Origin of the sequence: Massilia sp. Root351, from assembly GCF_001425045.1 — a bacterium.
Classification (GTDB): domain Bacteria; phylum Pseudomonadota; class Gammaproteobacteria; order Burkholderiales; family Burkholderiaceae_D; genus Rugamonas.
This window is the reverse complement of sequence record NZ_LMDJ01000032.1, coordinates 342813-399323: the sequence shown is the minus strand read 5'-3', so window position 1 is coordinate 399323 and position 56511 is coordinate 342813. Positions and strand designations below refer to the sequence as shown.

The following is a 56511-nucleotide window of genomic DNA, read 5'->3' as shown; positions in this document are numbered from 1 at the left end:
AAGCCGGTACGGTGGATGGACTTCAGGAATTGCTTCGGGATGATGGCGTCGGTGTCGACGTTGGCACGGTCAAGCGGGGCCACCAGTCCTTCGTAGATCGTAAATTTTTCCATGGTGTTTTTCTGCGATGTGCAGGCCGGCGCAGGATGGGACGCTGCGGCCGGATGCATTGCTATTATTTCCCGCCGGCGCCGGTCACGACCTGGCCGACCTTTTGTACGTCCCTGCCGATGCCGGAAATGGTGTTGCAGCCGGTCAGGACGATGGTGGCGACGATGGCTGCAGCGGCCAGGGCGGATAGCGTTTTCATGGGGGACTCTCGTATTCTAAAAATTAATCAAATCAGTGTACTTTGCGCACGTCGACGAAGTGGCCGGCGATGCCGGCTGCCGCTGCCATGGCCGGCGACACCAGGTGGGTGCGTCCGCCCTGGCCCTGGCGGCCTTCGAAGTTGCGGTTCGAGGTCGAAGCGCAGCGCTCTCCCGGTTCCAGGCGGTCGGCGTTCATGGCCAGGCACATCGAGCAGCCCGGCTCGCGCCATTCAAAGCCGGCGTCGCGGAAAATGGCATCCAGCCCTTCGCGCTCGGCCTGCTCCTTGACCAGGCCGGAGCCCGGCACCACCAGCGCCAGCTTGACGTTGGAGGCGCGCTGCTTGCCGCGCACCACGGCGGCGGCCGCGCGCAAATCCTCGATGCGGGAATTGGTGCAGGAGCCGATGAAGACCTTGTCGATGCGGATGTCCTCGATGGCCGTGTTGGGCTTGAGGTTCATGTACACCAGGGCTTTTTCCATGGCGTCGCGCTTGACGGCGTCTTTTTCCAGGTCCGGGTCCGGCACACGGCCGTCGATCGAGACCACCTGCTCGGGCGAAGTGCCCCAGGTCACCTGCGGCTTGATCTCGGCGGCGTTGAGCGTGACCACCAGATCGAATTTCGCGCCGGCGTCCGAGTGCAGCGTGCGCCAGTATGCCACCGCGCGGTCCCAGTGCGGTCCGGCGGGCGAGAACGGGCGGCCCTTGACGTAGTTGATGGTGGTGTCGTCGACGGCGACCATGCCGGCGCGCGCGCCGGCCTCGATCGCCATATTACAGACCGTCATGCGCCCTTCCATCGACAGCGCACGGATGGTCGAGCCGCCGAACTCGATGGCGTAGCCGTTGCCGCCGGCGGTGCCGATCTTGCCGATAATGGCCAGCACGATGTCCTTGGAGGTCACGCCGGCCGGCAGCGCGCCGTCCACCTGCACCAGCATGGCTTTCGATTTCTTCTGCAGCAGGGTCTGGGTGGCCAGCACGTGCTCCACTTCCGAGGTGCCGATGCCGTGCGCCAGCGCGCCGAAGGCGCCGTGGGTGGAGGTGTGCGAGTCGCCGCAGACCACCGTCATGCCCGGCAGGGTGGCGCCCTGCTCCGGCCCGATCACGTGCACGATGCCCTGGCGCTTGTCGTTCATGTTGAAGTAGGTCATGCCGACCGACTTGGTGTTGGCGTCCAGGGTTTCGACCTGCAGGCGCGAGGTCGGATCTTCGATGCCGTGCGAACGGTCGGTGGTCGGCACGTTATGGTCGGCCACGGCAAGGTTGGCCGAAATGCGCCACGGCTGGCGGCCGGCGGCGCGCAGGCCGTCGAAGGCCTGCGGGCTGGTCACTTCGTGCACCAGGTGGCGGTCGATATAAAGAATGGACGTACCGTCGTCTTCGGTGCGCACCACATGGGATTCCCAGAGTTTGTCGTAAAGCGTCTTCATGATTGCTGCTACTGCCCGTGTGAGAATTTCACTTTGATTATGCCATATTTGTGCAATGCAAAACCAAGCCCGTCTGTCCGCCTCGTGAGCCGATGCGGCTTAGGGTTCCGATCCACCTTTATGACGCCCTTTGAAAAAAAAGCCTGCGGATCTCGCAGGCTTTTGTGTTTTCTTGCTGCCGGCGGGTTTTAAGCCGCCATGCGTACACTACCCCTGCATCCGTCCATCAGGAACGATAGGCCCACCACTAGCACCAGTTCGCCCTCGGCGGAACGCGCAGTGCCGGTAATGCCTTCGACCGAAATCGCCGTCATCGGTTTAATGACCAGGTCGGCCGTGCCGTCGACCGCTTCCACCGCCAGGATGTATGGCTGCGGCGCGTTGACCACGATGCCCACCCGTTCCGAGGCGGGCGCGTAGCCCAGCGCGCCGGCCAGCGTGCGCACCGGCAGCGGACGGCCCTGGTCCTTGAGCACCGGCGCCCCGCCCACTTCCATGAACTCTTCCGGCAGTTCGACCACGCGCTGCACCACGGCCATCGGCAGCGCCAGCAGCGCGCCCGAGGTCGACACCAGCATGGTCGGCACGATCGACAGCTCGATCGGCAGGCGGATGGCGAACTTGGTGCCCTTGCCCAGCGTCGAGTCGATGTGGATGGCGCCGCGATTCTTTTCCACGGCGGTTTTCACCACGTCCATGCCCACGCCGCGGCCAGACACGCTGGAGGCCACTTCCTTGGTCGAAAAGCCTGGCAGGAACACCAGCTGATACGATTCGTCGTCCGTCATGTTAGCAGATGGCGAGATCAAGCCCTTTTCCGCCGCTTTTTTGCGCAGCGCGATCGGGTCCATGCCCTTGCCGTCGTCCTGCAGCACGATCATGACGCTGTTGGCTTCCTGCCATGCTTTCAGCGAGATATAGGCCTTGGCCGGCTTGCCGGCGGCGACCCGCACGTCGGGCGATTCCACGCCATGGTCGAGCGCGTTGCGCAGCATGTGCACCAGCGGATCGTACAGGCTGTCGACCACCACGCGGTCGACTTCGGTCTCCGCGCCTTCGATGGTCAGTTCGACTTCCTTGCCCAGGTCTTTCGCCAGCTCGCGCACCAGGCGCGGGAATTTCTGGAACAAACGGCCCACCGGCTGCATGCGGGTAGCCAGCGTGGCGCGCTGCAGTTCGCTCGAGTAGCGCGAGGCGCGTTCCAGCGTTTCGGTCAGCGCCGACATCAGGCTGGCGGCCTGGCCTTCGAATTTGAATTGCTGCAGGCGCTCCAGCAGCACGGCGGCCTGGTTGGCAGCCTGCACCGACTCGCCCGCCACTTCCAGCAGCGCATCCAGCTTGACCGCGTCGATGCGGATGCTCTCTTCCTTGGCCGGCGCGGCGTGCACCTTGTCGTCGCGCTCCGGCCGGGCGCGCGGGGCGGCGGCAGGCGCATCGGCATGCACTTCGGCCAGCGCCGCGGGCGGGGTGCCGCCGGCAGCGACGATGGCCGCGGCCACGCCTTCGGATACGGCCGGGGCCGGCGCGGCAGCCGGTGCGCTGCGCGCGTACGTGCCTTCCGGCACCACGGCGATATACATGCCTTCCCAGTCCAGGCCGTCGGCCGAGGCGGCGCCGGCCGGTGCGGCGGCAGGGACGGCGGCGGGGGCGGCGGCAGGCGCGGCAGGGGCAGCGGCAGGTTTGGCCGGTGCAGCGGCCTTGCCTTCGATGGCGTCCTTCAGGATCGCTTCCAGTTCGGCCGGCATGGCCGGCAGGTCTTCCGCCGCGCCGCCGTTGTTCAGTTCGGTAAGCTGGTCGGCCACGAAGCCGGACGCCATCAGCGCCGCCTCGATGGCGATCGGCGTCACCGGCGCGGCGCCGGTGCGCAGCGCGTCGAACAGGTTTTCCGTCAGGTGGCAGGCCGACACCAGCGCGCCCAGGCTCATGAAGCCGGCCCCGCCCTTGATGGTGTGGAAGGCACGGAACACCGCGTTCAGCGTTTCCTTGTTTTCCGGATCGCGTTCGAGGCGCAGCAGGTTCTCTTCAACATTTACAGCCAGGTCCATCGCCTCGACGACGAACTCCTTGAGCATATCGTCCATTAGAATCCCAGATCGGCAAGCAGATCATCGACACTGTCCTGGTTCAGCGCCACCGCCGGTGCGGATGGGCCGGACATCAGCGACACCTCTTTCTGCGCAATCTTCTCGCGCACTTCGGTCGGGGCGTTGTCTTTCAACAGCTGCGCCAGTTCGGCTTCGACCGTCTTGGTGATGCCCACCACTTTCTTGATGAGCTGGCCGGTGATGTCCTGGAAGTCCTGCGCCATCATGATTTCCAGCAGGCGGGCTTTTTCCGCCTCGGTGGCGGCCGACACGGCTTGCGCGAAGGCGCGCGAATCGCCCGCCAGGGTCTTGAATTCGTCCAGGCTGAGCTTGCCGGCGAACAGCGCGGCCCAGCGGTCTTCCATTTCCTTGGACTGCTTGGACAGCACGTCCTGCGCCGGCATGCCGTCGTCCAGCGTGTTGAGCACCTTGTTGGCGGCCTGTTCAGTCAGCGTGGCGACATACTCCAGGCGGTCCTGGGCGTCGCCGATCTGGGCCGACGCCTCGGTCAGCGCCTTGTCGTAGCCCAATTCGCGCAGCGAGTCGTGCAGCAGGCGCACAATGCCGCCCAGGCGTTCAAACATCGGGTTGTCGCCATGGTCGACGGCGGCGTGCTCGGCGGCCGGCGCGGCAGCGGCGGGCGCGGCCGGCGCGGCCGCTACGGCGGCCGGAGCCGGGCGGGCTGCGGAGACTTCGTCGAACAGGCTCTCCAGGTCATCCTCGGCGGAGGCGGCAGGAGCAGCGGAAGGGGCGGGGGCGGGTGCCGGTTCTGTGGCGCGTTGCGCGGACACTTCATCAAATAGTGCGTCGAAATCATCAGCGGCGTTGGTCATATCCCTGCTTCTCCATAATTTGTCAAATTGCTGCTTGCTGCGCACCGCGGCATCCGTTGTGATGACGCCCGGCAATATTCAAACCGCTTACGCGAGTGTAGCAGGGCGCCGCCCGGTTGTTCAATCACCGGCTAGGCAAAGGCGGGCGCCCTGCCCTGCGGCATGGCGAAAACGAAGTTTAGTGTTGTATTTGGAGATACTAACATCGCCAGGCCATGCACGGATATGCCCCAGAGGAACAAAAACCACCCAGCAATGAAAAAAAGCCGTCCAGGACAGCATGCCGCTTTTGCGGAATCTCCACATATTCCTTGATAAATATCAAGTCTTTCCTTCCTAACAATGGACGGAATCGCGGCTACAATGAAGTATGGGCACCGTGTAGCGAAGCGGATTTCACAGAAAAGGAGCTGCATATGTACCGCAAAATCCTGATAACCACCGATGGCTCGGCTGTTTCCAAAATGACGGCCTGTGCCGGCGTGTCGTTCGCCCAGCAAATGGGAGCCGAAGTGCTGGCGCTGTTCGTGGCGCCGGAGTACCAGTACCCGATTTATGTGGAAATCATTCCGCCCAGCTACCCCAGCGAAGAGGAATACCGCGCCGCCATGCAGCGCGCCGGCGCCGAGCACGTGCTGCCCATCCTGGACGCGTGCCGCAAGAAAGGCCTGGAATGCCAGGGCATGACGGCGTTCGCCGAAAGCACGGCGCTGAAAATCGTCGACGTGGCGGCCCAGCAAGGCTGCGACCTGATCTTCATGGGCTCGCACGGCCGCAGCGGCTGGGGCCAGCTGCTGCTCGGCAGCGTCACCAACAAGGTCCTGTCGCACTCCAAGCTGCCGGTGCTGGTGCACCGCCTGCTCAAAGAGCCGCTGCCAGACTAAACGACAGCGGGCGGCGCGCGCCGCCGCCCCTGTTATCCATCCCCCCGCAACAACACCACTGCAATCCATGATTAGAATTGTCATTGCCGACGACCATACCATTATGCGCGAAGGCCTCAAGCGCATCCTCGACGGAGCTCCCGACATCGACATCGTAGGCGAAGCCGTCGACGGCTTCGACGTACTGAACCATATCCGCCAGGGCGGCTTCGACCTGCTGCTGCTGGATTTGTCGATGCCGGGCCGCAGCGGGGTCGAGCTGATCCGCCAGATCAAGAGCGAAGCGCCCAAGCTGGCCGTCCTCATTCTGACCATGCACGAAGAAGAACAATACGCGGTGCGCGCCATCCGCGCCGGCGCGCAGGGCTACCTGACCAAGGAGAGCGCCGGCACCCAGCTGGTGGGCGCGATCCGGCGCGTGGCCGCCGGCCGGCCCTACATCAGCACCGAAGTGGCCGAGCAGCTGGCCCTGAACATCATGATGCCGAACGAGAGCCTGTTGCATAAACAGCTGTCGGACCGCGAGTTTGAGGTTTTTTCGCTACTGGTGGCAGGCAAGTCGATCACGGAAATCGCCAATGGCTTGCATTTGAGTGTAAAGACCGTCAGCACCCACAAAACCCGCATCATGCAGAAGATGGGCATGAACTCCCTCTCGGAGATGGTGCAGTACGCGGTGGCCCACCGGCTACTCTCCCCTTTCAAATCGTAGGAGTTTTCCTACGGCTGGGCGCATCCTCCTACGCCCACAATCAGCCTCGGCTGATATCTATGGCAAGACCATGTTGGCATACTGAAATCACACATCAGAAGTTGCCAGATGATCATAACTGCTACAGGGAGAAAAGCATGCAGTCTACGCAAATCACCGAGTTCCGCCCCGGTGCGCCGGCGGTGCCACCGTCCGGCCTGGAAGCCGGGCGCCAGCGCCAAGGCCGGTTGTGGTCGAATCTGAAGGAAGTCTGCGAACTGCTGCACATCCCTCCAGTCAACCTCGCCCATTCCGAAGAACTGCTGTTCCAACACGTGCAATTCAAGACCGGCCAGCGCATCCACACCATCGGCCAACCCTTCGACATGCTGTACATCGTCAACTCCGGTTTTCTGAAAACCGTGCTGATCGACGAGTTCGGCAACGAGCAGGTGCTGAGCTTCCCGATGAAGGGCGACATGATGGGCGTGGACGGCATCCACACCCGCCACTATTCGTCCGAGGCGGTGGCGCTGTCGGACTGCGACCTGATCCTGCTGCCGTTCCGCAAGCTGGCCGCGCTGGGCCGGGTCCACATCGAGTTGGAAAACATGATGTACGGCGTGATGAGCCGGGAACTGGTGCGCGAACAAGCCATGATAGGCATGCTGGGCGCGCTCAGCGCCGAGGCCCGCGTGGCGCGCTTCCTGGTGGCACTGTCGGACCGCTTCGCGCAAATGGGCTACTCCAGCAAACTGTTCAACCTGCGCATGACGCGCCACGAAATCGGCAGCTACCTGGGGCTGACCCTGGAAACGGTCAGCCGCACGCTGTCGGCCTTCAATGAAGTGGGCCTGATCAGCGTCGACCAGCGCACCATCGGCATCAAGGATCCGGACGCGCTGAAAAACCTGCGCCGCCTGCCGCCATCGCGCGCCCGCGGCCGCCAGCCCGGCGCCGGGCGCGCCAAGCCGGCCGCCGCTACCGCGGCGGCCGGCGCTGCCGCCGCGCTGGTCGCACCCATCGCCGGGCCTGTCACCGCGCCCGCCGCCCCGGTCCAAGCCGCGCCGGCCAGCCAGGCGCTGTACGCCGCAGTCTGACGATTTTTCGCAGGAAATACCCCAGCTTGGCCCGCCTCCCGGCGGGCCTTTTTTCTTGTCCGCACTCCGCGCAAATTGTTCTTGCAAATAAAGCAGCCTTGAACAATAATGCAAATGCGAATCGTTCTCATTTAATGGAGTGTACCAATATGCATGCTGACAAAACCACGCTGGCTCCGGCCGGCACCGCCATCCCCGCTCCAGTCCGCAGCCCCGCGCCCGCCGTCCGCCGCCTCACCAGCGCCGGCCTGATGCAGGATCAGCGCGAAGTGGAAATCGAACACGGCAACAAAGTCTACCGCCTGCGCATCACCCAGCTCGGCAAGCTCATCCTGACTGCCTGAGCGCTCCGGCGCCGGGCCCGACACCGCCCTACCATCCCGCCAGCCATCCGCACCGCGGTAGCCAGCCACCCTGACCTTGCGAGGAGTGCCTGATGGCCATCATCGACCGTACCGACCCTATCTTCCTGACCACCAACCAGAGCGGCCAGCGCCCGGAGCTGATGCTGTCTGCGGTGCTGCACCTGATGTCGCACTACACGGCCAACGCCGGGGAAAGCGGCGCCTGCCTGAAACTGGCGTCCGTCATCGAGCGCCACCTGAAGGCGCTGGCCAGCCTGCCGGAACTGGCGCCGGTGCTGAGCGCCACCTGCCAGCAGTTGTCCGAGCAATGGGCCGGGGTGGTCGAGCGGTCCATGCCGGCGCGCGAAAAGCACAACTTCCTGGAGCGGCTGATGGCCCGCTCGCGCTCCGGCGAACCGGCGGCGTGAGGCGGCGGCATGTGCGATAAACACCAAGTAAAAGCGGCCCCGGCCGCGCACACCTCGCGCCGGCGCCGCCTGTGGGAGCTGGGCCATGCCTGCCACTGCCCGCTGGTGGGCGTGGGCATGCCACTGGCCGCGCTGCGCAAGCTGGTGGGCAAGATCACCGGCGGCACCGTGGTGGCCGACGACTACGAGGTGCACGTGGGCGTGGTCACCGAATGCGGCGCCCGCAACCGCCTGTCCGAGGCGCTGCAGAAGGAACTGGAACGGCGCTACGCCGGCGTGCTGCTGCGTTTCAAGAACGCCAAGGACACCGAAGCGGTGGCCGCGCTGTGGCGCCTCGCCGTGGCCAACGGCGACGTGGCCGGCGCCTTCTGGGCCGGCCTGACGCACGCGCGCTGCACGCCCGAGCTGGAAGAACAGATGTGCCGCGACCTGCACATGGTGCAGCACCAGGCCGGCGCCTGCGCGCGGGCCGACATCACGCGCTTCCACGCCGTGCTGGAGGAAAACTCGCGCATGACGCGCGAACTGGCGCGGCTGCAACAGCGCAACGCCGCCATGCAACTGGAGCGCAATGCCGAGCTGGACCAGCACGCCAGCCAGCTGATGCAGCTGCGCGCCCAGTTGGTGGGGCGCGACAGCCTGGCCGACTCGCTGCGCCATGAACTGGAGCAGCTGCGCGCCTCGATTCCCGGCCTGGACACGCGCGACCGCCTGGCGCAGCGCCTGAGCCAGGTCGACGAACGTGAGCGCGCCCTGCGCAACCAGGTGGCGGAACTGAAACAGGAACTGACGCGCGCGCAGGCCGCGCTGGCGGCGCAAGCCACGGCGGCAAGCCATGCCGCGCCGCCGGTCCCGGCGGGGCAGCACGGCCACCCGGCGCAGCACCCCATGCCGCACCCGGCCGACGCCGCCTCAGCCGGCGCGCCGGCCCAGCGCGCACCGGGCCTCACCGAGCACGTGGTGCGCATGCCGGAACGGCTGGCCGACCGCAGCATCCTGTGCGTGGGCGGGCGCACCGGCAACGTGGCGACCTACCGCGCGCTGATCGAACGCGTGGGCGCGCAGTTCGCCCACCACGACGGCGGCCTGGAGGACAACGCCAACAAGCTCGAAGCCAGCCTGGCTGCGGCCGACCTGGTGATCTGCCAGACCGGCTGCATCAGCCATAGCGCCTACTGGCGCGTGAAGGACTTCTGCAAGCGCACCGGCAAGCGCTGCGTGTTCATCGACAACCCCAGCATCTCCAGCCTGGCGCGCGGCCTGGAAGAAGCCGACCTGGCATAAAAAAACCCCGCCGGCTTGCGCTGGCGGGGTGTTCTGTCGGAATGGCTCACCGCGCCGGCCGCAGCGCGGCCGGGCGCCACATTAGAAGGTGTAGTTACCGGTCATGTAGAAGGTGCGGCCCATCGGATCGGCATAGCGCGGATCGAAACCAACCTGGTGGCCCGACGAGGCGCGCAGCGAGAACGGCGGGTTGCGGTCGGCGATGTTCTTCACGCCGGCGCGCAGGCCTACCTGCTTGCTCACCTGCCATTTGCCCTGCCAGTCGAACGTCAGGTGCGATGGCACTTCCAGACGGAATTTCTCCAGCTTGTTGGTCGCCACGTTGCGGCTTTCCGCTTCCGCATCGGTGTAGCCGTTGCGGTAGTTGGCCGTCAGCGTGTTCGAGAACTTGCCGGTGTCCAGCGTGGTGGCCAGGCGGATAATGTGGCGGAACGCCACTTTATCGTTGGAGCCGAAGTAGTTCATGCTCGAGGTCCACTCGTTCGAGGTACCCGCCTTGGTGTAGTCGGACTTGATCAGGTAGGTGCCGTTCAGCACGCTGGTCAGGTTGCCGAACGCGAAGCGGTGGCGGTAAGTGGTTTCCCAGTCCACGCCCTGGTTGTGGGTCTGGCCGATGTTGACCGACAGGGTCTTCTTGGCCCAGTAGGTCTGATTGTTGCCCGGATCGACGAAGGTGGTGAACAGGTCACGGAACTTGACCGGATCGGTGAAGATCTGATTCTCGCTCACGCTGGACACCGCGTCGCGCATTTTCACGTCCCACAGGTCGGCCTGCACCGAGAACGACGTGGTCGGCTCGTAGCGGAAGCCCACGGTGAACTGCTTGGATTTCTCCGGTTTCAGGTTCTCATTGCCGCCCGAGATGACGTTGTACTGGCGCTTGCCCACCTGGCAGTAGTCGGCGTTTTCCGCCTTCAGGTTGGCCGGGCAGTCCCACGACGAGGCGGTGAAGCCGGCCGCCACCAGCGGCTGGCCGATATCGAGCATGCTAGGCGCCTTGAAGCCGGTGCCGTAGGAGCCGCGCGCCAGGAAGGTCTGGGTCGGCTGCCAGCGTGCCGACACCTTGTAGGTGCTGGACGATTCCTTCGAGCCCATGTCGCGCTTGGCGAGCGCGTTCTTGACGGCGTTGAAGGTGTCGTAGCGGGCGGCGGCGGTCAGCTCGACGGTCTTGTGCACCGGCGCGGCCAGCTCGGCGAACACGCCGTAGTTGGCGCGCTCCAGGTCGTAGGCCGGCGACGCGCTAAAGCCGAAGATGTCCGAGCTGGTGGCGTTCGGCGTCTGCACGTAATGGTAATTGCGGTAGTCGCCGCCCAGTGCGATCTGGGCCGGACCGCCCGGCAGGGCGAACAGCTCGCGCGACGCGCGGGCGTCGATGCCTTTCAGCGTGGTCGACGCATCGCGGATCGAACCCTTGTAGACCGAGTTGGCGATCAGCTGCTTGGTCGCGTCGGACTGCGCGCCGATGCCCAGGAAGGGGTCGAACAGGTTCTTGGCCAGCATGTCGCGGAATTCCGCGTTTTTCACGTAGCCGCCGACATAGCGCTCATCGATCGCGTTTTGCGACCAGGTCAGGCCGGTGCCGAAGTTCCAGGCGCCGAATTCGCCTTCCGCGCCCAGCACCAGGTTCTTCGAATCGGTGATGGTCTGGCTGTCGCGGGTACCCCAGTCGTAGGTGCGGTAGCTGGCGGTCACGGCCTTGACGTCGGCGTGCTGCGCGGCCGTCATGTAGGGCTTGACGTAGGTGTTGTACATCGCCGAGTTCTTGGCGATCGACACCGACGCGGTGTTCGGGGCGATGCGGGCGGTCAGGTCCAGGCGCGAGTACGCCGCTTCGGCGAACAGGGTCAGGTTGTCGGTGGCCTTGAAGGTGGCTTTGCCGAAGAAACTGTCGCGCTTGTTCTCCGGCACGATTTCAATGGTCTGCACGAAGTCGAAGCCGCAGTTCTGCACCAGCGCGGTGTTGCTCAGCGCCAGCTGGTTCATCGGCGCGCAGCTGCCGTTCTTCTTCTGGTAGGGATTGAAGCCGATCGGCGAGGCGCCGGAGTTGAAGGTGGCCGACACGTTGGCCGGGATGGCTGCCGGGCTGGTGCGGTCGTAGATGTAGTTGTTGCCGTTGTTGCTAAATGGAATGTACGCGGTGTCGGCGAAATCGCGGTCCAGCGCCTTGACCTGCTTGCGCTCGTCATGGCGGAACGAGGCCATCACGTTGAAACGGTCCTTCTCCAGGTCGCCGAAGCCGTAGGTGGCGTTGATGTTCGACTGCGTGCCGGCGCTGCTCTCGCCGGGCTGGCTGTAGGTGGCTTCGATCGAACCGCCCTGCAGGTTTTTCTTCAGGATGAAGTTGATCACGCCGGCGATGGCGTCCGAGCCGTACAGGGCCGAAGCGCCGTCGGTCAGGATCTCCACGCGCTCAACCGCGCTCATCGGGATGGCGTTCAGGTTGATGGTGCTGCCCGAGCCTTGCGGCGCGACGCGGCGGCCATTCAGCAGCACCAGCGTGTAGTCCTCGCCCAGGTCGTGGATGGAGGCGGACACGCGGCCACCGGAGTTGGAGCCGGCGGCAATCGCGTCGATGGTGAAACCTTGCATCGAAGGCAGCGCCTGGATCAGGTCGGCCACGGTGGTGGCGCCGGACTTGGCGATCTGCTCGGACGACAGGCGCTGCACCGGCAGTGCGCCTTCCACGGCGATGCGCTTGATGGCCGAACCGGTGATTTCAACCTTCTGAATTTGCTCTTGAGCAACAGCATTGCCGCCCAAGGTGGCCGCACCAGCCATCACGGCAAATGCCAGACGCACCGAACGCACGCCAATTTTTTCTTTCAAAACCATGCACAACTCCTGTCATCGTGGATCAACGCAAGGGATACGTGCGAAACGCACGTAATTTTTACAAAAAGTTAACCGCCCTGCCCTCGGAAGACCTGATTATGTAATGCAACGGTCATCAACGTCATGGCAAAATCGACAGCAAGATTGCCAAAAAGTTACAGAAAGAGTGAGAATTGGAGATAATTCAGAGCGGCCTCAGCCAAACCAAATTAAGTTCCGCTAATTCCGCCGAAACCGGACCAACTTGTCTTATTTCCACAACGCACGCCGGTGCCGCAGGCATGAAAAAACCCCGCCGGCTCGCGCCGGCGGGGCTCTTGGCTACACCGTCAAGGATTACTTGAAGGCGTATTTCGCGGTGACGCGGAAGTTGCGGCCCATGCCGTTGTGCAGCTGGGTGTTGTAGCCTTCAAACTGCGAGGCGGTGCCGTAGCGCGGGTCGTAAGGAGCTTTGCGGTCCAGAACGTTCTTGATGTTCAGGGACAGGGTCAGGTTCTTCACGCCGGTGTACGAGTAGTTCAGGCCGAAGGTGGTCCAGCTTGCCACTTCGCAGTTCGAGCTGGTGTACTTCGGCAGGCCGCCCAGCTGGTAAGCGGACGATGGCTGGCCGGTGCCGTAGTGGCAGTACGCCACTGGGTACACGTCGGCGTTGTCGTAGCGGCGCAGCAGCGACACGTGATCGACGAAATCGACGATGCCGGTCAGGCTATGCACGCCGTAGCTCCAGTTGGTCGAGAACGAAGCACGGTTGCGCGGATTGTCGCCGGCCGAGATGGCCCAGTCGGACAGGCCGCCATTCGAACCGGCGGTGTTGTGCGCGGTGTCGCCAGGCAACATGGCGCGCTTGTAGGTCGCCAGGTAGCTCCAGTTCAGCGTGCTGCTCAGGCGGCCCCAGTCGCCCAGCGATTGACGCAGGGTAACTTCCAGGTCCACGCCACCGACTTCGGTGCTGCCCTGGTTGATGTAGGAACGGTTCACCTGCAGGATCGGACCGGAGTTCGGCACCACGGTGCCGTTTTCCAGCGTCAGCTGGTTGGCGGCGCTGGTATCGCGCACCACGGTCGCGCCTGGGTACTGGCTCGGGTGGTCCACCACGCCTTGCGCGCTCAGCAGAACGGTTTCGTCACGCAGCTTGATGTTGTAGAAGTCGATCAGCACGTCCAGGTTCTTGGTCGGCTGCAGGATCAGGCCCAGCGACGCGGACTTCGATTTCTCAGGCTTCAGCAGCGGGTTGGCTGCCGACAGGCTGGAGATGCTCTTCGAGCAGTCTGCCGTGGTGGCGTTGCCGATCGGGTGCTGGCCGTCAGGGCAGCGCACGGTGTCGGTCACGGTCTGGAACGACTGCACGCCGCCTGGCGAGACCTGGGTCAGCGCCGGGGCGCGGAAACCACGGGCATAGGTACCGCGCACGGCAAGCTGCTCGCTCACGGTCCACTTGCTGCCGACTTTAGGCACGAAGCTCGACACTGCCGGGTACTTGTCGTAACGGCCGGCGAAGTCCATCTCGAAGTTCTTGAAGAACGGGGTGCGCAGTTCGATGAAGGCGGACTTCACGTTGCGCTGGCCGTCCGCCAGCGAGTTGGCCAGGCCAACGATGTTGCCGGCTTGGGTTTCCTTGTCCGGCGACAGGCCGATTTTCTCCTGGCGCACTTCGCCGCCGAATGCCACGCCGATGTCACCGCCCGGCAGCTTGCCGATGGTGGTCGACGCCTTGGCATCGATCTGCATCACTTGCGAGAAACCGTTGTTCTCCAGGTTGCGGGTCGAGTTCGGATCCGCGATGGTCTGGGCGATGGTGCGGTTTTCCGTCACCAGGCGCTCCACCACTGGGCGGTAGATCATGTTGAAGTAGTGCTCGGTACGCTCGGTGCGGTTCCACAGGGCGCCGGTTTCCCAGTCGAAGATGCCGGTGGTGCCCTTCAGGCCGGCCAGCACGCGGAAGGTTTCGTTGATGTTATCGGTGCCGCCTGGATGACCCATCATGCGGAAGCCGACCGCTGCGCGCGACGGCGTGAAGCCGTTGGCTGCGGTGAACGGATTGTCCGGATGGCCAATCGGCAGGATAGGCTGGAACTGCTGAGCGGCTTTGCCGTCGGCCGAGAACACGGTGACCGACGCGGTGGTCGACACGGTACGCGGCGGACCGGCGTAGGTGCGCTCGGAGCGTGCGTAGGACGCTTCGGCGAACGCGGTCATCGATTCGTTGACCTTGAAGGTGCCGCGCGACAGGATGTTCGCATCCTTGCCCGCACTCTGCACTTCATTGAAGTCGTTCAGGTTGAAGCCGCAGAAGGTGCGGCCCACCAGCACGCTGGTCGCGGTCAGGTTGTGGTCGGCGATGCTGCCCACCAGCTTCTGCGACGGATCGCAGTTGGTGCGGTTGATCACGTCATTGCGCAGCGCGTAAGTGGTGGCGAAGTTCTTGCCGCCCGGGGTGCGCTCGCGGTAGTAGAACGGCTGGTCGGTCAGGCTGCTCGAATACGGGTTCAGGCGGGCCTGGATGTAGCTGTAGGCTGCCTGGTCGATGCCGCCGGTGGCGTCGGCGATCTTGGTCGCGTCGCGCTTGGACAGGTCGAACGAGACGAAGCCGTTGAAGCGGTCCTTGTCCAGGTCGCCGAAACCGATCAGGCCGTTGATGGTCTTGCGGCCGAACTCGCCGTCGCCATTGGCGAACACGCTGGCCGACAGTTCGGCGCCGGTGAAGTCGGTCTTGGTGATGAAGTTGATAACGCCGGCGATCGCGTCGGAACCGTACACGGCCGATGCGCCGTCCTTGAAGATCTCAACGCGTTCGATGGCCGACAGCGGGATCGAATTCAAGTCGTACACTGCCGATTTGCCCTGGTTCGGGTCGGCGTAGGCGGACGAGGCGATACGGCGGCCGTTCAGCAGCACCAGGGTCGAGGACGAACCCAGGCCGCGCAGCGAGGCGGTAGCGGCGCCGCGGGAGAAACCACCGTCGGTCACGTCAACCGAGGAGCCCGAGCCGAAGGCCGGAATCGAGTGCAGCAGCTCGGCCACGGTGTTGGCGCCGGTGGCGGCGATCTGCTTGGCCGACACGGTCTGTACCGGCGACGAGCCTTCCTTGTCGGAACGCTTGATGTTTGAACCCGTCACGAACACCTTGGTGACCGGGGCTTCCGCAGCTTGTTGAGCGATGGCGAACTGGGTCGTGCCCAGCGCCAGGGCAATGGCGAGTACGCCTTGCTTCAGGACTAATTTATTGTTCAAAAGTTTCTCCGCTGTAGAGTTGTGCAAAAACTATGCCGGTCTTTTTTGACCGGTGCCATCTGTACCGAGGGCTTATTCGAAAGATGCAATGTTTTTTCGAAGGAACGATCTGAACATCTGAGTTGATGAATGTCAATGAAGGGGAAACAAAACTGAGATACGGCTCGGATTTACAAAAAGATGCTTTGCGAGCCGTTTTCAGCATAAAAGTCGAATATTGCCAAAATTCAAGAATCTTATTCAGCAAAATCGGCCAAAATTCGCATATTCTCAACAAGATGGCGGAATATGCAGATACATATGATATTTATGCCGAACGCAACGATGTCATAATACAACGTAGTCTTAGTTACATTTCTACAAAAAAACAACAGCCAGTCGGTTCAGCGACGCGCCATTCCAAGGGAAAAATCGCCATCAGCACCGAACAGCGCTCAATAGACGTCGCGCCGGTAACGGCCCTGCTCGGCCAGCCGATCGAGCGCGCGGCGGCCCAGCAACGCCTCCAGCGCCTGATCGACACCGGCCGCCATGCCTTCCAGGCTGCCGCACACGTAGATCGCCGCGCCGTCCGCCAGCCAGGCGTGCAGCTGCTGGGCGCGGGCCGGCAGCAGGTCCTGCACGTAGCGCTGCGGCCCGCCGTCGCGCGACCAGGCCAAATCCAGTGCGGGCAGCTGCCCTGCCGCCTGCCAGGCGGCGATTTCCTCGCGGTAGTGGAAATCATGGGCAAGCTGGCGTTCGCCGAACAGCAGCCAGTTGCGCCCCTGGCCGGACAGGGCGCGCGTGCGCAAATGGCCGCGCAAGCCGGCAATGCCGCTGCCGTTGCCGATCAGGATCAGCGGGCGGCCGGCGTTGGCCTCCAGGCGGAAGCGGCGGTGCTGGCGCAGCCGCAGCTGCACCGTGTCGCCCGGCCGGGCCTGCATGCACAGCCAGCCCGAGGCATGGCCGTGGCTGCCGTCCACGTGCAGGTGCAAGCGCACCAGCAGATGCACCCGGCCGTCGGACGGCACTGACGCAATCGAATATTCGCGCGCGCGGGATGGATCGGACGGCGCCGCCACCTGCACCAGGTCGCCCGACTGCCAGTCGGGCAAGCCCCCCTGCAGCGGCTCCAGCTCGATGTGGAAAATCGGCGCCCCGGCACTGCCGTGGTTGAGCTGGCGGCGCGCGGCCAGGCGCCAGCCATCGAAGGCCGGCGCGCTCCAGTCCGGCGCATCGCTGGTGCCGGCCAGGTGGCTCAATTGCTGGCGCCACGCGGCGATGGCCGGCGCGGCGTTGCAATTGACCTCCACCCGTTCGAACAGGCTGCTGGCGCCCTGCTCCTGCAGCCACCGGTCCAGCGCGCGGCCAAAGCCGCAATAATTAACATAAGACATGTCTCCCAGCGCCAGCACCGCGTAGTGCAATTGCGCCAGCGGCAGGCTGCGCGTCATGATGCGGGCCGCGAAGGCGGCCGCCGCGTCGGGCGCGTCACCCTCGCCGTAGGTGCTGACCAGGAACAGGATGCGCTCGGCGCCCGCCAGGTCCTTTTCCTTCAGCGCCGACAGCTCGCACAAGCGCGCTGGAATGCCCGCCAGGCGCAGGGTTTCCAGCGTCTGGCCGGCCAGTTCCTCCGCGCTGCCGGTCTGGCTGGCATAGGCCACGATCCAGCCCGGCGCCCGCGCGGCCGCGGCGTCGCCGGCCGCGTGCGCCCGGCGCTTGCGGCGCTGGCGCAGCCAGGGCGCCAGGCACACCAGGCCGTAGCTGATGAAACAGGCCGCGGTCAGGGCCAGGCGCAGGGGATCGTTGGTCAGTATCATTGCGTGGTTCTATTCATCATCCAGCATGCCGCGCATCTGGCTGCTCAGGTATTCGGTATAGCCTTCGGTTTCGGCGCCGCCATCATGGCCGTGCGGCCCGGACCGCAGCACGAACCGGGCCGCCAGGCCCTGCCGTTCGGCCAGCGCCAGGCCCTGCTCCGGCCCCAGCACCGTCAGCGCGGTGGACCAGGCGTCGGCCGCCATGCAGTGTGGGTGCACCACGGTGACGGAGGCCAGCCGGTTAGTGATCGGCGCCGCGCTGCGCGGGTCGATGGTGTGGGCGAAGCGCTCGCCGCCTTGCAGGAAATAGCGCCGGTAGTCGCCCGAGGTGGCCACCGACAAACCGTGCAGCGCCAGCGCGATTTCGTCCATCCTCGCACCCGCCATCGCGCCGCCCGGCGCGGCGGGCGGCTGCTCCAGCGCCACCCACCACGGCTGGCCGTCCGGCTTCAGGCCTGCGCCGCGCAGTTCGCCGCCTACCTCCACCAGGAAGTGCTGCAAGCCATGCGCAGTCAGGCAATGCGCCAGGCGGTCCACGCTGTAGCCCTTGGCCACGGCCGACAAGTCGAGCTGGACGCCGCCGGGCTGATAGGCCCGCCCGCCGCCCGCCCGCGCAGTACCCGGCACCTCGGGCGGGGGCGCCAGCAGCAGCCGCTGCGCCGCGCGCGCGGCGCGCAGTTCTGCGATGCGCGCCGCGCTCGGCGCAACAAAGCCGGGCTGGTCGTGCCGGCCGCTGGGGCCGAAGCCCCAGGCGTTAACGATGGCGCCGGCGCACGGATCGTAAGCCCCGCCGGACAGGTGCGCCACCTGCATGGCAAACGACAGCACATCGAAGCATGCCGGCGGCAGTGGCAGCCAGCTGCCGGGCGGGGCGCGGTTGTAGCGCCCCAGGTCCGACTCGGCCTCCCAGTGGCTCATTTCGGCCACCACGCTGTCGAGCTGTTGCTGCAGCGATGCCTGGAGTTGCTGCGGCACTGCCGCGCCCGCAACCAGAACGGTCCAGCTGGTGCCCATGCTCAGGCCGCCAAGCCGGTGGACGGCACTGCCCCTGGGTGGCGCCACCTCGGAAATCTGCTGCGGTAAAAGGATGCGGCGCATAGGAAAACGGCGGCCCGAGGCCGCCACAAAATAAGGCAAGCTGAGCCGCATCCCCCCCACTTCGGGGTCAGACCCCGAAGTGGGGGGATGCGGCTCAGGCCGGTTGGGCTTACTGTGGCAGCACTTCCACGGTGGCGCCGTAGGTGGCGCGGCGCGGCGGCATTTGCGGCGGCTGGCCGGGCGCCGGTGCGGCGGCGGCTGGCCAGCTGGCGGTCACCAGGTACATATTGGCTTCCGGCAGCGTGAACGTGATCTCCCCCTTGGCGTCGGTAACGTGGCGCACTTCGCCCAGCGTGCCGCGGTATTTCACGCCGCCGGGGATCAGGCTGAATGCCTGGTTGGCCGCCGGCTTGCCGTCCAGCAGGAAACGCCAGGTGGCCTTCTCGCCCGCGCGCAGGTCGTTCGGGTGCGTCACCGGCACCATTTCCAGGCCCACGCCGCTAGGCTTGAACACGGCCATGTCGGTCGAATTGGCCGACACGAACGTCTCCAGGCGGCTGGCGGTGCGGGTCAGCTTGACTTCCTGCGCATCGGCCGGCACGTCCTTGGCCAGGGTGTCTTCCGTGCCGCGGAAACGCTTCATCTCGCCGTTCAGCTTGTAGCTGCCGGAGACGTTCTGCTGCACCATGGCGATACGGTAGGTGCCGGGCTTGCCCATCTTCACGTCGAAGGTGCTGCGCAGGCGGCCGGTGCTGGCGTTCTGCAAGTCCACCTTGGCGCCGTCCGGGCCGGTCACCACGATGGCGTCCAGTTTCAGCGGCACGTGGTCGATGTCGAACAAGCCTTCGGAGATGGCGGCGTCCACCGTCACCCACGGCTCTTTCGCGTCCACCAGCGAGGACGACGGCAGCAGCCACGGCTTGTGGGCGGAGGCGTTCAGGGCCAGGCCGGCCAGCGCGGCGGCCAACAACAATTTGCTAGGTTTCATGGAGCGGTCTCTTATTATTTGAGTTGAACGGCAACAGTGCCGACTTCTTCCTTGCCCTTGGTGCTGGCCACTTGCGCCGGCTTCAGCGGCCAGGTCAGCGGCACCTTCACCACTTCGCGGCCGCCCGCTTCGCGCGACACTTCCACCAGCAGGTGGTACTGGCCGGCCGGCAGCTTGTCCAGGCCGTCCTTCGACAGCGGGAAATTCAGCGTGTGTTCGCCCGGCGACTTGGTCGCGCCGCTCACGCCGTCCATCGGCATGGCCAGGTCGCGGCCGCTCTTGCGCCACCACTGGCGCATGTCCTTGAGCCACTTGGTGCCGGCGTTGTCCTTCTTCTTGGTGTCGTACAGCACGGCCAGGTTGGCCACCACTTTCTGGTCCGCGTTTTCCAGCCACGCCGCAATGTACGGGCGGTGGTATTCAGCCACGTTCAGTTGCGGGATTTCCAGCTTGAGTGCCAGGTCGGCCGCCATGGCCTGGGCGCTGAGCAGGGGAATGGCGGCAGCGATGGAGTAGCGTAATTTCATGGGGTGCCCTTATTTCTTATTAGTGGATGAACAGCAGTGCGATGACAAAAGGAATCAGGATGCCCAGTCCGACCATCGGCCAGGTAAACGGCCGGTTGGCGGCGTGGAATTTCAGGATCAGCAGGCCGGTGATGCAAAACACCAGGCAGGCGCCGGCGAAAATGTCGATAAACCAGTTCCACGCCGCGCCGGTATTGCGGCCCTTGTGGACATCGTTCAGCCAGGACACCCAGCCACGGTCGGTATTCTCGAATTCGGCGGCCCCGTCCTCCAGGCCGATGCGCACCCACGCGTCGCCGCCGGCCTTGGGCAGCGGCAGGTAGACCTCGTCCACCGACCATTCGGCGCTGCGTCCGCCCGCCTTGACCGACCAGGTGTCGCGCAGCCAGCGTTCGGCGGCGGCGGGCAGCGGCGCTTTTTCGCCGTCGTTGGCCTCGGCGAACTTTTTCAGCTCGGCCGTGAGCGCGGCGGGCGCCTCGGCCTGCTTGCGCACCACGCTGGGCTTGGCTTCGATCTGAGACGCGTGGTTTAGCGTGATGCCGGTAATGCTGAACAAGAACATGCCCAGCAGGCACAGTGCGGAGCTGATCCAATGCCATTGGTGCAGGTTCTTCAGCCACAAGGCTCGGCCGGCATTGGAGGGTGCGCTCACTGTATGCTTTCATGATAGTGACTGGAGAGACTGAGAATGATAATGATTATCATTTGCGGAGTCAATCACGACAATGAACTTGTTACATTACGATATGTTCCTTTGCACTCTGGTTACACACGCCAAGCGGTTGCCCAAAAAAGAACTGCCTGGCTCCGGTGCACCGGAGCCAGGCAGGGCTAAGTATGAATCAGGATATTCTTGAAACGGCTTTGCTGGTCAGACTTGCCGTTAGCGGTTACCGCCGGAGCCGCCACGCGAGCCGCCCTGGTTGCTGCTGCCCTCGTTGCCGCCGCCAGCGCCGCTACGCGAACTGCCCGAGCTGCTTTGGCTGCTCTGGTCGTTCTTGTGGCTCATGCTGCCAGCGCGGCGGGCCTCTTCCGAAGTAAACTCGTGGGCGGTGCCTTTTTCGTGAGCAGCGCGGCCGCCTTCGGCTGCGATTTCACGCTGGCGCTCCGGATCCATCGACGCGAAACCGCGGTTGCTGGTGTCGCCGCTTTGCTTGCTCGATTGCGAGCTGCTTTGTTTGCTACCCTGGCTAGCGCCCTGGTTGCTGGCCTGCGAGCCTTTGTTGTCCTGATCCTTGCCTTGATTCGATGAAGCCATGATAGTCTCCTTGAAATGGATAGGGAAACTCATGGTAGTGCAATGATTTGGCAGCGCACATAGGACGCATGCAGCACACCCTGTAGGAACTGTCCCGCATTTCGTGACTGAGTTTTTCTTACCTTCCAACGGTCAATTTTGCGTGCGCCAGCACCATGTCGCCAGCCACCAGGAACACCCGTTCGCCGGCAGCGGGCCGCACCGCGTGCCCGCCGGTAAAGGCGCCAAATGACGGCAGCACGGCGCGCTGTTCGCCTATCAGGAAGCAAGGCAGGCGCAGCGCGTCGCCGCGCGCGGCCAGGTGGAACACCGGATGCACATGGCCGGCCAGCACATAGCCCGGTGCGGCTGGCTCGGCCAACTCGGGATGGTGGCAGAACGCAAACGGCGCCAGCCAGTGCGGCTCGTCGACCAGCTCGATGCCCAATTGCGGCGGCGGGTCACCCGCGCGCAAATCGTGGTTGCCGCGCACCAGCGTCAGGCGCAGCGCCGGACGCCGCGTCCGCCACTCGGACAGCACGGCCAAGGTGGCAGGCGCATGCGCAGACCTGGCGTGCAGGAAGTCGCCCAGGAACATCACGTGCGCCACATCGTGCGCAGCCAGCAGCAGGTCCAGCAGCGCAAGGTTTTCCGTCGTGGTGCCGCGCGGGACCGGCACGCCCAGGGCACGGAACGATGCAGCCTTGCCGAAATGGATATCGGCCACCGCCAGCAGACGCATGCGCGGCCAGTACAGCGCCTTCTGCGGCAGCAGCAGCACCTGCTCGCCGGCCAGCTCGACGGCGCAAGCACCTTCTGGGACGGCCAGCGAGGCCCACCCGCCGCTCATGGTCCGGCCGCCTTTTCCAGTTCGCGCAGCATGCGCGCCACGCGGTCCGACAACTTCTCGGTGGAGAGCTTTTCGCGGAAGCGCTCCACCATCAGCGCGAAGCCGAGCGGCGTGGCGCGCGGCACGGCGTGGAAGGACACGCTGCGCCGCTGCAGTTCCAGCAAGGTCTCCCGCAGCCGCTGCAGCTCCAGTTCCTGTTCCAGCACTTCGCGCTGCGCCTGCGTGAGCAGCAGGTTGCCCGCGTCGTGCTTGCGGAAGACTTCGAAAAACAGCGAGGACGAGGCCTGCAGCTGGCGCGCGCTTTTCGGCTGGCCGGGATAACCCTGGAATACCAGCCCGGCGATGCGCGCGATCTCGCGGAAGCGGCGCTGCGACAGCTCCGACGCGTTCAGGCTGGCCAGCACATCCTCCAGCAGATGGTCCGTGCAGAACAGCGGCGTGTCCTTGCCCTCAGCGGCGCCGAACACGCTCTGCCAGTCCGGCGCGCCCGCGTCCGCCCCCTCCTGCGCCAGCAACTCGAAGCCGTAGTCGTTGACCGCGATCGAGAACGTGGCAGGCTGCCGCCGCGCCACGCGCCAGGCCAGCAGCGAGGCCAGGCCGATGTGCACGGCGCGCCCGGCGAAGGGATAGATGAACAGGTGCCTGCCTTCGCGGCTGTGCATGGTCTCGACCACGGTGCGTTCCGGCGTGGGCAAGGCGGACCAGCGCTGCTGCACTGCCAGCAGCGGGCGCACGGCTTGCATTTCCGGGCCTTCATAGCGGCCCAGCGTGGCGTGGCGCATCTGCTCCAGCACCGCGTGCGCCAGTTCGGACGACAGCGGCATCTTGCCGCCTTGCCAGCGCGGCACCGCGCCCTTGCCGCCGGTGGCGCGCTTCACGTAGGCCGTCATTTCATGGACCCGCACGAATTCCAGGATGCGCCCGCCGAACAGGAAGTGGTCGCCCTTGTGCAGCCGCGAGATGAACGACTCCTCCACCGTGCCGATCCGCCCGCCGCTCATGAACTTCACCTGGATGCTGGCCTCGGAAACGATGGTGCCGATGCCCATGCGGTGGCGGCGCGCGATGGCCGCGTCCGGCACGCGGTACACGCCTTCCTCGTCCTGCAGCACGCGGCGGTACTCGGGATAAACCGTCAGGCTCTGGCCGCCGCGCGCCACGAAGTCCAGCGCCCATTGCCATTCGTCTTCCGTCAGCGCGCGGTAGGACCAGGCGCTGCGCACTTCGGCCAGCAGTTCGGCCGAACGGAAACCGCCGCCCGCCGCCACGGTGACCAGGTGCTGCACCAGCACGTCGAGCGGCTTGTCCGGTGCCACGCGCGACTCGATCTGGCGCGCCGCCACGGCCCGCCTGGCGCCGGCCGCCTCCAGCAGTTCCAGGCTGTGCGTGGGCACCAGCGTGATGCGCGAGGCGCGGCCGGGCGCATGGCCGGAACGTCCCGCGCGCTGCAGCAGGCGCGCCACGCCTTTGGCGCTGCCGATCTGCAGCACGCGTTCCACCGGCAGGAAGTCCACGCCGAGATCGAGGCTGGAAGTGCAGACCACGGCCTTCAGCGCACCGCTCTTCAGGCCCTGCTCCACCCATTCGCGCACCTCCCGGTCCAGCGAGCCGTGATGCAGCGCGATCAGGCCGGCCCAGTCGGGGCGGGCGTCCAGCAGGTTCTGGTACCACAGCTCGGACTGCGAGCGCGTGTTGGTAAACACCAGCGTAGTGGCGTGCTGCTCGATCTCGGCGATCACCGGCTGCAGCATCTGGATGCCAAGATGGCCGGCCCACGGAAAGCGCGACGGCTGGTCGGGGATCAGCGTATCGATGACGAGGTCCTTGCGCAGCCGGCCTTCCACGACAACGCCGCGGCCCTCGCCGAGCAGCACCTCCCTGGCGCGGCCCAGGTTGCCCAGCGTGGCGGACAGGCCCCACACCACCAGGCCGGCGTTCCATTGCCGCAGCCGTGCCAGCGCAAGCTGGACCTGCACGCCGCGCTTGTTGCCCATCAGTTCGTGCCACTCGTCGACCACCACCATGTCCAGCAGCGCGAACTGTTCGGCGGCGTCCGGCTTGCTGAGCATGAGGGTCAGACTCTCGGGCGTGGTGACCAGTGCGTCGGGCAGCCGCTTGGCCTGGCGCGCGCGCTGGCTGGACGTGGTGTCGCCGGTGCGGGCGCCGATTTCCCAGCCGGGGGCCAGTTCGGCGGCCGACGATTGCAGCGCGCGCAGCGTATCGGCGGCCAGCGCGCGCATCGGGGTGATCCACAGCACGCGCAGGCCGGCCTTGCGGCGCAGCCGCGCACCCGGGAAGACGCCTGCCCCCACGCTGCCGCCTGCGCGCAGCAAGGCGGCGAACCAGACCGCGTAGGTCTTGCCGGAACCGGTGGTGGCGTGCAGCAGGCCGGAGTCGCCGGCCAGCGCGGTGCGCCAGACTTCGCGCTGGAACGGGAACACGCTCCAGCCGCGCTGTGCAAACCAGGCATCGATGTCGGCAGGCGCAGCGGCAATGGCGGCAACAGCAGCCGGGCCGGCGCGGCGGGTAGGCGCCGCCCCCGCACTTGCGGCGGGTGCCTGGCCGGAGAAGGACGCTGGCCCCGCCGCTGCGGCGGCATCGGCCACGGCAGGGGGCGCAGCGGCGGCGCTGCGACGTGGGGGCAGGCGCCGGGGGCGCGGGGCGTTCATGCGGGGCCGCTGCCGCCGAGCAAGCCCTTGAGCGTTTCCAGCGTGTCGGCGTCGTCGATGGTCTTATCGTCGCGGCGGCGCAGGATACGGGGGAAGCGTACCGCGATGCCGGACTTGTGGCGCGGCGACAGCGCAATGCCTTCAAAGCCGATCTCGAACACCATGCTGGGCTTGACGCTGCGCACCGGCCCGAACTTTTCTATCGTGGTGCGCCGGATCGCATTGTCCACCTGCGCGATCTCGGCGTCCGTCAGGCCGGAGTACGCCTTGGCGAACGGCACCAGCTGGCGTGCGCCGTCCGCGCCGCCCTCGCCGTCCCACACGGCAAAGGTGTAGTCGGTGTACAGCGAGGCCCGGCGCCCGTGGCCGGCCTGCGCGTAGATCAACACCGCGTCCACCGAGTACGGGTCGATCTTCCACTTCCACCACGTGCCGATATCCTTGGTGCGCCCCACGCCGTACTGCGCCGCCGCAGCCTTCAGCATCAGTCCCTCCACGCCCCGCGCGCGCGACTCGGCGCGCATCCGCGCCAGTTCTTCCCAGCTGGCGGCCTGCACCAGCGGCGACAGGCGCAGCTGCGGCAGGTCCAGCCGCGCCACCAGCTGCTCGAGCAGCGCGCGCCGCTGGCGCTGCGGCTGGCCGCGCAAATCGGCGCCGTCCAGTTCCAGCAGGTCGTAGGCCACCAGCACCGCCGGCAGCTCGCCCTGCATGCGCGCCGACACGGTCTTGCGCGTGATGCGCTTTTGCAGTTCGGCGAAGGGCGCCGGGGCCAGCGCGGGCGCGCCGGCGGCGCCGCGCCAGATCAGGATTTCGCCGTCGAGCACCGTGCCTTCGGGCAGGCGCAGCGCGGCCAGTTCGGGGAAGCGGTCGGTGATCAAGTCCTCGCCGCGCGACCACAGCCAGTTCTTGCCCTCCCGGCTCACCAGCTGCGCGCGCATGCCGTCGTACTTCCATTCCACCTGCCAGTCCTCCAGCGCCCCGAGCGACTCGGGCGCCGCCTGGAGCTGGTGTGCCAGGAAGAAGGGATAGGGCTGGCCGCCGCGCTGCGCGTGCTCGTCGGCCGACTGCGCGCTCACCAGTTGCAAAAAGCCTTGTGCCGTGGGGCTGACACGGCCATCGGTCCAGCCCATCAGCCGCTGCGCCACCAGCTTGCTGTCCACCGACGCGATGGCGCTCAGCGCGCGCGTCACCAGCAGGCGCGAGACGCCGACTCGGAAGCCGCCGCCTATCAGCTTGGCCAGCAGGAAGCGCTCGCGCGTTTCCAGTTCGTCCCAATAGCCGAACAGCGCGTCGCGGATGGTCTCGGGCGCCGCGCCGCGCAGGGGCGCGATGCGCTGCTCCACCCATTCGGCCAGCCCCACGTCGCTGCGCCGGCGCGGCGCAGGCAGGATATGGGCGATGGTCTCGGCCAGGTCCCCCACCGCGTGGTAGCACTCGTCGAACAGCCACTCGTCCAGCCCCGCAAACTCGGTGGCGTACTGCCGCAGCAGCTTCACCGGCACCGCCTGGCGCGGCTTGCCGCCGGCCAGGAAGTACACCGCCCACGCGGCGTTCTGCGGCGCCGCGCTGCCGAAATAGGCTTGCAGCGCCTCCAGCTTGCGGCTGGTGGCGGTGGTCTCGTCCAGTTCGGCGTACAAGCGGGCAAATTCACGCATGCGCGGCCTCCGTCCCCGTGCTCTCTGCCAGCGCCGCCGCGCCGGCATCCTCCGCCTCGTCGTCGCCGTACTCGGTATCGAAGCCGCTGGCCTCCAGGCCGTTCTGGCACAGCCAGCGCACCATCACCGGTATCGAACCGTGCGTGACAATCACGCGCTGCGCGCCGGTGGCCCTGATGGCGGACATCAGCCCGGGCCAGTCCGCGTGGTCCGACAGCACGAAGCCGCGGTCCACGCCGCGCCGCCGGCGCGCGCCGCGCAGCAGCATCCAGCCGCTGGCGAAGGCGTCGCTGTAGTCGCCGAAGCGCTTGATCCACGGCGAGCCGGCCGCCGACGGCGGCGCCAGCACGATGGAACGCCGGATTTCCGCCTTGGCCACCTCGCTCACCATGCGTGTTTCCGGCAGCGCCACGCCGGCTTCGCGGTAGACCCGGTTCAGCGGTTCCACCGCGCCGTGGCAAATGATGGTGCCGATGGACGGATCGAGTCCGCTCAGCATGCGCTGCGCCTTGCCGAAGGAGTAGCCCAGCAGCACGCTGGCCCTGCCTTGCTCCGCGTTGCGCGCCCACCAGCCGTTGATGTCGGCATAGACCTCTTCCTGCAGCTGCCAACGGTAGATCGGCAAGCCGAAGGTGGACTCCGTGATGAAGGTGTCGCAGCGCACCGGTTCGAACGGCGCGCATGTGGCATCGGCTTCCACCTTGTAGTCGCCGGAGGCCACCCACACTTCGCCGCGATGTTCCATGCGCACCTGCGCCGAGCCCAGCACGTGCCCGGCCGGATGCAGCGAGATGTGCACGCCGTTGTGCACCACCTGGACGCCGTACTCCAGGCCCTGGATATTGATGGCGCCCAGGCGCGACTTGAGGATGTTGACGCCGGACGCAGCGGCCAGGTAGTGGCCATGGCCGATGCGCGCATGATCGGCATGCGCGTGCGTGATGACGGCCCTGGCCACCGGCCGCCAGGGGTCGATGTAGAAGTCGCCGGGCACACAGTACAGCCCTTCCTTGCGGACCACCACCATATCGGACATGCCACGCTCCTGTAACGGAATGGCATCATTGTAGCCAAGCTTTCAGCGGTTTTTCTGTCCGCTTCCGCACATAGCCGGCCTAGGCGGGCTCAACGAACTCGGCCATGAAAGTCTTGGTGGTGTTTTCCGGAAATTCGATGGTGACCTGGTCGCCCGCCACGGACAGCACGGTGCCCACGTCGAACCTGGGCACCCGGACGCGGCTGCCGACGGCAAAGACCGCCTGCACGGCGCCGGGCTCGGGCGCGGCGGCGAACTGTTCTCCTGGTTCAAGTTCGACCTGCGGCGGCGCCTGGCAATTGTCGCAGCAGCCGCACCGCTCGAAGCCCGGCGCGGTGTCGCCGAAATAGTCGAGCAGCAGCTTCCAGCGGCAGTAGCCGCTTTGCGCGTAGCCGACCATCAGCTCCAGCGCCTCGCGGTCGCGCTGCTGCTTCTCGCTCTGCTGGTGACTCTTGACGAGGAAGAACTGCTGCAGCCGCTTGTCGTGCTGGAAGTACAGCAGCGTGCAATCGGCAGGCTCGCCATCGCGCCCGGCACGGCCCGACTCCTGGTAATAGGCTTCGAGGCTGGCAGGCACCTGCAGGTGCAGCACGAAGCGCACGTCGGCCTTGTCGATGCCCATGCCGAAGGCGTTGGTGGCCACCATCACGCGCCGCTCGCCTTGCATGAACTGCTCCTGGCTGTCCCTGCGCTGCTGCGCCGGCAGCCGGCCGTGATACAGCGCCACGCTCTCGCCGGCCGCATCCAGCAGCGCATGCAGTGTCTCGGCCGCCTTCACCGTGGCGGTGTAGACGATGCCCGAACCGCGCGCGCGCTGCACCTGCGCCAGCGCCTGCTCCAGCTGCTCGTCCGGGTTGGTGATCTGCAGCACGCTATAGTGCAGATTCGGGCGGTAGATGCCGGTATTGATGACGTTCAAGTTCTTTACGCCCAGCTGCCCGGCCAGGTCGTCCACCACCTCGCTGGTGGCGGTGGCCGTCAGCGCCAGCACCGGCGGCCGTCCCAGCGCCTTCACCGCCGCGCCGAGCTCGAGATAGGCCGGGCGGAAATCATGGCCCCACTGCGACACGCAGTGGGCCTCGTCGATGACGATCAGGTCGATGTCGGTCGCTTGCAGCAACGCCCGGAACTCCGGCGTGGCCAGGCGTTCCGGCGTGCAGAACACGATGTCGCTGCTGCGCGCGCGGATGCTGGCCAGCGCTTCGAGCTCCTCCTCGCGCGGCAGGCTGCTGTTGACCTGTGCGGCGCGGATGCCGATCTCTTCCAGCTTGTCGAGCTGGTCCTGCATCAGCGAAATGAGCGGCGACACCACCACCGTGGTGCCGGGCAGGATGGACGCGGGAATCTGGTAGCACAGCGACTTGCCGCTGCCGGTGGGCATGACGGCCAAGGTGTTGCGGCCCTCCAGCACGCTGTCGATGACCTCGCGCTGGCCCGGGCGCAATTGCTCCACGCCGAACACGCGGCGCAGCAGGCGGCCGATCAGCCGTGTGCGCGCTGCGGCGGCCTGCCTGGCGCGCTTTTTCTGCGCAGCGGTTTTGCTGCTGGTAACCATAGGCACCGCCTCCCTGTCGTTACCAGCACTGTACGCGCCGGATGAGGCGGGCGCCATAGGAGCAGGCCTACCGTCACCGTAGGAGGACGGCGGAAACGCTAGGAATTGTCGAGGGCCGCTTTCAGTTCCATCAGGTCGTAGGGCTTGCGCAGCACGCTGGCCTCGAACTCCAGCTGCTCGAGCGATTCCTTGCCGTAGCCGGTGGAAAAGATGATGCGGGTGCGCTGGCCGGCCGCCAGCATGCGCCGCGCCAGGTCGATGCCGGACATGCCGGGCAGGCTGATATCGGTAAACAGGATGTCGAACTGCTGCGCCTGCATCAGCTCCCAGGCCCGTTCGCCGTCGCATACGCCGCTGACGGTGTGACCCAGCATGCCGATCAGCTCGCACACCATCTGCTGCGAATCGAGGTTGTCCTCCACCACCAGGATGCGCAGCGAGCTGTTGCGCGCGATGGCCGGCGGCGGCGGCAGCAGATCGTTGGCGTGCTCCTGCTTGTGCTGCCGCGCCAGCTTTTCCTGGCTGCGGTTGTTGAACACGTGGCGCAGCTTGCGCGCCAGTTCGTCGCGCCGGTAGGGCTTGCTCAGCAGTTCCAGCCCGGCGTCCAGGCGGCCGCCGTGCACGATGGCGTTCTGCGGATAGCCGGAGGTAAACAGCACCGCGATGTCGGGCTGGATGCCGCGCGCGGCCAAGGCCAGGTCCGGGCTGCGCAAGGCGCCCGGCATCACCACGTCGGTAAACAGCAGGTCCACCGGCTCGCGCTCGAGCACCGCCAGCGCCTGCTCGCCGTTCTCGGCCTGCAGCAAGCGGTAGCCCAGGCCGCCCAGCATGTCCAGCACCACCGCGCGCACGCCGGGGTCGTCCTCCACCACCAGCACGGTTTCGTCGCCGCCCACGGCCGGGCCGCTCAGGCCGGGCAATTCCTGAGTCTCGTCGGTGAGCGAGCGCGGCAGATAAATCTTGACGCTGGTGCCTTCGCCCGGCTCGCTGTAGATCTTGATGTGGCCCTTGCTCTGCTTGACGAAGCCGTAGGCCATCGACAAGCCCAGGCCGGTGCCCTCGCCTTCCGGCTTGGTGGTGAAAAAGGGCTCGAACGCACGCCGCAGCACCTCGGGCGGCATGCCGCTGCCAGTGTCGGTGACGGACAGCATCACGTACTGGCCGGACGGCACGTCCAGCAGGTTGTTCACGTAGTACTCGTCCAGCATGGCGTTGCCCACCTCGATAGTGAGCTTGCCGCCGCCGCGCATGGCGTCGCGCGCGTTGATGGCCAGGTTCAGCACCACGTTTTCGATCTGGCCCGGATCCACCAGCGTGTTCCACAGGCCGCTGCCGATCACCGTGGCCACCTCCACCGTTTCCCCCAGCGTGCGGCGCAGCAGCTCGTCCATATTGTCGACCAGGCGGCCCAGGTTGGACACCACCGGCTGTAGCGGCTGGCGGCGCGCGAAGGCCAGCAGTTGCGAGGACAGCTTGGCGCCCCGTTCCACCGCCGCGATGGCCATGCTCAGGCGCTTGCGGGCCGGGCTCGCTTCGGCTACATCCTGCTGCAGCAGGTGCAGGTTGCCGTAGATGATTTGCAGCACATTGTTGAAGTCGTGCGCCACGCCGCCGGTCAGCTGGCCCACCGCCTCCATCTTCTGCGACTGGCGCAGCGCTTCTTCGGCCTTGTCGCGCTCGGCGATCTCGCGGCCCACGCGCTGTTCCAGCGTATCGTTCAGGTCGCGCAGCGCCAACTCGATGCGGCGCCGCTCGGTGATATCGGTCTTGACCGCGATCAGCGCCAGCGGCTGGCCGGCCTCGTCGTCCAGGCGGCTCATGCTGCTGGAGATCCAGACCCAGTCGCCGTCCGGTTTCAGGTAGCGTTTTTCCAGGGTGAACGGCGTGCCGCTGGCCAGCAGGCGCGCCACGCGGGCGCGGTTCTCGGCCATGTCGTGCGGGTGGATGATGTCATCCATGTGCAGGCCCAGCATCTCTTCTTCGCTGCGCCCCATCATCTGGCACAGCGCACCGTTGACGCGCCGGAAGCGCCCGCTCAGATCCAGCTCGGACAGGCCCACCGAGGCCTGGCCGAAAATCGCGGCCAGCCGGTCCTGGCTCACGCGCAGCGCCTGCTCCATCTGCTTGCGCAGGGTCACGTCGAAGGTCACGCCCACGTAGCGGCGCTGCTCGGGCGTGGCGCCTTCCACGGCTTCGCCCTGGCGCGCCAGCCAGCGCTGCTCGCCCGTGTCCGGGCGGCGCACGCGGTATTCGGTGTAGGCCAGCGGATTGAACTGCGCCATGCGCTCGACGCCAAGCACCGCGCGGTCGCGCTCGTCAACCAGGCTGATCAGGTATTCCGCCGTCACCTGCTGGTCGTCGGGCAAGCCCCACAAGCGGCGGAACGTGGTCGAGACGATCATCTCGCCGCTGGCGGGGAACCATTCGAAGCTGCCGATGCCGCCGGCTTCCTGCGCCATGCGCAGGCGCTCCTCGGTGGCGGCGCTGGCGGCCTTGTCGCGCTCAAGCTGCAGGCGCTGCTGCACCTGGGACGTCACGTCGCTGACCGTGCACAGTACACCGCCCACCTCGCCGCAGCTGTCGCGCACCGGCGTGTAGTACATGTCGAACCAGACCTGCTCGGGCGCGCCGTTGCGCAGCAGGGTCATCGGCGCCTCCCGCACGCTGCGCACCTCGCCGCGGAAGCCGGCCGCCAGGATTTCGCGGTTCCAGTCCCAGATTTCCGGCCACGACGCCGGCACGGTGGCGCCCAGGATGGCCGGATGGCGCGCGCCGGCAATGACGGCGTAAGCGTCGTTGTAGATCATCACGTGTTCCGGCCCCCACATCAGCACCATCGCGACCGGGGTGTTGAGCAGGATGTCGACCGTGGTGCGCAGCGCCGGCGTCCAGCCGGCCATGGGGCCGAGCGCGGTGGCGCCCCAGTCGAGGTCGCGCACCAGCTGGCCGGTGGCGCCGCCGCCGTGCGGCTGATAGCTGTGCGGCTGTTGGCCGTGCGGCTGATGGCTGTGCGGCAACTGGCCTGGGAACTGGGGGCTGGGCGAATTCATGCGGACTGCTGCTCCTGCGGATTCAGTGGGCTGTGCGGCTGGCGCGGCATGGTCACGGTAAAGACCGTGCCCTGCGCAGTATCGGACTGTACCGCAATGTCGCCGCCGTGGGCGCGCGCAAACATGCGCGCCGTATACAGGCCCAGACCCAGGCCCTGGCCGGTTTTGCGGCTGTCGCAGCCCTGCTGGTAGGGCTCGAACAGGCAGCCCAGCTGCGGTGCCGGGATCACGCCCTGGTTCGCCACGCGGATGGCCACCTGCCCGCCGGCGCCGCCATCGATGGCCACCCGCACGCGCTGCCCGGCCTCCCCGTGCAGCAGTGCATTGCCCACTAGGTTGGACAGGATTTGCGACACCATGCCGGCGTCGCACTGGCCGAGGGTGTCGCCGCTGGACGCCAGGTCGATGCGCTGCGCCTGGTCGGCGGCATGGAATTCGTCCGCAATCGCGCGGCACAGCTCGGCGTAGTCCGCAGCGGCCAGGCGCAGCGGCATGTCGCCCGAGCGGATGCGCGCCAGGTCCAGCAGCTGGTCCACCATGTGGGCCATGCGCCGCGCGCTGCTCTGGATGCGCTGCGCGGTAACCGCCACTTTCGGGTGGTCCGTCATCATCGGCAGCAGCATGGCGCCGTTCATCACCACCGACAGCGGGGTGCGCAAGTCGTGTCCCAGCACGGCGGTAAACAGCTCGTTCAGGTGCAGCGCGTGCTGCAGCTCCTTCAGCTGGGCCGACAGCTGCTGCTTTTGCTGGTGCAGTTCGACAAATACCTTGACCTTGCTGACCAGGGCCTTGCTGTCGATGGGCTTGAACATGAAGTCGACCGCGCCCGCCTCGTAGCCCCGGAAGCTGTAGCTCGGTTCGCGCGTGGCGGCGGTCAGGAAAATCAGCGGAATGCTGCGGGTGCGCTCGCTGCCGCGTATCAGCTCTGCCAGCTCGAAGCCGTCCATGTTCGGCATCTGCACGTCGATCAGCGCCAGCGCCACCTCGTGCACCAGCAACAATTCCAGCGCTTCGGCGCCGGACGCGGCCTTGAGCAGGCGCAAACCGGGCCGGGCCAGCAAGGCTTCGACCGCCGCCAGGTTTTGCTGGATGTCATCCACGACAAGGATATTGATAGCGGCAGTCACAACGGCATTCGGTGGGTGGGTAAAATTTGTTCCATATTACCAATTTTTGCCATGCCGCCGCGCATGGTTGGGCAAACATGGCGGCAGCGGCGTAAGATACTGCCCTCAGCCATCCCATTTTTCGCAACATTATGACTTTTACCATTAGCGACGCCGCCTACGGCACCGACACCCCGGAAGCCAAGCGTGCCATGTACGCCGACCTGCGTTCCCAGCTGCAAGGCCTGCTGGCCGGCGAAACCGATGTGATCGCCAACACGGCCAACTTCAGCTCGCTGGTCTTCAACACCATGCCGGGGCTGAACTGGGCCGGCTTCTATTTCCTCAAGGGGGACGAACTGGTGCTGGGGCCGTTCCAGGGCAAGCCTGCCTGCATCCGCATCAAGAAGGGACGCGGCGTATGCGGCAGCACCGTGGAAAAAGGCGAGCCCATCGTGGTGGCGGACGTGCACGCCTTCCCCGGCCACATCGCCTGCGACGCCAATTCGCGTTCCGAGCTGGTGGTGCCGGTGTTCGCCCACGGCGCCACCTACGGCGTGTTCGACCTGGACAGCCCGCTGCCGGACCGCTTCGACGAAGTCGATTCGGAGGGCATCCAGTCCCTGGTGCGCCTGCTCGAAGCCAGCCTGCCCGCCTGAACGCGCCTGACCGGCGCAGGCTTACACCAGCAGCGCCGCGCTCATGGAGCGGGCTTCTTCGGCGGATTCGAGCAGGATCTCGTCAATTTGCGTATTGCCGACCAGGTAGGCGTCCACCGCTGCGGTGCGCGCCAGCACGGTATCGTCGGCCAGCGGCAGCGGGGAACGCAGCGGCGCCAGGCGCTTGGCCAGCAGCAGCGTGTCGCGCAGCCCGCTCGGGGGAATCGAGATGGCGCCGCCGCGCAGCGAAGCGATCGCCACTGTCACCGGCTCCGGCACCATCAGCTTGGACAGCAGTTCGCGCGTGACGATCTCGTGCAGCGCGCCGATGCTGGCGTCCGGATCTTCCAGCAAGCCCGGCAAATCGTCGGCGCGCGACAGCAGGTAAAAGCCGCCGACTTCGTGCATGATGCCAGCAAACAAAGCCGTGTCGGGATCGACCCGGGTCAGGTGCCGCGCCAGCAGATGCGACAGCGACGCGACATGGGCGCAATGCTTCCACAACTGGTCGGCCTTGTAACGCAACTGGGGATCGCGGATGCGCGCGCCGAACTGGCGCACCACCATGGCCGCCGCCAGCGAATAGAGATTACGGTACCCCACCCGCACCACCGCGCCGCGCGCGCTGGTCACCACCGGACCGCCCAGGCGGCTGAACACGGCCGAATTGGCCAGCGCCACCGCGCGCGCGGCCAGCACCGGCTCGGCCAGCACCTTGCGGATCGCGTCTTCCACGTGGCAATCGGGATCGGCCAGCGCCTGCTGCAATTGCAGGGCCGCGTTCACGCTGGTGGGGAACACCAGCTGGCCGCGCCGCGCTTCGGCCACGATCTGGGCGTAATCTCTGAGTTTTTCCATCTATAAATTATACAGGCGCGCAGCACTTGGGCGTAGCCTGTTCTACTACGCCCCTGCCCGGCTTGCTCAGCGCTTGACGGCGGCCAGGATCACCTCGGCAACCTGCTTGGGCTGCGACACCATCGGCACGTGGCTGGTCTGCACGGTGGTGGTGACGGCTTTGATCCTCTTGGCGAAGTCACGCTGCAGGCCGGGGTCGATCATGCGTTCCTTGCCGGCCACGATGTAGTAGTTCGGCTTGGTTTTCCACGCTGCCACCGTCACCGGCTCGGCGAAGTTCCTGGCCGGGAACAGGCCCTGTGTGGCGGCCCAGCACGCTGGTGGTGGCGGCCGGCACATGCTGGGCGAAATTGGCGGCGTACGATGCCCCCGGCGGGCTCACGAAGCCGGCAGGGCCTTCCTGCAGGGTCGGCACGCCGGCCGGCGTCGGGTAGTTCTTGCCGCTCGACGCCAGCGCCTCGCCTTCCGACAGCGCAAACGCGGCCACGCACACCAGCGCCTTGACCTTGTCGCTGGCGCCGGCTTGCGTGACGACCGCGCCGCCCCAGGAGTGCCCCACCAGCACCACTTTACCGGCCTGTGCGTCGATCACGCGCTGCGCGGCCACCACGTCGTCCGCCAGCGAGGACAGCGAGGACAGCGATTGTGCTTAATAGTTAGTTCACCATATTTGTGATGGCTGGCTTCCCGAACTCGCCTCCATGGCTAACCGTGGCCGCCACAAGGTACAAGGCAGACTGCAGGTCGTGCTCACTCACCTGCTCAAGGGCGCAGCTGGCTGGCAGCCTTGCTGGAGCAACGGCACGAAATCAGGCGCCTCATCGCCAGCAGTCCCAGCCTGCGCAATGTGGTGAACGAAAAAACGGATCAATGCTACCAATACGCGCGGCGCATGGCAGCCACCGAGACAGGCCTGGCGGCCGCCATGTCCCGCCGCACTCGCCGTACAGCGCCGAACCGGTACTGGATGAGGATTTTCTGCCCTAGCCCGTGCCCACCAGCGTGTATTCCACGCAACCGTCCTGGCGGCAGAAGCTCACCAGCTTAAGCCCGGCCTGCTCGGCAATGTCGATGGCCAGCGAGCTGGGCGCCGAGATGGTCGCCAGCATGGGGATGCCCATGCGCGCTGCCTTGCGCGCCAGTTCATAGCTGGCGCGGCTGGACATGAAGACGAAGCCGTCCCGCATATCGCGCCCCTGCAGGGCCAGCGCGCCGATCAGCTTGTCCAGCGCGTTGTGCCGTCCGACGTCCTCGAACACGGACGCGATGGCGCCGTCCGGCGTGCACCACGCCGCCGCGTGCACGCCGCCGGTGGCGCGCATCAGCGCCTGGTGCCGCCCCAGTTCGCGCGCCGCCGCCGCCACTGCCGGCGCCACGTCGCGCCCCCGCCACGGCGCCGCCACCGGTTCCGGCGCCAGATCCAGCATGGCCAGGCTTTCGATGCCGCACACGCCGCAACCGCTGCGTCCGGCCATGGCGCGCCGCTTCTCCTTCATCTGCATGAAATGCTGTTGCGCCACCGACAGCGCCACCTCGTAGCCCGCGCCGTGCCGCTGTACCTCGATGCCGTAGATGTCCGACCGCGCCGCCACCACGCCCTCCGTCAGCACGAAGCCGGCGGCGAACTCCTCCAGGTCGGCGGGTGTGGCCATCATCACCGCATGCGAGATACCGTTGATCACCAGCGCCACCGGCGCCTCCTGCGCCACGCTGTCGATGCCGAGGCCGCTGCCGCCGCCCCTGCGCCGCAGCACCTGGCGCCTCTCGCAGCCGCTGTCCGCCACGCAGTGCAGCACGGCGCTCGCTTCTTCCAGCATGGTGGCTCCTCGGTGTGTGGCGGAAAACCCATGGTAAGCGCGGCCGCACGGGCCGGACCGGTACAGTCGTTTGCGAACCGGACGGGTACAGTTATGATGCCGTATGCGTCTCACTCACCAGGACCCCATGCGCAAGACCGCCCTTCTCACGCTGTTGCTGCTTGCCGCCGCCGCCGATGCCTGCACCCTGCGGCTAGGCTACACCACGCAAAACGCCCTGCCCTACTACGCCGGCACGGACACCGTCCCCAAGGCGCCGGGCGCGATGGTCGAACTGATGCGGGAGATGGCCGCCAGCCAGGGCTGCACGATCAATCCCTTGCGCCTGCCGACCGCGCGCCTGCTGGGCGCACTGGAAGCGGGCCAGGTCGACGCGGTGGTCCTGACCACGCCGCCGGCCGACACGGGGCACATCGTGCTCCCCCTCGACAGGAACGGCAAGCCCGACGCCAGCCGCGGCCTGCCACAGTTCACCATGCTCTATGTGCGCGCATCGGACCGCGCGGCCGCCAACCAGAACCCGGCCCGCTTCCTGCGCGGTAAGCGGGTCGGCGTCACGCACGGGGTCTCGTTCGCAGCCGAGCTGCGCGAGGGCGGCATGCTGATCGACGACGGCGCCGCCAACGCCCGCCGCAACATGGACAAGCTCCGGCTGGGCAGGGTCGACGCGGTCGCCGTCTCGCTGAATGCGCCGGGCGACATGGACGACCTGCTGGCCAGGGATTTCGCCGGCGAGCTGGGCCGCCTGGACCGTCCCTACCGCACCCGCGCCCTCTGGCTGATGGTCAACCGCGGCTATTACGGCAAGCACAAGGCGGCGGTGGAAGGCATGTGGACCTGGCTGGGCGACACCGGCGGCAAACGCCTGCCGGGCCTGCTCAAGAAATACGAAGCGGTTCGCTAAGGCCCGATCTCCAGAGAGTAAGACTTCCAGCCGGACTTTGCTACCGTGAAGTAAAGGAGGTGCGACATGCTGGACTTGAAAGACGACCAGCTTATCTCCACGGCCAATCGGGACCGTCGCGAATTGAAAAGCGCTACCCGCCTCTGCGTTTCCAGCGCACACGCCATACGGCGCCGAGCAAGTGCTGGACGACGACTTGCTGCCCTGAACTACGGCCTCTCCTGGACTGCCAGTTGCAAGGGCAGCATGGCCGGCCCGATCAGCGCCAGCAGGCGCTCGGCGCCGATGCCGTCGCGGGCTTGCACGGACAGGCCGTGCAGGAGCGCCGCGTAATAATCTCCCAACGCTTGCGCATTGCTGCCTGTCTTTAGCTCTCCCTGCTCCCCGGCAAGGCGCAACCGGTCGACGATGGCCTGCGTGCGCGCGCGCCGGTGGCTGGCCAGCCAATCGGCCACGCCGGCATTGTCCGCGCTGGTGTTGGTGGCGGCCGTGACCACCATGCAGCCTTGCGGCTGGCCGCTGCGCGTGTACAGCAACACGGCCTGCTCCAGCATGCGGGCGATCGCGTCGCGCGCACCCAGCGGCTGGGCCAGCGCCAGTTCGGCGAATGCCCCCGCGCCGGTTTCATACAGTTCCACCGCCTCCCGGAACAGCTGCTCCTTGGAACCGAAAGCCGCGTAGATGCGCGCCGACGCTATCCCCAGCGCCGCCACCAGCTCGGCCATCGACACGCCCTCGTAGCCGCGCGTCCAGAACAGGTCGCGCGCTTTTTCCAGCGCCAGCGCGCGGTCGAATTCCCTCGGTCTTCCTGCCATTGTCCACCTCGAATTAATCACGGCGGCCAGTATAGCGCCTCGCCTGCGGTGAAGGACCGCTTGACCGCGCCAGGAATTTACCCTATTCTTTGTTGATCGACAAAGAATAGGAGCCGATATGAAAACCATCCATGGACCCAGCCTGCACCTGGCACAATTCGCCAGCGACCGCGCCCCCTTCAACAGCCTGCCCTCGATTGCCGCGTGGGCGGCGGGCATGGGCTTCAAGGCGCTGCAGATTCCCGCCTGGGACGCCCGCCTGTTCGACGTGGCACAAGCCGCGCACAGCCAGGCCTACTGCGACGAACTGACCGCCATGCTGGCGGGCCACGGCCTCGTCATCAGCGAACTGACCACCCATATCTTCGGCCAACTGGTGGCGGTCCATCCCGCCTACGACGCCATGTGCGACAGCTTCGCGCCGGCGGCGTTGCACGGCGAGCCGGAACAGCGCACGGCCTGGGCCGTCGAGCGCATCAAGCTGGCGGCCATGGCATCGAAACGCCTGGGCCTCGCCAATATGGGCACCTTCTCCGGCTCGTTCGCCTGGCCCTACCTGTTCCCCTTCCCGCAGCGCCCGGCGGGCCTGATCGAAACCGCCTTCGACGAACTGGCGCGGCGCTGGCTGCCCATCCTCGACGTGTGCGAGGAACAAGGCGTCAATCTGTGCTACGAGATCCACCCCAGCGAAGACCTGCATGACGGCGTCAGCTTCGAGATGTTCCACGAGCGCGTGGGCCGCCACCCGCGCTGCAAGATGCTGTTCGATCCCAGCCATTTCGTGCTGCAGCAGCTGAACTACCTCGACTTCATCGATATCTACCGGGACCATATCCGCATGTTCCATGTGAAGGACGCCGAGTTCAATCCCACCGGCCGGCAAGGCATCTACGGCGGCTACCAGTCCTGGGAAAACCGCGCCGGGCGCTTCCGCTCGCTGGGCGACGGCCAGGTGGACTTCAAGGCCATCTTCTCCAAGCTGGCGCAATACGACTACGCCGGCTGGGCCACGCTGGAATGGGAGTGCTGCCTGAAGGACCAGGAGGTGGGCGCGCGCGAAGGCGTGGCCTTCATCAATGCCCACATCATCCCCGTCACGGACATCGTGTTCGACGACTTCGCCGGCGCGCCGGTCAGCCAGGCCCAGATAGACGGCCTGCTGGGAATTCAACGCAACTAGACAGAAAGAAAGCCATGCACCACATCTCCCCAAGCGATCCCTCCTTCACGCACAGCTACGTCCGCATCGACGGACAACGCATCCATTGCGTCAGCTCTGGCCAGGGCACGCCGGTGCTGCTGATCCCGGGCTGGCCGCAAACCTGGTACGCCTGGCGCCACGTGATGGCGGCGCTGGCCGCGCAAGGCTACCTGGCCATCGCCGTCGATCCGCCCGGCAGCGGCCACTCGGACCGCCCGGCCGGCGGCTACGACACCGGCGCCGTGGCGTCCACCCTGCACCGCGCCATGCTGGCCCTGGGCCACGAGCGCTACGACGTGGCCGGCCACGACATCGGCATGTGGGTGGGCTACGCGCTGGCCAGCGACTTCCCGCAGGCGGTGCGCAAGCTGGCGCTGACCGAAGCGGTGATCCCCGGCCTGGCGCCCGCGCCGCCCATCTTCGTGGCGCCGGCCGACAATATCTTCCTTTGGCATTTCATGTTCAACCAGGTGCCCGACCTGCCCGAGATGCTCACCGCCGGCAAGGAACGCGAGTATCTGCGCTTTATCTTCGACAAATGGTCCTACCAGCGCGACAAGGTGGCCGTCGAGGAGTACACCGAGGCCTACGCCACGCCGGGCGCGCTGCGGGCCGGCTTCGCCTATTACCGCGCGATCCCGGAAACCATCCGCCAGAACCTGGAGCGGGCAGAGCGGCCCCTGCCCATGCCGGTGCTGGCCATCGGCGCCGACCACGCCACCAACGACGCTCCCCTGCTGACCATGCAGGGCAAGGCCGCGTTGTTGCAGGGTGCCATCGTGCCGGACTGCGGCCATTTCATCATGGAAGAGGCGCCGCAAGCCTTCCTCGGCCACCTGCTGCCCTTCCTGGCGGAATAAGCGGCACGAAAAACGCACGAAACTCGGCGCGACGTTGTGAAAGCGGTAAAATGTCGGCCTTATCGCGCCCTCGCGCGCAGCCACATCGAACCACGAAACAATGACCACCATCCCTAGCGAAATCAACGCCGCCGCCGTCAAGAACAGCCCTGCTGAAAAAGTGACGCCAATGATGCAGCAATATTTACGCATCAAGGCGGAATATCCGTCGATGCTGGTGTTCTACCGCATGGGCGACTTCTACGAGCTGTTCCACGAGGATGCGGAAAAAGCTTCGCGCGTGCTGGGCATTACGCTGACGGCGCGCGGCTCGTCCAATGGGGTGCCGATCAAGATGGCCGGCGTGCCCTTCCATTCGCTGGAAGGCTACCTGGCCAAGCTGGTCAAGATCGGCGAATCGTGCGCGATCTGCGAGCAGATCGGCGATCCGGCCACCAGCAAGGGTCCGGTCGAGCGCAAGGTGATGCGTGTGGTCACGCCCGGCACGCTGACCGATTCAGACCTGCTGCCCGAAAAGGCCGAGCGTCCGCTGCTGGCGCTGTGCATGATCAGCCAGCGCAAGGTGGTGACGGCGGGCCTGGCCTGGCTGTCGCTGGCCAGCGGGGCGCTGAAGCTGATGGAATTCTCCGGCGACAGCCGCACCGTGGCGGTCCGCATGCAGCAGGAACTGGAGCGCATCTCGCCGGCCGAGATTCTGCGCGGCGACGACGCCGAACTGTTCGAGGACGCCTTCAGCTGCCACGTGAACCGCGTGCCGGAGTGGCATTTCGACGTGGTGAGCGGGCACAAGGCGCTGCTGGAGCAGCTGAGCGTGGCCACCCTGACCGGCTTCGGCGCGGACAACCTGGGCGCCGCCTTCGGCGCGGCCGGTGCGCTGCTGCGCTATGCCCAGTCGACCCAGGGACGCGGCCTGCAGCACGTGCGCAGCCTGTCGACCGAGACCGAGTCCGAATTCATCGGCCTGGACGCGGCCACCCGCCGCAACCTGGAACTGACCGAGACCATCCGCGGCCAGGAGTCGCCCACCCTGTTCTCGCTGCTGGACCACTGCCGCACCGCCATGGGCTCGCGCCTGCTGCGCTACTGGCTGCACCACGCCAAGCGCGACCAGGGCGTGGCCCGTTCGCGCCACCAGGCCATCGCGGCGCTGGCGCAGAGCGATACCACCGGCATCCTGTCGCAAACCCTGGCGCAGGTGCCGGACATTGAACGCATCACCACGCGCATCGCGCTGCTGTCGGCGCGCCCGCGCGACCTGGCCAGCCTGCGCGACGGCCTGAGGCAGCTGCCGATGCTGCGCCACGCGATGGAACGCAGCGTGGGCCAGGACGCCGGCACGCTGCTCGGCGCCATTCACCATGCCCTGGCCACGCCGGACGATTGCGTGGACCTGCTGACGCGCGCGGTGATGGAAGAACCGGCCACCATGGTGCGCGACGGCGGCGTGATTGCGCGCGGCTTCGACGCCGACCTGGACGAACTGCGCGGCCTGTCCGAGAACGCGGGCCAGTACCTGGTGGACCTGGAAACGCGCGAACGCGCACGCACCGGCATCGCCAACCTGCGCGTGGAATACAACCGCGTGCACGGCTTCTACATCGAAGTGACCAACGGCCAGGCCACCAAGGTGCCGGACGACTACCGCCGCCGCCAGACGCTGAAGAACTGCGAGCGCTACATCACGCCGGAACTGAAGGCCTTCGAGGACAAGGCACTGTCGGCGCAGGACCGCGCCCTGGCGCGCGAGAAAATCCTGTACGACCAGCTGCTGGCCGACCTGGCCCCGTTCATCGGCGCCCTGCAGACCATCGCGCAGGCGCTGGCCCAGATCGACACGCTGACCGCCCTCGCCGGCCACGCGCTGCGCCATAACTGGTGCGCACCGGAGCTGGTGGCCGAGCCCTGCATCAATATCGTCGAAGGCCGACACCCGGTGGTGGAAGGCCAGATCGAGCGCTTCATCGCCAACGACTGCCGCTTCGTCAACGACCGCCGCCTGCTGCTGATCACCGGCCCGAACATGGGCGGTAAATCGACCTTTATGCGCCAGGTTGCGCTGATCACGCTGCTGGCCTACGTGGGCAGCTACGTGCCGGCCACCAGCGCGGTGATCGGCCCGATCGACCGCGTGTTCACCCGCATCGGCGCCACCGACGACCTGGCCGGCGGCCGTTCCACCTTCATGGTGGAGATGACGGAAGCGGCGGCCATCCTGAACGGCGCCAGCGACACGTCGCTGGTGCTGATGGATGAAATCGGCCGCGGCACCTCCACCTTCGACGGCCTGGCGCTGGCCTGGGCCATCGCGCGCCACCTGATCGACACCAGCCGCAGCTTCACGCTGTTCGCCACCCACTACTTCGAGCTGACGCAGCTGCCGGAAAGCCATCCGACCGCCGCCAACGTGCACCTGTCGGCGGTGGAGCACAAGGACACCATCGTGTTCCTGCACGCGGTGCAGAACGGCCCGGCCTCGCAGAGCTACGGCTTGCAGGTGGCGCAGCTGGCGGGCGTGCCGCAGCCGGTGATCAAGGCCGCGCGCAAGCACCTGGCGCGCCTGGAGGCGCAGGCGCTGGACGCCACGCCGCAGCTGGACCTGTTTGCCGCGCCCACCGCCGACGCCAATGACGACGAGGCGCCGCAGCCGCAAGGCGCGCAGCAGGCGCAAGCCCAGGCTGCGCAGTCGCCCGCCATGCGCGAGCTGCTCGACGCGCTGGACGGCCTCGATCCGGACGCGCTGACCCCGCGCGAAGCGCTAGAGCGCCTGTACCAGCTCAAGCGCCTCGCGGAGCCGGCGCTGGCATGATGCGGCGTGCCGCCCTGCTGCTGACGGCCTGCCTGGCCGCCATGCCCGCCCTCGCTTTCGCAGCGACGGGCAAGGCGGCAACGGGCAAGACCCCAGGCGGCGCAGCGGCGGCCAAAAACCCGCGCGCCTTCCAGTTCGGCGTGATAGGCCACGCTTTCAAGGCGGACGCCGACGAAGCGCTGCTCAAGCGCGCCATCTCGGAAGTGAGCCAGGAAAAGCCGGTGTTCATCGTGGCCACGGGCATCAAGTCGGCCAGCGAGCCCTGCAGCGACAAGCTGTATGCGCAGCGCAGGGAGGTGCTGGACGACGCGCCGCGCCCCATCATCGTGTCGCCGGCCGGCAGCGACTGGACCGCGTGCCGCAATTCGGCCGGACGCTCGAACGCCATCGAGCGGCTGAACCGCATCCGCGAAGTGTTTTATCCGAACAATCAATCGCTGGGCGTGCAGCCGCTCGCGCTGACACGGCTGTCGGCCACCGCCAAGTTCCGCAGCTACGCGGAGAACGCCTACTGGGAACATGGCCCGGTGCTGTTCGCCACGCTGAACCTGCCTGCCAAGAACAATCACTTCCTGCTCGAGGCCGGCCGCAACAGCGAGTTCGAGGACAGGCTGGTAGCCAACCGCGCCTGGCTGCACCGCCTGTTCGCCATGGCACAGCGGCGCGGCGTGGAAGGCATCGTGCTGTTTTCGGACGGCGACCTGGGCGCCCACGTGGAGGAAGGCTTCTCGCTGCTGGGCGGTTTCTCGGAAAAACAGGACGGCTTCACCCAAGTGCGCAAGCAGGTGCGCGCGCTGGCCGAGAAATTCAAAGGGAAGGTGCTGCTGATCGATAACCAGGGCGACACCAAGACGGCTCCGGCCATTACATGGCGCGGCAACCTGGGACACCTGGGACTGGGCGTGGAGTGGGAAGCGGTGCGGGTGCAACCGGGCGGCGCCGCGCTGTTTGCGCTGGTGGACGGCGGGGACGCCGCGCCGTAATGCTCGGCGGGTGACGCGCCAGGCGCCTCACCCGCCAGTGCTGCTTAGTGAATCGGGTGGGAGCGGAACTCGTCGCCCTCGTCGCCGTCATCTTCTTCGCCGTGGTGGTGGCCGTGGGCGCCGTGCACGTGCTCGTGCGCGATTTCCTCATCGGTAGCGGCGCGGACGTCCACCACTTCCAGTTCAAAGCGCAGGGCCATGCCGGCCAGTGGGTGGTTGCCGTCCAGGACAACTTTGTCGTCGGCGATTTCCGTCACGGTGAAAATCATGGCTTCTTCGTCGCCGTCGTCGCCATCCGGCATGCCTTCGAACTGCATGCCCACTTCCAGCGGTTCCGGCAGGCGGTTGCGCGGCTCCACTTTCACCAGCGCGGCGTCGTAGTCGCCGAATGCGTCTTCCGGTTCGATCTGCAGGGTGGTCGCGTAGCCGGTTTCTTTGCCGTCCAGTTCTTCTTCGATTTTCGGCAGGGTGTTCTCGTACCCGCCGTGCAGGTAGACCATAGGCTGGCGACCGTCTTCGATAAGGTTATTCTGCGCGTCGGACAGTTTGTAGTTCACGGTCACGACGGTATTCTTGGCGATCTTCATATGGCTTCCTTTCATATTTAAGCTGCCAGATTATACCCTGTAAGCCCTATAGGGCATGGAGTCCGCGCTTGCAAGCGCCGACCGTTCCGCTGGCGCGCGACATGCCACGCGAATTCCCAACTTCCACCCTGCCGCTAATTCCCCCGTCCGCGTGCTTGTTATAATGGCGCATGAAAAAATTACCTCTCCTGGGCGACATCACGCCCGCGCAATTCCTGCGCGACTACTGGCACAAGAAACCATTGCTGATCCGCCAAGCGGTGCCCGGCTTCAAGCCGCTGCTCACGCTGGACGCGCTGGCCGAACTGGCCACCAAAAATTACGTCGAATCGCGCCTGGTCACCATGACCGACGGTAACTGGGACATGCAGCACGGCCCCATCGAATCGCTGCCGGCGCGCGACGAGAAGGAATGGACCATGCTGGTGCAAGGCGTAAACCTGTTCGACGCCCGCGCCGACGCGCTGCTGCGCCAGTTCCGCTTCATCCCGGACGCCCGCCTGGATGACCTGATGGTGAGCTTTGCCACCGACGGCGGCGGCGTCGGTCCGCACTTCGATTCCTACGACGTGTTCCTGCTGCAGGCGCAAGGCCAGCGCCGCTGGCGCATCAGCGCGCAGAAGGACCTCAGCCTGGTGGACGGCCTGCCGCTGAAAATCCTGGCCAATTTCGAAGCCGAAGAGGAGTTCGTGCTGGAACCGGGCGACATGCTCTACCTGCCGCCGCACTACGCCCACGACGGCACCGCCATCGGCGATTGCCAGACCTATTCGATCGGCTTCCGCTCGCCGTCGTTCCAGGAGCTGGGCGAGAATTTCCTGCAGTGGATGGCGGACTCCATCGACTTGCCGGGCCGCTACGCCGATCCGGAGCTGGAAGCGACCGCCAAGCCCGCCGAAATCCCGCGCCACATGCTGGACACGGTGATCGAGGAACTGAACAAGGTGCGCTTCACCGAGGACGACATCACTATATTCCTGGGCGAATACCTGTCCGAGCCAAAACACAATGTGTTCTTCACCGGCCCGGCCAAGCCGCTCACTTTAGAGCGTTTCCTCCAGAGCGCGGCCAAGAAGGGCGGCGTGACGCTGTCGGCCAAGTCGCAAATGCTGTACCGCGGCAGCCATGTCTTCATCAACGGCGAGTCGTTTGCCATCGGCCGGGCCGACCGCGCCGCGCTGGTGGCGCTGGCCAATGAACGCGCGCTCGACGCGGCGGCGCTGGCGGCCGCCTCGGACGACGTGGTGGACGCGCTGTACGCCTGGTATACGGACGGCTGGCTGGAACTGGCAGCCGGCAAATAAGGAGCGCAGCATGGAAAAGCAGGTCCAGCCCTTCGATACCCGCGCGGGATTCCAGGCGCAGTTACGGGCCTGCATTTCCAGAGCCAGGCTCAGCCTCCAGTTATTCGACCCGGACTTCGCCATCTGGGAACTGGGCAGCAGCGAAATGGACGCCTTGTTGCGTCATTTCCTGTCCAGACACGGCAAACTGGAACTGATCGCGCACAGCAACGCCGAACTGGAGCGCCACGCGCCGCGCTTCCAGCGCCTGCTGCGCGATTACAGCCACGCCATCGAATGCCGCCGCACCAGCCCGGCGCTGCGCCTGCTGACCGACTCGTTCTGCCTCGCCGACCAGTTGCATTTGGTGCGGCGTTATCACTCGGACCACTTCCGCGGCGAAGCAGTGTATGATTCAGCACCCGATACGCAAGTCTGCAGCGAGCGTTTTACGGGGATATGGGCGGAGTCCGTTCCCGGTTTGAGTGCGGACACTACTGGACTCTAGTCCTTATCAATGTAGAATGCTGCTGTTCGACAGGTATGCCGGTAATGGCAGTGGATGCAGGCAAATGGCCGAGGAAGCAATTTATTGCGTTATCGCAAAATAGTTGTGATTTCGGCCTTGTACGCTATTGCGACGCACCAAAAATCGCTATAATATTCGGTTAGGAAGTTTCCGTTGTCTGGCAGGCACCATTTGGTACGAAAGGCCTACGAAGACGCCCTAATGAGCGATAATTACCGGTAATTATTCATCGCAACATTGTTGTTTATTTTTTGAATTAATTAAGGAAAACCCATGAAAAAATCCCTGCTGATCGCCTCCCTGCTGGCTGTTGCTCTGGCTGCTTGCTCCAAAAAAGAAGAAGCTCCTGCTGCTCCAGTAGCAACCCCAGAAGTAGCAGCTCCTGCTGCTGCTCCAGCGGCTCCAGCCGTTGACGCTGCTGCTCCTGCTGCCGCTCCAGCTGCTGACGCTGCTGCTGCTGCCGCTACCGCCGCTTCGGCTGCCGCTTCGGCTGCTTCGGCTGCTGCTTCGGCTGCTTCGGCTGCTGCATCCGCTGCTGCGAAGTAATCAGTCAGTTGGAAAAGAAAAACCGGCTTCGGCCGGTTTTTTTTCGTCCGTACGGTGCACAGATCGGCAAGCGGCTGCGGCGGGCGTAAAAAAACCGGCCGCAGCCGGTTTTTTAATGTAACAACTTATTTCAGCTGTTCGTGCAGCAAGGTCAGGATCTTTTCGCCGGTGGCGCTGGTTTCCGGCTTGCCGTCGTTGCTCAGCACGGTCACGTCGCTGGTCGAGCCGGCCGCGCTGGCCTTGACCGCCACGCGGTAGCGCTGCGCTTCCTTGTCCTTCTCGGACGAACCCCAGCTGAACAGCTTGGAGAAGAAGCCCTTGGTGGTGCCGGCGTCCTGGTCCACATAGCGGACAAAGTAGATGCCCTGCACGCGATCGCGGTCTTCCACGGTGAAGCCGGCACGGTCCAACGCCAGGCCGACCCGGCGCCAGGCGCGGTCGAAGCCCTCGTCCACTTCCACCATGCGCGCCTCGCCCGCCCCCTTGAGGGTGGCGTGCTGCGGCTGGACGATAGCGTTGTCGACGGCGGTGCGCGCGGCGGCTTCATCCTTGCCGCCGCCCAGCTTGGTCATCAGCTTGGCAATGAACAGCGCTTCCAGGTTGGGGTCGTTGGCGCGGGTGGTCCACATCGTGGTTTCCTTCTGGGCGCCGGTGATGACTTCCTCGGCGCCGCGATGGCTGATGTAGATCTCGGTGCTGCCGTCCGGCAGGCGCTCGAGGCGGGTGCGGTACTTATCCCGCTCGCCGCTCGAATACAGTGAATCGAACACCTTGCCGATGGTGTTGCGCACGAAGTCTTGCGGAATCTTGGCGCGGTTTTCATTCCATTCCGTTTCCAGGATGCCGGCCTTGGGCTCGTTCATGGACAGGGTGAAACCCGACTCTTCCCAGAAATTCTTCAGCTGCGGCCACAGTTGCTCAGGCGTTTGCTTGACCACCAGCCAGCGCTGGTTGCCAGCGCGCATGACTTTGACGCTGTCGGTGCCGCTGGTGGCCACCTGGTTGCTGCTGCCAACCGGGGCCGCCGCCGTGCCGCCGGCCGCGCGCTGGGCCTGGTAGCCGGAGGCGGTGGCCACGCCACGGGTGCTATCCGGCAGGGAATAGCGGTTATCTGCTTGCAATTGCGTCAAATCCGGCGGCACGTCCAGCGTGGTGGCTTTCTTGGCCGACTTGTAGTCGACCTTGTCCTGGCCGACGACCGAGCTGATCATGCCGCAACCGGTCAGGCTGACGGCCATGGCGGCGATGGCGGCGATGCCCAGGCCGCGCTGCGGGGTAATGGATGCTGTCTTGCGAATAGTCATGTTTTACTGGAATGAAAAGCGCGCCTGGGGCGGGGCTTAGTTGATCAGGCCGGCTTCGCGCAGCGCGCCGCGCACGGTCTCATGGTACTCGGCTGCCAGCGGCACCAGCGGCAGGCGTATGCCGGCAGGCATCATGCCCATTTCGGCCAGCGCCCACTTCACAGGCACCGGATTGGGCTCGACAAACAGCTTTTGGTGCAGCGGGAAGACCTTGTTGTTGATCTCGATGGCCCTGGCAATGTCGCCTGCCATGGCGGCCTTGCACATCTCGTGCATGGCGCGCGGCGCCACGTTGGCAGTCACCGAAATATTGCCTTTGCCGCCGGCCAGCATCAGGGCCACGGCGGTCGGATCGTCGCCGGAGTAGACCGCAAATTCCTTGGGCGCCAGGCGCAGCAGGTCCAGGCCGCGGCCGATGTTGCCGGTCGCATCCTTGACGCCGATGATGTTCTTGATGGCGGCCAGGCGCACAATGGTCTCGTTCGACATGTCGGCCACGGTGCGGCCGGGCACGTTGTACAGGATCACGGGGATATCGACTGCTTCGGCAATGGCCTTGAAGTGCTGGTACATGCCTTCCTGGGTAGGACGGTTATAGTACGGCACCACTTGCAGCACGGCGTCCGCGCCCGCATCCTTGGCATAGCGGGTCAGTTCGATCGCCTCGGCGGTCGAATTGCCGCCGGCGCCGGCGATGATGGGAATGCGGCCTTTGGCGTGCTCCACGGTGGCCTTGACCAGGGCGCAGTGCTCCTCCACGCTCACGGTGGCCGATTCGCCAGTGGTGCCGACAATGACGATGCCATCCGTACCTTCGGCGATGTGCCAATCGATCAGCTTGTTCAAACCCGGATAGTCCAGACTGCCGTCTGCGTGCATCGGGGTGACAATTGCTACTATGCTGCCCTTAATCATAGTTAACCAAAACAGTAAGAAATTAAAACAACGATTGTAGACGATAGGCCGGGTCTGTGGTGCTTCCCGGAACAGTATCCTATATTAAATTGCGATGAAACCGTCATCAAAATGATGGCAAGAGCGCGGCAACGCGCGGGAACTCCGGCTTCACGGCGCAGATGCGTTGCACCAGAGCAGGTTTTGGAGTTTCCACCCGGCCATCCTCAAAAGCGACTACGCGCAGCTCATGCTTGGCGGCCCATTCCAGCAGTTCGCCGGGCGCCAGCAGGAAGGCGGGATTGGACGGCTTACCGAATTCGGCATTGCCTTCCGAGAAAGTCTCGTAAATGAGAACGCCATTTGGCGCCAGGCTAGCCAGCATGTCCGCAATCAGCGGGCGGTGCAAGTAGTTTGTGACGACAATGCCGGCAAAGCGGCCCGGTCCGAAGGGCCACACGGCGTCGTCCGCCTCGAGGTCGATCTGCGAGGTGACGATGCCGTCGCCGGCGGCAGCGGCCAGCGAATCGGCATTCTGGTCCACCGCCACCACCGAGTGGCCGAGGGTGACGATGTGACGCGCGTGGCGGCCGGTGCCGCAGGCCAGGTCCAGCACCTCGCCGCCCGGAATCAGGGGCGCGAATCGCCGCACCCAGGGAGAAACTTGTTCACTCATGTGTAGGAAAGTCCCATTGCTTCGCGCACATCGCGCATGGTTTCTTGAGCCAGTTTGCGGGCCACGTCGTTGCCGTCGGCAACGATGGCGCGCACCAGCGAGGGGTCGTCCAGATAGGGCTGGGCGCGTTCATGCATCGGCTCCTGCTCCTTGATGATGGCGTCGATCACCGGCTGCTTGCACTCGATGCAGCCGATGCCGGCCGACTGGCAGCCTTTGACCACCCATTCCTGGGTGGCGTTGTCGGAATAAACCTGGTGAAACTGCCACACCGGACAGCGCGCCGGGTCGCCCGGGTCGCTGCGGCGCACGCGGGCCGGATCGGTCGGCATGGTGCGCACCTTCTTGGTCACGGCGTCCTTGTCCTCGCGCAGCGCGATGGTGTTGCCGTAACTCTTGGACATCTTGCGGCCATCCAGGCCCGGCAGGCGGCCGGACGCGGTCAGCTTGGCCTGGGGTTCCACCAGGATCAGCTTGCGGCTGCCCTCCAGGTAGCCGAACAGGCGCTCGCGGTCTATCATCGACAGGCTGTGGGCGTCGTCCAGCATGGCCTTGGCCTGTTCCAGCGCCTCATCGTCGCCATCCTGCTGGTAGTGCGTGCGCAGTTCGTTGTACAGCTTGGCGCGCTTGCTGCCCAGCTTTTTCACCGCGTCCTGCGCCTTTTGCTCGAAACCCTTCTCTTTGCCGTACAAATGGTTAAAACGGCGCGCAATTTCGCGCATCATTTCAATGTGCGGCACCTGGTCGTCACCCACCGGCACCTCGGACGCGCGGTAGATCAGCACGTCGGCCGCCTGCAGCAGCGGATAACCGAGGAAGCCGTAGGTTGCCAGGTCCTTGCTGGCCAAGTTGTCGATCTGGTCCTTATAAGTGGGCACCCGTTCCAGCCAGCCCAGCGGCGTGGCCATCGACAGCAGCAAGTGCAGCTCGGCGTGCTCGGGCACGCGCGACTGGATGAACAGCGTGGCCTGGGAAGGGTCGATGCCGGCCGCCAGCCAGTCCACCAGCATGTCCCAGGTGCTGCGCTCGATCAGCTCCGGGTCATCATAGTGAGTGGTCAGCGCGTGCCAGTCGGCCACGAAAAACAAACAAGGCAACTCGGCCTGCATCTTGACCCAGTTGGTCAGCGCACCGTGGTAATGGCCCAGGTGCATGGCGCCCGTGGGGCGCATACCGGAGACGACGCGGTCGGGATACATGGCGCTCAGCCCAGCAACAGGCGCAGCGGGTACACCAGCGTGATGAACAGCCCCTGCGTCAGCTGCACCATGGTGGCCAGGATGGGACTGAGGATGCCGGTGTACATCAGGGCCAGCAAGCCGATGAACACGTAGGGGCCGTAGCGCTCGATCTTGGCAAATTTATAAGCCAACGGGTCCGGCAGCAGCGCGGTCACGATGCGCCCGCCGTCCAGCGGCGGCACCGGGATCAGATTGAACACGCACATCACCGCGTTGGTCAGGATGCCGGCCTTGGCCATGCCGAGCAGGAAGGGCTCCTGTACGCCCAGCCGGTACATGAACAGCAGCGCGATAGTCCAGCCCAGGCCCATGGCGAAATTGGCGGCCGGACCGGCCGCCGCCACGAAGCCCATCTGCTTCTTTGGATTACGCAGGCGGCTATAGTCCACCGGCACCGGCTTGGCATAGCCGAACGCCATGCCGAGCGGGCTCAGCGCAAGCAAGACAGGCAGCAGCACGGTACCGAACCAGTCGATATGGGCGATGGGATTGATGGTCAGCCGTCCTTGCTGCTCGGCGGTGGTGTCGCCGAAATAGCGGGCCACATAGCCGTGCGCGGCTTCATGCAGGGAGATGGCGAAAAGCACAGGAATCGCAAAGACGGCGATGGTCTGTATCGTTTGATTGAAATCAGTCATAGGTAAAATTCTACCAGACCGGGATGAGCGGCCTGGAGCGTGGGGGAATGGGAGGGGTGGAAGATGCTTACAGGCCCAGCACGGCGGGGTCGCCCCGGCCCTGGCGCACCAGCTCGGGTTCCGCGCCGCTCAGGTCGATGACGGTGGTGGGCTCGAAGCTGCAGGCGCCGCCGTCGACGATCAAATCCACCTGCTTTTCCAGCCGTTCGCGCACCATTTCCGGGTCGGTCAGCGGCTGGTCGTCGCCCGGCAGGATCAGGGTGGTGCCCAGCAGCGGCTGCTGCAGCTCGGCCAGCAGCATCTCGACGATGCAGTTTTCCGGCACCCGCAGGCCGATGGTCTTGCGCGACGGATGGCTGAGGCGGCGCGGCACGCAGCGGGTCGCCTCGAGGATGAAGGTGAACGGACCCGGCGTGGCGGCCTTGAGCAGGCGGAACTGCTTGTTGTCCACGCGCGCGTAGACGCCAATCTCGCTCAGGTCGCGGCACAGCAGGGTCAGGTGGTGCTTCTCGTCGATGCCGCGGATGCGGCGCAGGCGCTCGACCGCGCTTTTATCGTCCAGGTGGCACACCAGCGCGTAGCACGAGTCCGTCGGCAGCGCGACGATGCCGCCGCCGTGGATGATTTGCGCGGCCTGCTTGATCAGGCGCAGCTGCGGGTTGACCGGATGGATCTGGAAGTATTGACTCATGCTTGGCTTATGCTGGGCTCAGGCCGCCGGTCTCAGCGCGGCAACTGCTGCAGGGCCGCGATGCGCTGTTCCATCGGCGGGTGGGTGGAAAACAGCGCGGACCAGCCGCCGCCGCCGGTAATGCCGGAGGCCGCCATATTCTGCGGCAGCGCGCCCGGCTCCAGGCCGCCCAGGCGGGCCAGCGCGTGCTGCATCGGCACGCTGCTGCCGAGCAGCTTGGCCGAGCCGGCGTCGGCGCGGAATTCGCGCTGGCGCGAGAACCAGGCCACGATGATGGAGGCCAGCAGGCCGAACACGATTTCGCAAACGAACACGGTGACCATGTAGCCAATACCGGTGCCGCTGCTGCGCTCGCTGTCCTTGCCGCGCAGCATATTGTCGACAAAGAAGCCGACTATGCGCGCCAGGAACACGACGAAGGTGTTCACCACGCCCTGGATCAGGGTCATGGTCACCATGTCGCCATTGGCGATGTGGGCCACTTCATGGCCCAGCACGGCTTCCACCTCGTCGCGGTTCATCGACTGCAAGAGGCCGGTGGACACCGCCACCAGGGCCGAATTCTTGAACGCGCCGGTGGCGAAGGCGTTCGGTTCGCCCTCGTACACGGCCACCTCCGGCATGCCGATGCCGGCGCGCTCGGCCAGCTGGCGCACGGTGGCCMCCAGCCACTGTTCGGTGGAATTGGCGGGCGCGTCGATCACGCGGGCGCCGGTGCTCCATTTGGCCATCGGCTTGCTGATCAGCAGCGAAATGATGGCGCCGGTAAAACCCACCACCAGCGAGAAGGCCAGCAAGGTGCCCATTTGCAGCTGGCCGCCCGCCGTGGGACGGCCGATGCCCAGCAGCGACAGCACCAGCGACAACACCAGCATCACGGCCAGGTTGGTGGCGATAAAGAGGACGATACGTTTCATAGTGCTTTCTCCGCAGAGTTACCCGAGCATCAGGTGCGGCCGGGTAGCCTGAATTACAAGTGCTTAGAACCAGTCGTGCCAGACCGGGGTCACATTGCCCGGCAGCGGCGGCAGCAGCTTGAAGTCCACCCGCGCCTCGCCGGGCGCATGGAAATCGGTGCCGCGCGAGGCCAGGAAGCCGTAGGAATTGGCCAGGCGCGCGTATTCGGGGTATTGGTCCGGCGTGTGGCTGCCGGTCACCACTTCGATGGCGGCACCGCCCATCTGCTTGAATTCGTCGAACAGCACGCCCTCGGCGGTGTCGCTGAACTTGTAGCGGCCCGGGTGGGCGATCACGGCGATGCCGCCGGCGCCGCGTATCCACTGCAGCGACTGCTCCAGGGTGGCCCAGCGGTGCTCCACGTAGCCCGGCTTGCCTTCGCACAGGTATTTCTTGAACACTTCCGACGTGTTGCGGCAGGCGCCGATCTCGACGATGTAACGCGCGAAGTGGGTGCGCGACATCAGATTCGGGTTGGACACGTACTTCAGCGCGCCCTCGTAGGCGTCCGGGATGCCGGCCTTGGCCAGCTGGGCGGCGATTTCGCGGCCGCGGCTGTCGCGCCCCGAACGGGTCTGCTCCAGGCCGTTTACCAGTGCGGCGTTGTTCTCGTCGATCTGCAGGCCGACGATGTGGACCGTTTCGCCGGCCCAGGTGATGGAGATTTCCACGCCGGTCACAAAGCGCATGCCCTGCTCGGCGGCAGCGGCGCGCGCGGCCGGGATGCCGCCGACTTCGTCATGATCGGTCAGCGCCCACACGTCCACCCCGGCCTCGCGCGCCACCCTGGCGACCTTGGCCGGCGGCAGCACGCCGTCGGAAACGTTGGAATGGCAGTGTAAATCTACATTCATACGGGCTGATTGTTTACGCTAATAGAAACACCATTGTACGCTGCTTGGCGGTCAAGCCAAAAACTCCTCCAGCATGGCGGCCAGCTGCTCCGGCTGGTCGTGATGCAGCATGTGGCCGGCGTTGTCCATCATCTTCGCGGTCACGTTGGCCAGGTGGCCCAGGCGGCGGTCGATTTCCACCCGCGCCTCCTCCTTCGGCCCCATCCACAGCCACATATTGGTGTGCTCGGCCTCCACCCACAGCACCGGCGCGGTGATCGCGCGCCAGCACGCCATCACTTCCTCCACGTGGTACAGCAGCGGGTTGATGCGCTTGTGGGCCGGATCGCCCAGGATGGCCCACTCGCCCTTGTCGTTCTGCCCCGCCCAGTGGCTGGCCAGGAAGGCGGCGCGCTCGTCGGACAGACGCGGATTGGTCTTTTGCAGGCGCTTGGCCACTTCGCCCAGGTCGGTGTAGCCGCGCATTTCCTGCGGTTCCAGCAGCTCGTCCATCCACTTGGCGTAGCGCGCCGGCGCCTGGTCCGGCGTGGTGGACTTCATGCCGAAGCCTTCCAGGTTGACCAGGCGGCGGATGCGTTCGGGCCGCGCGCCCGCGTACAGGCCCACCACGTTGCCGCCCATGCTGTGGCCCAGCAGGTTGACCGGGCTGTCCGGCTGGTAGTGGCGCAGGATGGCGTCCAGGTCGCCCAGGTAATCGACGAACCAGTAAGTGTCCACGCGCGGGCGCTCGGTCAGGCCGAAGCCGCGCCAGTCGGGGGCGATCACATGCCAGTCGCCCTGCAGCGCGTCCACCACGAACTGGAACGAGGCCGACACGTCCATCCAGCCGTGCACCATGAAAATCTTGGGCGCCCCTGCCCTGCCCCAGTGGCGGATATGGGTGCGGTTGCCGCGCACGCTGATGAATTCGGATCGGGATGGTTTCATGATGATTGCAGCCTTGAAAGTAGCGCAGCGAGCGCAATATGGGTGCCTTGGACTGGGCGCAAGCCCTTATAATAGCACGATCGTTCGCAAATCCTGAAGCAGGCCGATGCCTGGCAGGCGTAAAATAGCGCCATTCCGCAGTTTCCACAAATACTCAACTGGGCTTTCCATGACCATCTACCAGCTGGGCGAGCATGCGCCCGAGATTGACGCTTCCGCATTTGTTGCCGAGACCGCCAGCCTGATCGGCAAAGTGACGCTGCACGCCAACGCCTCGGTATGGTACGGCACCACGATACGCGGCGACAACGAACGCATCACCATCGGCGAAAACAGCAACGTCCAGGAAAACACCGTGATGCATACCGACATGGGCTACCCGCTCACCCTGGGCAAGAACGTGACGGTGGGCCACCAGGCCATGCTGCACGGCTGCACCGTGGGTGACGGCTCGCTGATCGGCATCCAGGCCGTGATCCTGAACGGCGCCAGGATCGGCAAGGGCTGCCTGGTGGGGGCCGGCGCGCTGGTCACCGAGGGCAAGGAATTCCCGGACAACCAGCTCATCATCGGCGCCCCGGCCAAGGCCGTGCGCACGCTGACCGAACAGGACGTGGCCAACCTGCAAGCGGCCGCCGACAGCTACGTCAAGCGCAGCCAGCTGTTCAAGACGCAACTCAAGAAAATAGGATAAACCATGAGCATCACCCCAGATCTGGCGGCTAGCCAGGACACGCTGCAGAAATTCATCTTCGACAACGCCTCCGTGCGCGGCGAGCTGGTCGACATCTCGGCCACCTGGCGCGAGGTGCAGGCGCGCCACGCCTACCCGGCGCCGGTCAAGCGCCTGCTGGGCGAAATGGTGGCTGCCGCCGCCCTGCTGTCGGCCAACCTGAAGTTCAACGGTTCCATCATCATGCAGATCCACGGCGACGGGCCGGTGCGCCTGCTGGTGGTCGAGTGCGACGCCGACCTGCGCCTGCGCGCCACGGCAAAGCTGACCCCGGACGCGGCCATTGCCGACGACGCCGGCGTGATGCAGCTGCTGAACGCGCACGGCAAGGGCCGCTTCATCATCACGCTCGATCCGGCCGACAAGGTGCCGGGCCAGCAGCCTTACCAGGGCATCGTGCCGCTGGACGGCGACGACGTGGCCACTGTCATCGAAAACTACATGCAGCGCTCGGAACAGCTGGACACCAAGCTGTGGCTGGCGGCCGACGACAACGTGGCGCGCGGCCTGCTGCTGCAAAAGCTGCCGCACCACGGCGGCAAGGCCGAAACGGCGCAGCTGTCGCAGGACGATGCGTTGGAGACCTGGAACCGCGCGGTGATCCTGGGCTCCACCCTGAAGCAGGAAGAAATCCTCAGCACCACCATCGACGTGCTGATGCAGCGCCTGTTCTGGGAAGAGACCATCCGCGTGTTCGACCCGGTACACCCGTCCTTCCACTGCAGCTGCACCCGCGAGAAAGTGGGCAATATGCTGAAGATGCTGGGCCAGGAGGAAGTGGAAG

Annotated in this window: 51 protein-coding genes and 2 pseudogenes (2 of these 53 running past the window's edge); 18 read left to right on the top strand and 35 right to left on the bottom strand. The window is 65.8% G+C overall.

Annotated elements, in window-relative coordinates; translation table 11 throughout:
- From leuD to ASD15_RS24675, 5 genes are all read right to left on the bottom strand, one after another.
- On the bottom strand, positions 1–113 hold the 5' end (the start) of the coding sequence (gene leuD, locus ASD15_RS24690) for a 3-isopropylmalate dehydratase small subunit (protein ID WP_057157753.1). It extends 535 nt beyond the left edge of the window; the window shows 113 of its 648 coding nt (coding positions 1–113); it begins with the start codon at positions 111–113; the stop codon falls past the left edge of the window.
- 62 nt (positions 114–175) lie between these two features.
- Positions 176–310, bottom strand: a complete 135-nt coding sequence (locus tag ASD15_RS33410) for an entericidin A/B family lipoprotein (RefSeq protein WP_157201136.1) — start codon at positions 308–310, stop codon at positions 176–178.
- A 32-nt stretch (positions 311–342) separates the two neighbouring features.
- Positions 343–1746 (bottom strand): 3-isopropylmalate dehydratase large subunit, encoded by a 1404-nt coding sequence (leuC, locus tag ASD15_RS24685; RefSeq protein ID WP_057157684.1) that lies wholly within the window; start codon positions 1744–1746, stop codon positions 343–345.
- A gap of 185 nt (positions 1747–1931) precedes the next feature.
- Positions 1932–3824, bottom strand: coding sequence for a chemotaxis protein CheA (locus tag ASD15_RS24680; RefSeq protein ID WP_057157683.1), 1893 nt, complete (start codon positions 3822–3824; stop codon positions 1932–1934).
- A complete protein-coding gene (locus ASD15_RS24675) occupies positions 3824–4660 on the bottom strand; it encodes a protein phosphatase CheZ (protein WP_057157682.1) in 837 nt (278 codons plus the stop codon). The genes ASD15_RS24680 and ASD15_RS24675 overlap by 1 nt, the downstream gene beginning before the upstream one ends.
- Before the next feature lie 416 nt (positions 4661–5076).
- On the opposite strand from ASD15_RS24675, the gene ASD15_RS24670 reads away from it, so the two are divergent.
- The 6 genes from ASD15_RS24670 (at position 5077) to ASD15_RS24645 (ending at position 9391) form a co-directional block, all read left to right on the top strand.
- The gene (locus ASD15_RS24670; RefSeq protein WP_057157681.1) at positions 5077–5544 is read left to right on the top strand and encodes a universal stress protein; all 468 of its coding nucleotides are present in this window, start codon (positions 5077–5079) and stop codon (positions 5542–5544) included.
- Between the two features lie 67 nt (positions 5545–5611).
- Positions 5612–6256, top strand: a complete 645-nt coding sequence (locus ASD15_RS24665) for a response regulator transcription factor (RefSeq protein ID WP_057157680.1) — start codon at positions 5612–5614, stop codon at positions 6254–6256.
- A 137-nt stretch (positions 6257–6393) separates the two neighbouring features.
- Positions 6394–7335 (top strand): Crp/Fnr family transcriptional regulator, encoded by a 942-nt coding sequence (locus ASD15_RS24660; protein WP_082552124.1) that lies wholly within the window; start codon positions 6394–6396, stop codon positions 7333–7335.
- A gap of 149 nt (positions 7336–7484) precedes the next feature.
- Positions 7485–7679, top strand: a complete 195-nt coding sequence (gene hemP, locus ASD15_RS24655; RefSeq protein ID WP_057157679.1) for a hemin uptake protein HemP — start codon at positions 7485–7487, stop codon at positions 7677–7679.
- Between the two features lie 92 nt (positions 7680–7771).
- The gene (locus tag ASD15_RS24650) at positions 7772–8107 is read left to right on the top strand and encodes a hypothetical protein (protein ID WP_057157678.1); all 336 of its coding nucleotides are present in this window, start codon (positions 7772–7774) and stop codon (positions 8105–8107) included.
- A 9-nt stretch (positions 8108–8116) separates the two neighbouring features.
- Positions 8117–9391: a DUF2325 domain-containing protein gene (locus ASD15_RS24645; protein ID WP_057157677.1), complete on the top strand. Its 1275-nt coding sequence runs from the start codon at positions 8117–8119 to the stop codon at positions 9389–9391.
- Positions 9392–9472: 81 nt separating this feature from the next.
- Here the strand turns inward: ASD15_RS24645 and ASD15_RS24640 are convergent, their stop codons facing one another.
- The 15 genes from ASD15_RS24640 to ASD15_RS24570 all read right to left on the bottom strand — a co-directional run bounded on the left by ASD15_RS24640 (position 9473) and on the right by ASD15_RS24570 (position 32985).
- Complete coding sequence (locus ASD15_RS24640; RefSeq protein WP_057157676.1) at positions 9473–12223, bottom strand: TonB-dependent siderophore receptor; 2751 nt, start codon at positions 12221–12223, stop codon at positions 9473–9475.
- Positions 12224–12559: 336 nt separating this feature from the next.
- Complete coding sequence (locus ASD15_RS24635; RefSeq protein ID WP_057157675.1) at positions 12560–15454, bottom strand: TonB-dependent receptor domain-containing protein; 2895 nt, start codon at positions 15452–15454, stop codon at positions 12560–12562.
- 434 nt (positions 15455–15888) lie between these two features.
- Positions 15889–17253: a sulfite reductase subunit alpha gene (locus tag ASD15_RS24630; RefSeq protein ID WP_057157674.1), complete on the bottom strand. Its 1365-nt coding sequence runs from the start codon at positions 17251–17253 to the stop codon at positions 15889–15891.
- A 9-nt stretch (positions 17254–17262) separates the two neighbouring features.
- Positions 17263–18351 carry an FAD:protein FMN transferase gene (locus ASD15_RS24625; RefSeq protein ID WP_057157673.1) on the bottom strand — a complete coding sequence of 363 codons (1089 nt, stop codon included), beginning with the start codon at positions 18349–18351 and terminating at the stop codon, positions 17263–17265.
- Between the two features lie 109 nt (positions 18352–18460).
- Complete coding sequence (locus ASD15_RS24620; protein WP_057157672.1) at positions 18461–19279, bottom strand: DUF4198 domain-containing protein; 819 nt, start codon at positions 19277–19279, stop codon at positions 18461–18463.
- Positions 19280–19293: 14 nt separating this feature from the next.
- Positions 19294–19806, bottom strand: a complete 513-nt coding sequence (locus ASD15_RS24615) for a DUF2271 domain-containing protein (RefSeq protein WP_057157671.1) — start codon at positions 19804–19806, stop codon at positions 19294–19296.
- Positions 19807–19825: 19 nt separating this feature from the next.
- The gene (locus tag ASD15_RS24610; protein ID WP_057157670.1) at positions 19826–20458 is read right to left on the bottom strand and encodes a PepSY-associated TM helix domain-containing protein; all 633 of its coding nucleotides are present in this window, start codon (positions 20456–20458) and stop codon (positions 19826–19828) included.
- 231 nt (positions 20459–20689) lie between these two features.
- Complete coding sequence (locus tag ASD15_RS24605) at positions 20690–21064, bottom strand: KGG domain-containing protein (RefSeq protein WP_057157669.1); 375 nt, start codon at positions 21062–21064, stop codon at positions 20690–20692.
- A 118-nt stretch (positions 21065–21182) separates the two neighbouring features.
- Positions 21183–21893 carry a ligase-associated DNA damage response endonuclease PdeM gene (pdeM, locus tag ASD15_RS24600; protein ID WP_057157668.1) on the bottom strand — a complete coding sequence of 237 codons (711 nt, stop codon included), beginning with the start codon at positions 21891–21893 and terminating at the stop codon, positions 21183–21185.
- Positions 21890–24562 carry a ligase-associated DNA damage response DEXH box helicase gene (locus tag ASD15_RS24595; RefSeq protein ID WP_082552122.1) on the bottom strand — a complete coding sequence of 891 codons (2673 nt, stop codon included), beginning with the start codon at positions 24560–24562 and terminating at the stop codon, positions 21890–21892. Before ASD15_RS24595 ends, pdeM begins: the two co-directional genes overlap by 4 nt.
- Positions 24559–26217, bottom strand: coding sequence for an ATP-dependent DNA ligase (locus tag ASD15_RS24590; protein WP_057157667.1), 1659 nt, complete (start codon positions 26215–26217; stop codon positions 24559–24561). Before ASD15_RS24590 ends, ASD15_RS24595 begins: the two co-directional genes overlap by 4 nt.
- Entirely contained in the window at positions 26210–27253 is a 1044-nt protein-coding gene (locus tag ASD15_RS24585; protein ID WP_057157666.1) for a ligase-associated DNA damage response exonuclease, read from the bottom strand. Before ASD15_RS24585 ends, ASD15_RS24590 begins: the two co-directional genes overlap by 8 nt.
- Positions 27254–27332: 79 nt before the next feature.
- Entirely contained in the window at positions 27333–28808 is a 1476-nt protein-coding gene (locus tag ASD15_RS24580; RefSeq protein ID WP_057157665.1) for an ATP-dependent DNA helicase RecQ, read from the bottom strand.
- 98 nt (positions 28809–28906) lie between these two features.
- Positions 28907–31858, bottom strand: coding sequence for a PAS domain S-box protein (locus ASD15_RS24575; RefSeq protein WP_082552121.1), 2952 nt, complete (start codon positions 31856–31858; stop codon positions 28907–28909).
- The gene (locus ASD15_RS24570) at positions 31855–32985 is read right to left on the bottom strand and encodes a hybrid sensor histidine kinase/response regulator (protein ID WP_057157663.1); all 1131 of its coding nucleotides are present in this window, start codon (positions 32983–32985) and stop codon (positions 31855–31857) included. Before ASD15_RS24570 ends, ASD15_RS24575 begins: the two co-directional genes overlap by 4 nt.
- 131 nt (positions 32986–33116) lie before the next feature.
- Between ASD15_RS24570 and ASD15_RS24565 the strand changes: the two genes are divergently transcribed.
- Positions 33117–33623 carry a GAF domain-containing protein gene (locus ASD15_RS24565; protein WP_057157662.1) on the top strand — a complete coding sequence of 169 codons (507 nt, stop codon included), beginning with the start codon at positions 33117–33119 and terminating at the stop codon, positions 33621–33623.
- A gap of 21 nt (positions 33624–33644) precedes the next feature.
- Here ASD15_RS24565 and ASD15_RS24560 read toward each other — a convergent pair whose 3' ends face one another.
- The 3 genes and pseudogenes from ASD15_RS24560 to ASD15_RS33900 form a co-directional block, all read right to left on the bottom strand.
- Positions 33645–34481 carry an HDOD domain-containing protein gene (locus tag ASD15_RS24560; RefSeq protein ID WP_057157661.1) on the bottom strand — a complete coding sequence of 279 codons (837 nt, stop codon included), beginning with the start codon at positions 34479–34481 and terminating at the stop codon, positions 33645–33647.
- A 66-nt stretch (positions 34482–34547) separates the two neighbouring features.
- On the bottom strand, positions 34548–34820 hold the full coding sequence (locus ASD15_RS33905) for an alpha/beta fold hydrolase (RefSeq protein WP_373888200.1): 273 nt from the start codon (positions 34818–34820) through the stop codon (positions 34548–34550).
- Positions 34821–34944: 124 nt separating this feature from the next.
- Positions 34945–35046 (bottom strand): annotated as a pseudogene (locus ASD15_RS33900) (alpha/beta hydrolase); the annotation flags it as partial.
- A gap of 207 nt (positions 35047–35253) precedes the next feature.
- Between ASD15_RS33900 and ASD15_RS33895 the strand changes: the two are divergent.
- Positions 35254–35529, top strand: a pseudogene (locus ASD15_RS33895) (DUF29 family protein); the annotation flags it as partial.
- Here ASD15_RS33895 and fdhD read toward each other — a convergent pair.
- The gene (gene fdhD / locus ASD15_RS24550) at positions 35465–36298 is read right to left on the bottom strand and encodes a formate dehydrogenase accessory sulfurtransferase FdhD (RefSeq protein WP_082552119.1); all 834 of its coding nucleotides are present in this window, start codon (positions 36296–36298) and stop codon (positions 35465–35467) included. The pseudogene ASD15_RS33895 and the gene fdhD overlap by 65 nt on opposite strands.
- Positions 36299–36401: 103 nt before the next feature.
- On the opposite strand from fdhD, the gene ASD15_RS24545 reads away from it, so the two are divergent.
- Positions 36402–37202, top strand: a complete 801-nt coding sequence (locus ASD15_RS24545) for an ABC transporter substrate-binding protein (protein ID WP_157201135.1) — start codon at positions 36402–36404, stop codon at positions 37200–37202.
- Between the two features lie 209 nt (positions 37203–37411).
- Here the strand turns inward: ASD15_RS24545 and ASD15_RS24540 are convergent, their stop codons facing one another.
- Positions 37412–38017 carry a TetR/AcrR family transcriptional regulator gene (locus ASD15_RS24540; protein ID WP_057157658.1) on the bottom strand — a complete coding sequence of 202 codons (606 nt, stop codon included), beginning with the start codon at positions 38015–38017 and terminating at the stop codon, positions 37412–37414.
- A 118-nt stretch (positions 38018–38135) separates the two neighbouring features.
- On the opposite strand from ASD15_RS24540, the gene ASD15_RS24535 reads away from it, so the two are divergent.
- The 4 genes from ASD15_RS24535 to ASD15_RS24520 all read left to right on the top strand — a co-directional run bounded on the left by ASD15_RS24535 (position 38136) and on the right by ASD15_RS24520 (position 43867).
- Entirely contained in the window at positions 38136–39197 is a 1062-nt protein-coding gene (locus ASD15_RS24535; protein WP_057157657.1) for a sugar phosphate isomerase/epimerase, read from the top strand.
- A gap of 14 nt (positions 39198–39211) precedes the next feature.
- The gene (locus tag ASD15_RS24530) at positions 39212–40078 is read left to right on the top strand and encodes an alpha/beta fold hydrolase (RefSeq protein ID WP_057157656.1); all 867 of its coding nucleotides are present in this window, start codon (positions 39212–39214) and stop codon (positions 40076–40078) included.
- Between the two features lie 100 nt (positions 40079–40178).
- Positions 40179–42884: a DNA mismatch repair protein MutS gene (gene mutS / locus ASD15_RS24525; protein ID WP_057157655.1), complete on the top strand. Its 2706-nt coding sequence runs from the start codon at positions 40179–40181 to the stop codon at positions 42882–42884.
- Positions 42881–43867, top strand: a complete 987-nt coding sequence (locus tag ASD15_RS24520; RefSeq protein ID WP_057157654.1) for a hypothetical protein — start codon at positions 42881–42883, stop codon at positions 43865–43867. The genes mutS and ASD15_RS24520 overlap by 4 nt, the downstream gene beginning before the upstream one ends.
- Before the next feature lie 44 nt (positions 43868–43911).
- Here ASD15_RS24520 and ASD15_RS24515 read toward each other — a convergent pair whose 3' ends face one another.
- On the bottom strand, positions 43912–44454 hold the full coding sequence (locus ASD15_RS24515) for a peptidylprolyl isomerase (RefSeq protein ID WP_057157653.1): 543 nt from the start codon (positions 44452–44454) through the stop codon (positions 43912–43914).
- Between the two features lie 170 nt (positions 44455–44624).
- Between ASD15_RS24515 and ASD15_RS24510 the strand changes: the two genes are divergently transcribed.
- The 3 genes from ASD15_RS24510 to ASD15_RS33400 all read left to right on the top strand — a co-directional run bounded on the left by ASD15_RS24510 (position 44625) and on the right by ASD15_RS33400 (position 46812).
- Positions 44625–45758, top strand: coding sequence for a cupin domain-containing protein (locus tag ASD15_RS24510; protein ID WP_057157652.1), 1134 nt, complete (start codon positions 44625–44627; stop codon positions 45756–45758).
- A 10-nt stretch (positions 45759–45768) separates the two neighbouring features.
- Entirely contained in the window at positions 45769–46245 is a 477-nt protein-coding gene (locus tag ASD15_RS24505; RefSeq protein WP_057157651.1) for a hypothetical protein, read from the top strand.
- Between the two features lie 294 nt (positions 46246–46539).
- Complete coding sequence (locus ASD15_RS33400; protein WP_082552118.1) at positions 46540–46812, top strand: hypothetical protein; 273 nt, start codon at positions 46540–46542, stop codon at positions 46810–46812.
- Between the two features lie 125 nt (positions 46813–46937).
- Here the strand turns inward: ASD15_RS33400 and bamC are convergent, their stop codons facing one another.
- From bamC to ASD15_RS24460, 9 genes are all read right to left on the bottom strand, one after another.
- Positions 46938–48116: an outer membrane protein assembly factor BamC gene (gene bamC / locus ASD15_RS24500; RefSeq protein WP_057157650.1), complete on the bottom strand. Its 1179-nt coding sequence runs from the start codon at positions 48114–48116 to the stop codon at positions 46938–46940.
- 36 nt (positions 48117–48152) lie between these two features.
- A complete protein-coding gene (dapA, locus tag ASD15_RS24495) occupies positions 48153–49031 on the bottom strand; it encodes a 4-hydroxy-tetrahydrodipicolinate synthase (protein WP_057157649.1) in 879 nt (292 codons plus the stop codon).
- Between the two features lie 106 nt (positions 49032–49137).
- Complete coding sequence (locus ASD15_RS24490; protein ID WP_057157648.1) at positions 49138–49686, bottom strand: bifunctional 2-polyprenyl-6-hydroxyphenol methylase/3-demethylubiquinol 3-O-methyltransferase UbiG; 549 nt, start codon at positions 49684–49686, stop codon at positions 49138–49140.
- Positions 49683–50885: a tryptophan--tRNA ligase gene (locus ASD15_RS24485; RefSeq protein WP_057157647.1), complete on the bottom strand. Its 1203-nt coding sequence runs from the start codon at positions 50883–50885 to the stop codon at positions 49683–49685. The genes ASD15_RS24490 and ASD15_RS24485 overlap by 4 nt, the downstream gene beginning before the upstream one ends.
- A gap of 5 nt (positions 50886–50890) precedes the next feature.
- Positions 50891–51565 (bottom strand): site-2 protease family protein, encoded by a 675-nt coding sequence (locus ASD15_RS24480; RefSeq protein ID WP_057157646.1) that lies wholly within the window; start codon positions 51563–51565, stop codon positions 50891–50893.
- A gap of 67 nt (positions 51566–51632) precedes the next feature.
- Complete coding sequence (locus ASD15_RS24475) at positions 51633–52256, bottom strand: L-threonylcarbamoyladenylate synthase (protein WP_057157645.1); 624 nt, start codon at positions 52254–52256, stop codon at positions 51633–51635.
- A gap of 32 nt (positions 52257–52288) precedes the next feature.
- Positions 52289–53173, bottom strand: coding sequence for a protease HtpX (htpX, locus tag ASD15_RS24470; RefSeq protein ID WP_057157644.1), 885 nt, complete (start codon positions 53171–53173; stop codon positions 52289–52291).
- Positions 53174–53236: 63 nt separating this feature from the next.
- A complete protein-coding gene (locus ASD15_RS24465; protein ID WP_057157643.1) occupies positions 53237–54067 on the bottom strand; it encodes a 3',5'-nucleoside bisphosphate phosphatase in 831 nt (276 codons plus the stop codon).
- Positions 54068–54118: 51 nt separating this feature from the next.
- Positions 54119–54994 (bottom strand): alpha/beta fold hydrolase, encoded by an 876-nt coding sequence (locus ASD15_RS24460; protein ID WP_057157642.1) that lies wholly within the window; start codon positions 54992–54994, stop codon positions 54119–54121.
- A gap of 169 nt (positions 54995–55163) precedes the next feature.
- On the opposite strand from ASD15_RS24460, the gene ASD15_RS24455 reads away from it, so the two are divergent.
- Complete coding sequence (locus ASD15_RS24455) at positions 55164–55688, top strand: gamma carbonic anhydrase family protein (RefSeq protein ID WP_057157641.1); 525 nt, start codon at positions 55164–55166, stop codon at positions 55686–55688.
- A 3-nt stretch (positions 55689–55691) separates the two neighbouring features.
- Positions 55692–56511: the 5' portion of an Hsp33 family molecular chaperone HslO gene (gene hslO / locus ASD15_RS24450; RefSeq protein ID WP_057157640.1), read on the top strand. Its footprint extends 146 nt past the window's final position; the window shows 820 of its 966 coding nt (coding positions 1–820); its start codon is at positions 55692–55694; its stop codon lies off the right edge, out of view.

Bases quoted from the DNA above. Each gene is read 5' to 3' on its own strand.
- ASD15_RS24590 (WP_057157667.1), bottom strand. From the start codon at position 26,217: ATGCGTGAATTTGCCCGCTTGTACGCCGAACTGGACGAGACCACCGCC.
- ASD15_RS24660 (WP_082552124.1), top strand. From the start codon at position 6,394: ATGCAGTCTACGCAAATCACCGAGTTCCGCCCCGGTGCGCCGGCGGTG.
- pdeM (WP_057157668.1), bottom strand. From the start codon at position 21,893: ATGAGCGGCGGGTGGGCCTCGCTGGCCGTCCCAGAAGGTGCTTGCGCC.
- dapA (WP_057157649.1), bottom strand. From the start codon at position 49,031: ATGATTAAGGGCAGCATAGTAGCAATTGTCACCCCGATGCACGCAGAC.
- ASD15_RS24675 (WP_057157682.1), bottom strand. From the start codon at position 4,660: ATGACCAACGCCGCTGATGATTTCGACGCACTATTTGATGAAGTGTCC.
- ASD15_RS24530 (WP_057157656.1), top strand. From the start codon at position 39,212: ATGCACCACATCTCCCCAAGCGATCCCTCCTTCACGCACAGCTACGTC.
- hemP (WP_057157679.1), top strand. From the start codon at position 7,485: ATGCATGCTGACAAAACCACGCTGGCTCCGGCCGGCACCGCCATCCCC.
- ASD15_RS24460 (WP_057157642.1), bottom strand. From the start codon at position 54,994: ATGAAACCATCCCGATCCGAATTCATCAGCGTGCGCGGCAACCGCACC.
- ASD15_RS24485 (WP_057157647.1), bottom strand. From the start codon at position 50,885: ATGTATCCCGACCGCGTCGTCTCCGGTATGCGCCCCACGGGCGCCATG.
- ASD15_RS24560 (WP_057157661.1), bottom strand. From the start codon at position 34,481: ATGGAAAAACTCAGAGATTACGCCCAGATCGTGGCCGAAGCGCGGCGC.
- ASD15_RS24580 (WP_057157665.1), bottom strand. From the start codon at position 28,808: ATGGTTACCAGCAGCAAAACCGCTGCGCAGAAAAAGCGCGCCAGGCAG.
- ASD15_RS24565 (WP_057157662.1), top strand. From the start codon at position 33,117: ATGACTTTTACCATTAGCGACGCCGCCTACGGCACCGACACCCCGGAA.
- ASD15_RS24545 (WP_157201135.1), top strand. From the start codon at position 36,402: ATGCGTCTCACTCACCAGGACCCCATGCGCAAGACCGCCCTTCTCACG.
- ASD15_RS24640 (WP_057157676.1), bottom strand. From the start codon at position 12,223: ATGGTTTTGAAAGAAAAAATTGGCGTGCGTTCGGTGCGTCTGGCATTT.
- fdhD (WP_082552119.1), bottom strand. From the start codon at position 36,298: ATGCTGGAAGAAGCGAGCGCCGTGCTGCACTGCGTGGCGGACAGCGGC.
- ASD15_RS24680 (WP_057157683.1), bottom strand. From the start codon at position 3,824: ATGGACGATATGCTCAAGGAGTTCGTCGTCGAGGCGATGGACCTGGCT.
- ASD15_RS24480 (WP_057157646.1), bottom strand. From the start codon at position 51,565: ATGACTGATTTCAATCAAACGATACAGACCATCGCCGTCTTTGCGATT.
- ASD15_RS24615 (WP_057157671.1), bottom strand. From the start codon at position 19,806: ATGAAATTACGCTACTCCATCGCTGCCGCCATTCCCCTGCTCAGCGCC.
- ASD15_RS24540 (WP_057157658.1), bottom strand. From the start codon at position 38,017: ATGGCAGGAAGACCGAGGGAATTCGACCGCGCGCTGGCGCTGGAAAAA.
- mutS (WP_057157655.1), top strand. From the start codon at position 40,179: ATGACCACCATCCCTAGCGAAATCAACGCCGCCGCCGTCAAGAACAGC.
- ASD15_RS24670 (WP_057157681.1), top strand. From the start codon at position 5,077: ATGTACCGCAAAATCCTGATAACCACCGATGGCTCGGCTGTTTCCAAA.
- ASD15_RS24505 (WP_057157651.1), top strand. From the start codon at position 45,769: ATGGAAAAGCAGGTCCAGCCCTTCGATACCCGCGCGGGATTCCAGGCG.
- ASD15_RS24605 (WP_057157669.1), bottom strand. From the start codon at position 21,064: ATGGCTTCATCGAATCAAGGCAAGGATCAGGACAACAAAGGCTCGCAG.
- ASD15_RS24665 (WP_057157680.1), top strand. From the start codon at position 5,612: ATGATTAGAATTGTCATTGCCGACGACCATACCATTATGCGCGAAGGC.
- ASD15_RS24595 (WP_082552122.1), bottom strand. From the start codon at position 24,562: ATGAACGCCCCGCGCCCCCGGCGCCTGCCCCCACGTCGCAGCGCCGCC.
- ASD15_RS33905 (WP_373888200.1), bottom strand. From the start codon at position 34,820: ATGTGCCGGCCGCCACCACCAGCGTGCTGGGCCGCCACACAGGGCCTG.
- ASD15_RS24645 (WP_057157677.1), top strand. From the start codon at position 8,117: ATGTGCGATAAACACCAAGTAAAAGCGGCCCCGGCCGCGCACACCTCG.
- ASD15_RS33410 (WP_157201136.1), bottom strand. From the start codon at position 310: ATGAAAACGCTATCCGCCCTGGCCGCTGCAGCCATCGTCGCCACCATC.
- ASD15_RS24455 (WP_057157641.1), top strand. From the start codon at position 55,164: ATGACCATCTACCAGCTGGGCGAGCATGCGCCCGAGATTGACGCTTCC.
- ASD15_RS24515 (WP_057157653.1), bottom strand. From the start codon at position 44,454: ATGAAGATCGCCAAGAATACCGTCGTGACCGTGAACTACAAACTGTCC.
- ASD15_RS24650 (WP_057157678.1), top strand. From the start codon at position 7,772: ATGGCCATCATCGACCGTACCGACCCTATCTTCCTGACCACCAACCAG.
- ASD15_RS24490 (WP_057157648.1), bottom strand. From the start codon at position 49,686: ATGAGTGAACAAGTTTCTCCCTGGGTGCGGCGATTCGCGCCCCTGATT.
- bamC (WP_057157650.1), bottom strand. From the start codon at position 48,116: ATGACTATTCGCAAGACAGCATCCATTACCCCGCAGCGCGGCCTGGGC.
- ASD15_RS24520 (WP_057157654.1), top strand. From the start codon at position 42,881: ATGATGCGGCGTGCCGCCCTGCTGCTGACGGCCTGCCTGGCCGCCATG.
- ASD15_RS24625 (WP_057157673.1), bottom strand. From the start codon at position 18,351: ATGCGCCGCATCCTTTTACCGCAGCAGATTTCCGAGGTGGCGCCACCC.
- ASD15_RS24630 (WP_057157674.1), bottom strand. From the start codon at position 17,253: ATGATACTGACCAACGATCCCCTGCGCCTGGCCCTGACCGCGGCCTGT.
- ASD15_RS24620 (WP_057157672.1), bottom strand. From the start codon at position 19,279: ATGAAACCTAGCAAATTGTTGTTGGCCGCCGCGCTGGCCGGCCTGGCC.
- ASD15_RS24475 (WP_057157645.1), bottom strand. From the start codon at position 52,256: ATGAGTCAATACTTCCAGATCCATCCGGTCAACCCGCAGCTGCGCCTG.
- ASD15_RS33400 (WP_082552118.1), top strand. From the start codon at position 46,540: ATGAAAAAATCCCTGCTGATCGCCTCCCTGCTGGCTGTTGCTCTGGCT.
- ASD15_RS24575 (WP_082552121.1), bottom strand. From the start codon at position 31,858: ATGAATTCGCCCAGCCCCCAGTTCCCAGGCCAGTTGCCGCACAGCCAT.
- ASD15_RS24585 (WP_057157666.1), bottom strand. From the start codon at position 27,253: ATGTCCGATATGGTGGTGGTCCGCAAGGAAGGGCTGTACTGTGTGCCC.
- ASD15_RS24535 (WP_057157657.1), top strand. From the start codon at position 38,136: ATGAAAACCATCCATGGACCCAGCCTGCACCTGGCACAATTCGCCAGC.
- ASD15_RS24465 (WP_057157643.1), bottom strand. From the start codon at position 54,067: ATGAATGTAGATTTACACTGCCATTCCAACGTTTCCGACGGCGTGCTG.
- ASD15_RS24510 (WP_057157652.1), top strand. From the start codon at position 44,625: ATGAAAAAATTACCTCTCCTGGGCGACATCACGCCCGCGCAATTCCTG.